Raw genomic sequence first — 56,509 nt, 5'->3', positions numbered from 1 at the left:
CTCTGCCGTCGCCGGACGCTCGACCGCGGCCTTGCCCATCGCGCGCAGACGCACGGCGGACATGCCGATGAACGCCGCGACGTTCGGTCCGACGCCCTGGCGCTCGAGCGCCGTCAAGTACTCGGGGAACTCCTGCCAGCTCCATTTGATGCCGGCGCGCAGCGTGTCGATCGGCATGCCCTCGACGTAGAGCAGGAGCTTCATCACGGTCTCGCGGTGCTCGGGCAGGCACGGCGCGATCGTGAAGCCGCAGTTGCCCATGACCACGGTCGTGACGCCGTGCCACGACGACGGGCTCGCGGTCGGATCCCAGAAGAGCTGGCAGTCGTAGTGCGTGTGCACGTCGATGAAGCCGGGCGCCGCGACCAGACCGCCGGCGTCGATCTCCTGCGCGGCGTTCTTCGGGTTGCTCGCGATCGCGCCGGGCTCCGTCACCGCGGCGATGCGTCCGCCCTGGATTGCGATGTCGCCGGGTCGTGCGTCGGCGCCGGTGCCGTCGCAGATGGTCGCGTTGCGAATGATGAGATCGTGCACGTGTAACCCTCCCGCGCGTCAGCACGCGCGCGTCGAGCATCCACGGCGGCGACGCTCGTGGCAAGCGGCGCGTGGCGCGGCTCGCGGCTCGCAGCTCAGCCGGTGAAGCCTGCCGCCCCCGGCGTCGAGCGGGCGCGCGACGGGCGCGGCCGCGCGGGTCGCGAGGCGCGCCTGCGGCGTGACGCGTCACGCGACGCCTGGCGCCTCGTCGCAGCTCGGCTTCGCCCGGTCGGCGCCGCGGGCGCCCCGGCAGACGTCGAGTCCTCCTTTGCCGACCAGGAGGTCGTCGCCCGCGCTGCCGCACAGCAGATCGTTGCCGCCGCGTCCCTCGATCAGGTCGTCGCCGCCGAGCCCGACGATCACGTCGCGGCCTTCGGTGCCGACGAGATGATCCGGGCGCGGGGTGCCGACGATCGTCGCGAGGTGGCCGCGGCAGCGGAGATCGGGCAGCGCGTCGAGGGCCGCGTTTTCATGAGCGGCGTGCTTGCCTGTCTCAACAAGAAGACCGCATGCGAAGGCGCGCGTTTTCGCAAGGCGATGGAGAGCGCGTAGAAGGTCGCCATGCGGTATCGCCCGTGCGATAGCGGGCTCTACGGGAAGCAGGAGCGCATCGCGCACGCGCGACGAAGCCTAAGTAAGCGAAAAATTCGCTGAAGCGCGACTCCGCGCCTCAGGCGATCAGCTTCTCGAGGACCGGCACCGCGACTTCCGGCGCGTACGACGGCAGCGAGACGTTGACCGCATCCGCGCCGGCCGCGCGCAGCGCGCGCAGTCGGTCGCGGACCTGCTCGAGCGTGCCCGCCACGGTGAAGGCGGTGGCGAGCCGGTCGCTCACCGCCGCGATCGCGCCCGCGTGGTCGCCCGAGCGGTAGACGCTCGTCACGCGCTCGACGTCCTCCGCGTAGCCGAGCTCGGCCGCCGTCGCCGCGTAGGGGCTGTTCGGCGGGCCGATGTAGATGCTGGCGGCGAAGCGTCCCATCTGCGCCGCCTGCGACGGATCGTCCGTGACCAGCACCGTCGCGCCGGGACGCACCTCGACGTCCTCCGGTGCGCGACCGGCGCGCGCGGCGCCGGCGGCGATCCGTGCGCGTCCCGCGGCGATGCCGTCGAGCGGATAGATCGTCGGGATCCAGCCGTCGGCGAGCTCGCCGCAGAGCTCGATGCTCTTCGGTCGTAGCGACGCGAGCAGGATCGGGATGCGCTCGCGCAGCGGCTGATAGCCGAGCCGCACGCCTTCGAGCGAGAAGATGCGGCCCTTGTAATGGACGCGCTCGCGACGCCAGATGAGCCGGCAGATCTCGATCGTCTCGCGCACGCGCTGGAGCGGCTTGTCGAACTTGAGCCCGTGCCAGCCCGCGACGACGTTCGGCGTGCTCGCGCCGAGCCCGAGCATCACGCGCCCGCCGGACAGCTCGTCCAGCGTCGCGGCGGTGTTCGCCAGCACCGCGGGCGAGCGGCTGAAGACGTTCAGCACGCCGAAGCCGAGCCCGATGCGCGAGGTCTGCCCGGCGAGGTGCGTGAGCAGCGTGATCGGGTCGCGGTTCCAGCTCTCGGTGAGCCACACGCTGTCGTAGCCGAGGCGGTCCGCGGCGCGGACGGTCTCGCAGGCCTGCGCCCATGGGTCCTTGCCGCCCGAGCGCTCCCAGAACGCGAGCACGAGGCCGAGACGCGGCAGGCCCTGCGCGTCGCGCGTCGTCGTGCCCTGCGATGCAGCGTCCGTCGTCATCGCAACCCGCTCATGCGCAGGACGTCCCGGCGCACGCTTGCGCCGGGAGAGATTCCATCGCGCGCTTCATCGACGCGGCTTCGTATCACGAGCGCTCGCGCGGGCAACTTCTTGCCGCGCGAGCGCTCGCGAAGTCCTTGACGGAGATCGTGGGCAGCGACCCGCGGGACCGACGGGTGCTGCGGATCAGGCGACGGACGCGCCCTCGTGCGTGTCGAGAAGCGCGCCCGTCGCGTGCACGGTCAGGGGACGCACTGCACGACCTCGCACCTCTTCGCCCGGTCGACGCCCGCGCCACCCTGGCAGGTGTCGACGGCGATGCGCGGCTTGGTGAGACCGTTGAGCGGGTCGAGGACGCCCACACCGGTCGTGGCAGCGCGTCGGCGACCCTGTCGACGTCGGCGCGCCCGAGGCGCTGGCTGAGGATGGCGAATGCGCCCGCGACGTGCGGTGTCGCCATCGAGGTTCCGGACAGGACCTTGAACCCGCCTCCGGGAACGGTGGACCGGATCGACGTGCCGGGTGCGAGGAAGTCGAGGAACGAAGCCGAGTTCGTGAAGACCGACACCTGGTCGCTCTTGGTCACGGACCCGACGGAGAACGCGGAGCTGATGCAGGCGGGCTCGTCGATCAAGTGGGCGTAGCCGGCATTGCCCGAAGCCGCGACCGTCGCGATTCCCGCCGCGCGGAGGTTGTCGATCGCCGCCTTGCGGGCCACGTTGTCGGCGTCGCACGCCGCTTGCGAGGAGTAGCTCCCGCCACCGAGGCTCATGTTCACGACCGCGATGCGATGCTTGTTGCGCAGCTCGAAGACGTGCTCGAGCGCGGCGATCTGGTCGGAGGTGTAGGTCAAGGCGCAGGGATCGCCGAAGCCCTCGCAGATCGGGCCCGTGAAGCGCGAGAACACCTGGATCGCGATGATGTTCGCTCTGCGCGCCACGCCGGAGCGCGACGCCGCGATTCCGGCGACGTGCGTGCCGTGCTTACAGTCTCCCGCGTAGGTGCACGCAACGCCGGGCCCAGGACCGATCTGCTGGGTGGCGCCGTTCGGACAGTTCCCGTTGCCGGAGAAGCAGGCTTCGCGCACGATCTTGCCGGCGAGCGCGGGATGGCTTCCGTCGACGCCGGTGTCGAGCACGGCGACGGTCGCGACGCTTAGCTGGCGATCCCTGGACGTCGGCGAAGAGCACCGTCACCTGCTTGCGCTCGCCCTCGAGCGCGTGGCGCGTCGTGAGGATGCGCTCGACGAGGTGGCGCGGCGTCAGCGAGCGCGGGTCGTGCGCCGAGGCGAGGTCAGGCGCGAGCCTGCGTCCGCAACCGCCGCAGAAGCGGTGCGCGGCGAGGTTGCGCGCCCGCAGGCGGCGCAGCGCCGGACGAGCGGCGTCCCGCAGGCGGCGCAGAAGTCGTCGTCGGCAGAGCTCTCGCGCTGGCACGACCCGCATCTCATCGCTGCGAAGGCCCGGAGCCAGTGCGGCACCAGCCGATCGTGCGGGCTGCCGGAAGACGGGACATGCGCCGGCCGTGCGCACGGGACGTGCGCCGGCGCGACACGCGCCCGCGGCAAGAGCGGCCCCTCCGGGAGTCGAACCCGGTCGGATGGTTTTGCAGACCTCCGCCATGACCGATGGAAGGAGCCAACCGGCGAGGCGCGTCAGCCGATGTCCGCGTCGAGCGGGGGCTGCAGGAGCATCGCGGCGCCGAGCGTCGCGAGGAAGCGCAGCGCGAGCAGCGCGTGGACGATCACGCGCACCTCGCGCGCCGGCACCCCGGCGTCGAGCAACGCCGACACCTCGGGCTCGAGCGAGGCGAACGGCTCGAGCGCGCGCTCCGCGAGGCGTCGAACGAGCACGCGCCGCTCGCCGTCGCGCGGAAGCCCGTCGTCCGGCGAGCCGAAGCCCGGGTAGCGCCGTCGGGTGATCGCGTGTGCGATCTCGTCGCGATCCTCGGCGCGCAGCGGTCCCGCGGCGTCGAAGTAGATCGCGTGCGACGCGAACGCGGCGACCATCGCGACCGGGAGCAGCTCGAAGCCGGGCAGGAGGCGGCACGCCTCGCGGTACTGCTCGGTCGTCCAGCCGTACGCGCGCTCGCGCGCCACGAGGGGCCGCACGCGCGGCGTGGTGCTCTTCGGTCGTGACGGGCGGACGCGCACGTCCCCGACGGCCACGCGGCCGTGACGGCGCGCCGCGCGCCAGGGCGCGGTCTTCAGCGGGTTCATCACTCTCTCGTCCTTTCTCGGGCCCGGCGACGAGCCGTCAGGTCGGAGAGCGATGCGGTAGAGACGGAAAAGCCCACCGACCTCGGCAGGTGGTGGGCTCGCTTTCGCTCCGCGCGCGATCTCGTCTCAGCGGGCAGACGGCGGAAGGAGCTTCCACCACGTCGCTGGACGACGACAGATCGCGAACGCCATATCGGTTCCGATACGCGGTCTTTACCGCCGAAGCAAGCCCATCAAGCACAAAACCGGGGTGGGGAAAATTTTTCTCGAGGGGGCTTGCGCAGTGTGTGCAGCGCAGGTACAAGCGCCGAACCATGTCGCTCGCCGGCATCTGTTGTTGTCGCCCCGCGAAGAGGAACGAGGCTTCTCGTGCCTGGGGTCGTGCCGTGCGCGCGGAAGGACAGGGCGTCTAGGACGCCGGTCCAACGACGGAACAACCAAAGGCCCGGAGGTCTCGAACCTCCGGGCCTTTTTGTTTTTCCGCAACCGCAAGCGCGAGCCGAGAGCACAGACCAAGCGAGACGATCGAGACGAAGATGAGCCAGACCAATCCCATCCCCGAGCGCCGTAACCGGCGCCTGTGGCGGCTCTTCCACACCTGCCTCTGTTGCCCCTGCTGAGGCCGGCGAAGCTCGCCCGCCTCCGGCACCCCGTTCCTCGTTCACAACAAGCTCAAAAATCAGCGGCGACGCTCGACGTGCGTCCGCCGCAACGGGAGAGGATCATGCGCAGGAAGAAGGAATTCAGGCTCAACGTTTTCAAGTTCATCGTCGCCGTGGTCGGCGCCTTCGGCTTTGCCTACGCGGCGGCCGCCGAGACCAAGGACCTGCTCAACGTGTCGTACGACCCGACGCGTGAGCTGTGGCGCGAGATCAACGCCGCGTTCATTCCGCACTACAAGGAGAAGACCGGCACCGATCTGTCGATCAAGATGTCGCACGGCGGCTCGGGCTCGCAGGCCCGCGCGGTCATCGACGGCCTCGACGCCGACGTCGTGACCCTCGCGATCGCGTCCGACGTGGATGCGATCGCCAAGGCCGGGCTGATCGCGCCCGACTGGAGGACGCGCCTGCCGAACAACGCCAGCGCCTACAACAGCACGATCGTCTTCGTCGTCCGCAAGGGGAACCCGAAGGGGATCAAGGACTGGCCGGATCTGATCAAGGAAGGCGTTCAGGTGATCACGCCGAACCCGAAGACCTCCGGCAACGGCCAGCTCTCGCTGTGGGCCGCGTGGGGCTCGGTCACCCAGCGTGGCGGCACGGAAGAGGAGGCGGCGAAGTTCGTCACCGAGCTCTACAAGCACGTGCCGGTGCTCGACGCGGGCGCGCGCGGCTCGACGACGACCTTCGTGCAGAAGAAGATCGGTGACGTCCACCTCACCTGGGAGAACGAGGCGCACCTCGAGGTGAAGGAGGCCGGCGGCGAGGTCGAGATCGTCTATCCGCCGATCAGCATCCTCGCCGATCCGCCGCTCGCGTGGGTCGACGCCAACGTCAAGCGCAAGGGCACCGAGGAGGTCGCCAAGGCGTACCTCGAGTTCCTCTACACGCCCCAGGCGCAGGAGATCATCGGCAAGCACTTCTACCGTCCGACCGACCCGGCGATCCTCGCGCAGTTCAAGTCCACGCTGCCGCCGATCGAGCTCTTCCCGATCACGGCGATCGCCGAGAGCTGGTCGGATGCGAAGGAGAAGTTCTTCGCCGACGGCAAGATCTTCGATCAGATCTACAAGCCGAAGTGAGCGCAAGCGCGTAAGGCCCGCCTCTACCGCCACTCTCGAGCGGAAGGGAGCAACCCATGCTCGACATCAATCGCAGGATCCTGCCCGGCTTCGGTCTCTCGCTGGGCTACACCCTGCTCTACATCAACCTGCTGGTCCTGATCCCGATCGTCGGGATCGTCATCAAGTCGGCGGAGCTCTCGTGGGACCAGTTCGTCGAGGCCGTGTGGAACGAGCGCGCGGTCGCGGCGTACAAGCTCACGATGGGCGCGTCCTTCGCGGCCGGCCTGATCAATCTGGTGATCGGGCTGCTGATCGCGTGGGTGCTCGTCCGCTACGAGTTCCCCGGCAAGAAGCTGTTCGACGCGCTGGTCGACCTGCCGTTCGCGCTGCCGACCGCGGTCGCAGGGCTCGTGTACTCGAGCCTGTACGTGCCGAACGGGTGGTTCGGGCGGTTTCTCGTGCCGCTCGGCTTCCACGGCGCGTACTCGCGGACGGCGGTCGTCCTGGTCTTGACGTTCGTCAGCTTCCCGTTCGTCGTCCGAACGGTCCAGCCGGTGATCCAGGACCTCGACGCCGACGTCGAGGAAGCCGCGGCCTGCCTCGGCGCGAACCGTCTCCAGACCTTTCTGCGGGTGATCTTCCCGACCATCCTGCCGGCGCTGATCACGGGCTTCGCGCTCGCGTTCGCCCGGGCGATCGGGGAGTACGGTTCGGTGATCTTCGTCTCCGGCAACATGCCGTACCAGACGGAGATCGCGCCGGTGGTCGTCGTCTCGAATCTCGAAGCGTTCAAGTACGGCGACGCCGCCGCCGTGGCCGTCGTGCTCCTGGCGATGTCGTTCAGCGCGCTCTTCGCGATCAACCTGCTCGAGCGCTGGAGCCGGAGGCGGTATGTCTGAGCCAATCGGAGGAAAGTCTCGACGCGGCGCCGAGGATCCCGCGATCGTCCGCTGGACGATGATCGGGGTCGCGTTCCTGATCATGACGGTCCTCGTCCTCGTGCCGTTGATCAACGTCTTCTACGAGGCGTTCGCGCAGGGCTTCGACGTCTACTGGGCGAACCTGTTCGAGGACGAGGACACGATCTCCGCGATCACGCTGACCTTGAAGGTCGCGCCGGTCGCCGTGGTGCTCAACCTGATCTTCGGGCTCGCGGCGGCGTGGGCCATCGCGCGCTTCAAGTTTCCGGGGCGCTCGTTGCTGACCGCGCTGATCGACCTGCCGTTCGCGGTGTCGCCGGTCGTCGCAGGTCTCCTCTTCGTGCTGCTCTTCGGTCTGCAGGGCTTCCTCGGGCCGTGGCTGCGCGAGGAGGGAATCAAGATCATCTTCGCCTATCCCGGCCTGGTGATCGCGACGACCTTCGTCACCTTCCCGATCATCGCGCGCGAGCTCATCCCGCTCATGGAGGCGACCGGGGCGGACGAGGAGATCGCGGCGGTGAGCCTCGGGGCGAAGGCGCGGCACCTCTTCTGGAGGGTCACGCTGCCCAACGTCAAGTGGGGAATTCTCTACGGCCTCATCCTGTGCAACGCACGCGCGATGGGTGAATTCGGCGCGGTGGCGGTGGTGTCGGGCCGCATCACGGGTCAGACCGACACGATGCCGCTGCGGGTCGAGAAGCTGTTCCAGGAGTACAACCTGCCGGGCGCGTTTGCGGTCGCGTCCGTGCTGACGCTGCTCGCGCTGGTCACGCTGGTCATCAAGGTGACGCTCGAGTGGCGTACCCGTCGCGAGATCGAGGAAGCGACGCGCCTGCGCACTGCGGGCGGCGAGGCCTGAGGAGGTCCGTCATGAGCATCACGGCCAAGAACATCACCAAGCGCTTCGGTGACTTCGTCGCGCTCGACAACGTGACCGTCGAGGTGCCGGGCGGCTCCCTGGTCGCCATCCTCGGGCCGTCGGGCTCGGGCAAGTCGACGCTCCTGCGCATCATCGCGGGGCTCGAGGTGCCCGATTCGGGAACCGTGCACTACGAGGACGACGACGTCACCGCGTCGCACGTGCGCGAGCGCAACGTCGGCTTCGTCTTCCAGCACTACGCGCTGTTCCGGCACATGAACGTGTTCGAGAACATCGCGTTCGGTCTGCGCGTGCGGCGCTGGCCGAAGAAGAAGATCGAGCAGCGGGTGAACGAGCTCATCCGGCTCGTGCAGCTCGAGGGCCTGGGAAGATCCCTCCCTTCCCAGCTCTCGGGGGGGCAGCGCCAGCGTGTGGCGCTGGCGCGAGCGCTGGCGCCGTCCCCCAAAGTTCTTTTGCTCGACGAGCCGTTCGGTGCGCTCGACGCGAAGGTCCGCACCGAGCTGCGTCAGTGGCTGCGTCGGCTGCACGAGGAGATCCACGTGACGAGCCTGTTCGTCACGCACGACCAGGAAGAGGCGTTCGAGGTCGCCGACCAGGTCGTGATCATGAACCACGGCAAGATCGAGCAGGTCGGCACGCCGGGCGAGATCTTCGAGCACCCGGCGAACCCGTTCGTCATGGACTTCCTCGGCGACGTGAACGTCTTCCACGGCCGCATCGAGGGCGGGCGGATCAAGGTCGGCGACTTCGAGGTCGGCTCGCCCGACTCGACGGCCGAGGACGGAGCGTCGGCGACGGCGTTCGTCCGCTCGCACGAGCTCGAGATCTCGCGCACCTGGAACGGTCGCAGCTCGACGATCAAGGGCGAGGTCGTGCAGGTCAATCCTGCGCGCGGCGTCGTCAAGGTGCGGGTGATCGCGCAGGACTTCGGTCTCGCGCTCAACGTCGACGTCGGCTGGGAGCGCTTCGCGGAGCTGCGCCTCAGCGTTGGTGATCACGTCTATGTCTCGCCGCGCCGCGTGCGCGTGTTCGTTCAAGACTACGCCATTTGAGGAAGGGAGCTCATCATGGGGACGACGGTTCAGGCTGCGCCGGACAAGGCGCGCATCGAGCAGGCGACCGACGACGCTTTGCAGCGCATCAGGGCCGCCCTGCAGGGGCTTCGCTACGGCGCCGTGACGGCGCTCGTGCAGGACGGCGTGGTGGTCCTCGTCGAGAGGACCGAGAAGGTGCGGCTGTCGCACCGCGAGCGATCGTCGTAGCGCGCACGTCAAACATCACGAAGCCGACCCGAGCAAAGGGAGGCGATTCCACCATCTTCGCCGCGGGCTGACCGGAACGACCGGAGGCAACGCGATGCTCGACCCGAAAGGAGCATTCGATGCACCGGTCGATCGGAAAGAAAACGGCGGCCGGCCTCACCCTGGCCGCCCTCCTCTTGTTTCAGCTCACAGTGCCATTGACGGCGGCCGCGCAGTCGCGCGCCGACCTCGAGCAGCGCATCCGAGACCTCGAGCGTAAGCTCGAGCGGCTCGAGCGGCTGCAGGGCGAGGGCGCGGCGCCGGCCGCCGTCCCGGCCGCGGCCCCAGCGCCGGCCGCCGGCGCGCAGCCCATCGACGAGGAGCGCGTCAAGGCGATCGCGCAGGACGAGATCAAGAAGACGAAGCCGCTCACCGGATACAAGGACGGCTTCTTCATCGAGTCGCAGGACGGCAACTACAAGATCAAGTTTCGCGGTCTAGTCCAGGCGGATGCGCGCTGGTTCCCGAACACCTCGGGTGACGACGGAACGAGCGCCTTCTTCCTGCGCCGCGTGCGTCCGACCATCGAGGGCACGGTCTTCAAGTACTTCGACTACAAGATCATGCCGGACTTCGGTGGCTCGGGCAGCACGAGCATCTCGCCGTCGCTGCAGGACGCCTACGTCGACGTCAAGTACTTCCCGTACGCACGCTTCCGCGCTGGTAAGTACAAGGTGCCGTTCAGCCTCGAGCGCTTGCAGTCGGGCTCGAACCTGCTGTTCGTCGAGCGCTCGCTCGCGCAGAACATCCCGCCGAACCGTGACGTCGGCTTCATGCTGCACGGCGATCCGTTCTCGAACGGAGTGTTCTACTACGAGCTCGGCCTCTTCAATGGCTCGGTCGACGGCGGCTCGGTCGACGGCGACTTCAACTCCGACAAGGACTTCGCGGGCCGCTTCTTCATCCATCCGTTCGCGACGACCGAGTCGGACGCGCTGAAGAGCTTCGGCTTCGGCTTCGCCGGCACGTACGGCAACAACGACGACGATCCGATCGACGGCACGCGCATCCAGACCGCGGGCCGTGCGACGATCTACCGCATCGCCTCGGGCGTCACGGGCGACGGCATCCACAGCCGGCTTGCCCCGCAGTTCTACTACTACTGGGGACCGTTCGGGATGATGGGCGAGTACTACTGGTCCGACCAGGCCGCGAAGGGTCCGCGGGAGGACGGCAGCACGGCGAAGGCCCGCTTCACCAACCAGGGCGGCTTCCTGCAGGCGTCGTACGTGCTGACCGGCGAGAACGCGTCCTTCAAGGGCGTCATCCCGGCCAACCCCTTCGACCCGGTCAACGGTGACTGGGGTGCGTTCGAGATCGCGGCCCGCGGCTCGTGGGTCGATCTCGGCGACGAGGCGTTCGAGGCCGGCTTCGTGAACCCCGAGACCTCGGTCGGCAGCGCGGTCGCGTACACCGCTGGTGTCAACTGGTACTGGAACCCCCACTTCAAGGTGCAGCTCAACTACGAGCGCACCGAATTCAACCGCCCGATCAAGATCGACAACGCCGTTCGCAGCCGCGAGGACGTGCTGCTGGCGCGCTTCCAAGTCGCCTTCTGACGGGTCCAGCCACGGCGGCCGCGCGCGAGGCTAAGCTTCGCGCGCGGCCTGCCGATAGAAATTTCATGCTCGATCTGACGTCCCCGTTCGTGACGATCTTCGCGCTCGTCGCGCTCGCGCTGCTCGCCGTCGCCGAGCGCAGCTGAGGCGTCGCAGGCCCGTCGCGCGCTGCGACGACCGCGCCCGGAACCGGAGCCGCGCCCAGGCCGCGCTCGCGGGAAAGACGTCGGTCGCCGCGGGGTTCACGACGTGCGGCTCGATCGAGTTCGGCCCACGCTCCGGGCTCACACGTCGACGATGGTCTCGAAGCCGCCGTAGATCAGCCGCCGGCCGTCGTACGGCATCGGGTTGACGTCGGGCGCGAGGCGCGGGTCGTCCATGACCTTCTTCATCCCTGCGTCGCGCACGGCGCGCGACGGCCAGACGATCCAGGAGAACACGACGGTCTCGTCCGGCTGGCACTTCACCGCCATCGGGAAGGACGTGAGCTTGCCCTCCGGCACGTCGTCGCCCCAGCACTCGACGACCTTCAGCGCGCCGTGCTCCTTGAACACCAGGGCCGCCTTCGCGGCGTGCTCGCGGTACTTCTCGCGGTTTGCCGTCGGAACCGCGGCGACGAATCCATCGACGTAGGCCATCTCGCTGCTCCTTTCCCCCATCACGGGTTGGCTCTCTCGTGAGCTTGTCGATCGCGCCGGGCGCAGATCGACGTCGGCGGGAGAAAAAGAGCGGGACGAGATGCCTACGCGCGCGCGAGCCAGCCCTGCTCGATCGCGGTCGGGCGCGCCTGCCCGATGCGGGCGTCGAGCCAGCGCCGGGCCTCGCCGTGACGGCCGCACTCGAGCAGCGCGACCAGGTAGGTCTGGCGGAAGAGATCGTTCTGCGCGTCGCTGCCGCCGACGCACGCGACCTCGGGCAGCACCGGCTCGAGCAGCGCCACGCAGCGCGCCGCCTCCCCGGCGGCGAACGCGGCGCACGCGGTGACCAGCGGCACGCCGACGTCGCGGAAGACGCGCGCCGCGGCACCCGTCTGCCGGAGCGCGTAGGCGCGCAGCGCATCCAGCGCGTCGTCGACGACGTCGTCCATGCCGGCGCGCGTCAGCGCGTAGGCCCAGTGCGCGTTGAGGAACGGAAAGCACTGCTCGTACGCGCGCTCGACGACGTGCGGCGCGAGCGCGCTCCACTCGTCGTCGAGCCGCTCCCCGGTGAGCTCGATGCGCCACAGCAGCGAGATCGCGTCGGTCAGCTCGACCGCCGAGGCGCCGTCCGCTCCGACGACGCGCTCGTGCAGCAGCTCGAGCGCGCGTTGCGCGTCGCCGAGCGCGAGGTGCAGCAGCGCGACGTGCCACCAGTTGTGGCAGCGGGTCGCGCCCGAGTGCTCGACCCACGTCGGCGAGAGCTCCGTCAGCAGCGCGAGGCCCTCGTCGATGCGGCGCTCGTTCAGCATCTGGTGCGCGAGCGCGTGGTGCGCCCACGCCGTGCTCGGCTCGAGCTCGATCGCGCGCCGCGCGGCTCGCTCGGCGCGCTCGAACTCGCGGCACATCTCGAGCGCGAACGCGTGCATGGCGAGGAAGTGCGGCGAGCCGTCGTTGACGCTCGCGAGACGCTCCATGAAGCGCAGGTGCCGCCGGTAGTCCGGCGCCTGGATGAACAGGAACTCCGCGAGCTTCGCCGCGACGAGGTCGCGCGGCCAGTCGAGGGCGATGCGCTCGTGCAGCGCGATCGCGGTCTGCAGATCGTTGCGCGCCCACGCCGAGAGCGCGTCGAGCAGCAGCGTCTCGCGCGGCGTCAGATGGTCGCGCAGCGCGTCGGCGCGCGCGAGCAGCGGCAGGGCGTCGCGCTCGATCGCGGCGCTCGACTGCGCGTAGAAGTGCAGCGCCGCGGCGTACGCCTGGGCGAGCGCGCAGTCCGGGTTCTGCTCGGCGAGCGCGAAGACGCGGCCCGCGCCGTCGCGGGCGGCGAGGAAGTCGTCGGCGAAGCGGTCGAGGTCCTCGACGAGCGCGCTCGAGGCGGCCGAGATCTCGTAGCCGTTGCGATCCGTGGGCATGAACGTTCCTTCGGAGGGAGCGCGCGCCGACGTTAGCGCGCGCCGGGCGCGTGCCCGAGCGGCGCGGCTCGTGCGAGCGCGCCCGGGGCTCGTGCCTGCGTGAGCTCTCGTGCCGGTCGCGCGGCGCTGCGCGGCGGTCAGCGGAATTCGTCGAGCGCCGCCGCGCGGAAGGCCTCGAGCGTCGCGTCGCGGTAGGCGCCGCGCGGCTCGTTGAGCCAGATGAAGTCGGTGAGCTCGCCGCGGCGCGTGCCGAGCACGCGCAGCCGGCGGCGCGCGACGTACGGCGCGGCGAGCGAGTCCGGCACCACGCCCACGCCGACGCCGTTCAGCACCAGCTCGAGCACCATGTCGGTGGTCGCGGCCCACACCTTGACCTCGACCGGCGGCCGCGCGTCGCCCAGGTGGTGCGCGAGCCAGCGCTCGATCAGCGGATCGCTCTGGTAGTAGTCGACGACCGGCGTCGTGCGCAGCTCGCGCGCGTCGAAGCCGCCGCGGAAGAACTTCCTCCCCGAAACCAGGACGAGCTTCTGCGCGAAGAGCCGCGTCGCCTCGAGGTCGCGCGCGCCGCCGCCGAGCGGCTGGAAGGAGAAGGCGTAGTCGAGCCGGTTCGCGAGCAGCCGCGCCGTCAGGTCGTCCTGCGGCGCGAACAGCAGCCGCAGCGACACCCGCGGATGACGCTCGGCGAAGCGCGACAGGAACGACGCCAGGCGCACGCGCGGGAAGCCGAGGAAGAGCCCGACGCGGACGAGGCCGCGGATCTCGCCGCCCTCGCCGACCACCTCGTCGACGGCGCGCTGCAGCGCCGCGTGGTGGTCGCGCAGACGCTCGTGCAGCAGGCGTCCCGGACGCGTCGGCACGAGCCGCTTGCCGACGCGGTCGAAGAGCTTGACTCCGAGCGAGCGCTCGAGCGCCGACAGGCTCTGGCTCACCGCCGAGCGCGTGCGCCCGAGCTCCTCCGCGGCGGCGCTGATCCCGCGCCGCTCGGCGACGGTGAGGAAGACCTGCAGCTTGTTCAGGTCGAGATCGTTCAGTTTCACTGGACGAAGTGGATAGGAAAGTTAACGTTGCTGATCAATCGCGAGCCCGCTAGTCCTGGCTGCTCCGGAGGAGGAGCGCGATGCAGGGCGAAGGGACGAGCACGATCGGCGGCACCAACGGCACGCAGCAGGTCGAGGGCGCAGGCGGCGCGCTGCGCGCCGAGGTCGCAAGCGCGCCGCGCGAGATCCGGCTCGACGTCGAGGCGATCCGCCTGCGCGTGCGCCTCGGCTGCCAGCCCGCCGAGCGCGCCGTGCCGCAGGACGTCGAGGTCAAGATCGGAATCCGCTTCGCCGAGCTGCCGCCCGCGTGCTGGACGGACCTGCTCGAGGACACCGTCTGCTACGCCGAGCTCGCGACGCTCGCCCGCGAGCACGTGCGCGGCCGCGAGTTCCGCCTGATCGAGCGCCTCGCGCTCGAGCTCTACGGCCTCGTGCGCAAGCGCCTGCCGCGCGGCGCGCGCCTCGCGCTGACGGTGACCAAGCTCGCCCCGCCGGTACCGGAGCTCGAGCGCGGCGTGCGCTTCACGATCGCCGACGACTGAGCAGCGCAGGCTGCCGGTCCGAGGCGACGAGACGAAGGAGAAGCCGTGGACGCCTACCGCGAGCTGCTCGAGCGCAACGATCCCGACGTCTTTCGCGCGATCGCCGGCGAGGAGGCGCGGCAGCAGCGCGGCGTCGAGCTGATCCCGTCTGAGAACTACACCTACCCCGAGGTGCTGGGCGCGCTCGGCACGGTGCTCTGCAACAAGTACGCGGAGGGCTATCCCGGCCACCGCTACTACGGCGGGCAGGAGTACACCGACGCGGTCGAGCGTCTCGCGCGCGAGCGGGCGTGCGCGCTGTTCCGCGCCGAGCACGCGAACGTCCAGCCCCTCTCCGGATCGCCGATGAACCAGGCGGTCTACCTCGCGTTCCTCGAGCCCGGCGACACGGTGCTGGCGATGGACCTGTCGCACGGCGGCCACCTGACGCACGGCGCGCCGGTCTCGCACATGGGGCGGATCTTCCGCTTCGTGCGCTACCGCACGCACCCGGACGACGCGGGACGCATCGATTTCGACGAGCTGCGCCGCATGGCGCGCGAGACGAGGCCGAAGCTCGTGCTCTGCGGCTACACGTCGTATCCGCGCGACTACGACTACGCGGAGTTCAAGCGCGTCGCCGACGAGGTCGGGGCGATCACGATGGCGGACGTGTCGCACGTCGGCGGGCTGATCGCGGCGGGCGTGATGCGCAACCCGTTCGACGCCGGCTTCGACGTCGTGACCACGACGACGCACAAGAGCCTGCGCGGCCCGCGCGGCGGCATGATCCTGTGCCGCAAGGAGCACGCGCAGCGCATCGACAAGTCGGTCTTCCCTGGTCTGCAGGGCGGGCCGCACATGCACACGATCGCCGGCATCGCGGTCGCGCTGAAGAAGGCGCAGGAGCCGGCGTTCCGCGCGTACGCGGAGCAGGTGCTGAAGAACGCGCGGCTGCTCGCCGCGGAGCTCGTGGCGCGCGGCGGCGTGCTGGTGACCGGCGGCACCGACAATCACATGATGGTGCTCGACACGGTGCAGAGCTTCGGCATCGATGGGCGCGAGGCCGAGCGTGTGCTCGACGCGGTGTCGATCACGACCAACAAGCAGGTGATCCCGGACGACCCGAACCCGCCGCTGCGTCCGAGCGGCATCCGGCTGGGCACGCCCGCGGCGACGACGCGCGGCATGCGCGAGGAGGAGATGCGCCGCCTCGCCGCTTGGATCGTGGAGGCACTGACGTCGCGCGCCGACGAGCGGCGCCTCGCGGAGATCCGCGCCGAGGTCGAGACGCTGTGCGCGCGCTTCCCGGTGCCGGGGCTGCCCGCCGCGCCGACGGCGCGGGCGGCGTAGGATCCGTGCACGCGCCGGGCTGGGTTCGTGCCGGTGGGCGCGGTGCGGTGGGCCCGGGTCCGGTGCCGCGCCTCGCACGGCGCGGACCGCGGCGGCTCTCGCGTCCGCCGAGGACGGCTCGGGAGAGCGGCCCCGGACCCGGCCACATCGCGGCGCGCCCACCTGCACCAAACCCGCGCACGAGCGTGACGCCACCGCACGGTGACGTCAGGGCGCCGACGACGTGGGCGCGGGCGCGCGATCCCAACCGTCGCGCCGGTCAAGACAACCGACGCGTCCGCGCTTGGCTTCCCACCGCGCGCGCTCGTATAACGCCTCGCGCATGACGACCAGCACGTCCGTCGCCGCCGCGCGCGCGCTGCGCGGCAAGGCCGCGATCGTCGGGCTCGCGGAGCTCGAGCCCACGAAGACGCCCGAGGGCCGCACGCCGCTCGGCCTGATCGCGGAGGCCTCCATCGCGGCGATCGAGGACGCCGGCCTCGGGCGCGCCGACGTCGACGGCCTCGTCGTCTGCCCCGCGATGATGCAGTACTCGATGCTCTGGCCCTCGATCGTCGCCGAGCACCTCGGGCTCTCGCCGCGCTACCTCGACTTCGTCGACCTCGGCGGCGCCACCTCGTGCGCCATGATCGCGCGCGCCGCGACCGCGGTCGCGACCGGACGCGCGCGCGTCGTGCTCTGCGTCAACGGCGACACGTGGGATCCCAAGGGCATGTACTTGAAGCCGCCGCCGCTCGCGACGCAGATGCGCGACTTCACGCTGCCCTACGGCGCCGCGGGCGCGAACGCGGACTACGCGATGGCGGCGAAGCTGCACATGCACCGCTACGGCACGACCTCGCGTCAGCTCGCGAAGATCGCCGCCGACCAGCGCACGAGCGCGCAGCAGAACCCGCTCGCGCTCTTCCACGGCAAGCCGGCGACGATCGACGACGTGCTCGCCTCGCCGATGGTGTGCGACCCGCTGCACCTCTTCGAGGTGGTGATGCCGTGCACCGGCGCCGAGGCGGTGATCGTCACGAGCGCCGAGCGCGCGCGCGACCTGCCGCATGCTCCCGCGTACGTGCTCGGCTTCGGCGAGGCGCTCGAGCCCGATCCGTTCCAGCGCGAGGACTTCCTGGTCACGCCGACCGTCGAGTCCGCGCGACGCGCGTTCGAGATGGCGGGGCTCGGGCCGCAGGACGTGACGCTCGCCGAGATCTACGACTGCTACACGAGCGCGGTGCTGATCGAGCTCGAGGACGCGGGCTTCTGCGCGAAGGGCGAGGGCGGTCCGTTCGTCGAATCGCACGACTTGACGTTCGCCGGCGACTTCCCGCTCAACACGCACGGCGGCATGCTGTCCTTCGGCCAGCCGGGGCTCGGCGGCGGCATGACGCTGGTCGTCGAGGGCGCGCGTCAAGTCATGGGGCGCGCCGGCGCGCGTCAAGTCAAGCGCAACGACGTCGCCTTCGTGCACGGCAACGGCGGCACGTTCACCGAGGAGTGCTCGCTGGTCCTCGGGAGGGAGCCATGAGCGACGCCGCCGACCTCGCCAAGATGTCGTTCCCGCGGCCGCTGCCGGCCGTCGAGGGCGACGCGGCGCCGTACTGGCGCGCGCTCGCCGCGGGTCGCATCGAGCTGCCGCGCTGCAAGGCGTGCGCGAAGCTGATCTTCTACCCGCGCGCCTTCTGCCCGTCGTGCCTGTCGCGCGACGTCGCGTGGGAGGAGGTCGCGGGCACGGGGCGCGTCTACACCTTCACCGTCGTGCGCAAGCCGACCACGCCGTGGTTCTTCGCGCACGCGCCGTACGTCTATGCGGTGGTCGAGCTCGACGCCGGCGTGCGCCTGCCGACGCGGCTCGTCGACTGCGACCCGGAGAAGGTCGAGATCGGCATGGCGGTCGAGCCGGTGTTCGAGCGCGTCGACGACCAGGTCACGCTGCTGCACTTCCGCCCGCGCTGACGCGCAGCAAGCGCCGAAGCACGCGCAGCCTCCCCACGAAGTTCCCACGCTCGTACGCGCACGGTTGCCTGCTCGCCGCGGTTGTGCGGAATTGCACCTTGCCCGCCACTCGCGGCGGGCGAGTCGGAGGACACGTGGGCATCACCTACCATCGCAACCAGTTCGTCGACGACGAGGCGGCGACCGTCACCGTACGGGCGAAGGCGCTGAACTACGGGCTCGGCTGCTTCGGCGGCATCCGTGCTTACTGGAGCGAGGAGAAGCGCGAGCTCTACGTGTTCCGGCTCGAGGATCACGTGGCGCGGCTGCTCGAGTCGGCGCGCATCCTCGGGCTCGAAGCGCCGGCGACGGCGGAGGAGATCGGCGAGATCATCCTCGAGCTGCTGCGCCGCAACGACGCGCGCACCGACTACTACATCCGCCCGCTGATCTACGTCGACTCCGACGATCTCTCGCCGACGCTCACCGACGTGCCGATCTCGCTCAGCGTCTACTGCCTGCCGCTCGGGCGCTACTTCACGAGCGAGTCGATTCACCTCTGCGTGTCGTCGTGGCGACGCGTGTCGGACAACGCGATCCCGGCGCGCGCCAAGCCGACGGGCGCGTACCTGAACTCGGCGCTCGCGCGCGCCGAGGCGAAGCGCAACGGCTACGACGACGCGATCGTGCTCACCGAGACCGGTGAGGTCAGCGAGGCGAGCGCCGCGCACCTGCTGATCGTGCGCCGCGGCGAGCTCGTGTCGCCGCCGTCGACGTCGGACAACCTCGAGGGGATCACGCGGCGCAGCATCCTCGAGCTCGCGGCCGCGCCGCCGCTCGGCTTGCCGGTCGTCGAGCGCAAGATCTCGCGCACCGAGCTCTACGTCGCCGACGAGGTCTTCCTCTCCGGCACCGCCGCGGAGGTGACGCCGGTCGCGAGCATCGACCGTCGCGTGATCGGCAACGGCTCGATCGGCCCGGTGACGCGCGCGGTCGCCGAGCGCTTCCGCTCGGTCGCGCGCGGCGGCGATCCGAAGTACGCGAGCTGGCTGACGCCGGTGTGGCGCGACGCGAGCCGGCGCAGCGCCGTCGCGTCCTAGCGGACGTGTACTCGCAGCGTCGGCGTCGAGCCGTCGCGGCTGTCGCGTCCCGAGCGGACTTCCGCTCGCGCGGCATCGAGCCGGCGTCGAGCCAGCGTCAAGCGCCGCCCGACTCGCCGAGGCGCGAGGCGAGCGTCGCCGCCATCAGCACCTGCATGAGCTCGCGCTGGCTGCGCGTGCTGGTCTTCATCAGCAGGCGCTTGACGTGCGTGCGCGCGGTGTTGAGCGTCACGCCGAGCCGGTCGGCGAGGTCCTCGAGCGGGCCGCCCTCGACCAGGTGGCGCGCGAAGTTCGCCTCCGCGGGCGTCAAGCCATAGAGACGGCGCAGGATCATCTGCGCGTCGGGCGCGGTCGCGTGCGGGTCGGTGATGAACACGATCGCGGCCGGTCCGGTGGCCCACGGCCCCGGTACCTCGCGCGTCAGCGCCGCCACCATGACGACCAGCGGCTGGCGACCCGAAGCGGCACGCGAGATCAGCAGCGTGTCGCCGCTCGGCCCGAGCTCGCCCTCGCGTCCGCACGCGCCGCTCACCGCGCGCTCGAGCGCTCCGTGCTCGCGCGCGTCGACGGCGCGCAGCTTGCCGGCGCGCACCGAGAGACCGTCGCCGGCGCTGAGCATGCGATCCGCGGCGCGGTTGGAGAACGAGATCATGCCGCGCTCGTCGAGGAAGACGACGCCGATCGTCAAGCGGTCGAGACCCTCGACCGCGGCGCGGTGGCGCAGATCGACGTCGGCGAGCCGGCGTCGCACCTCTTCCGCGCGCCGGATGTGCGGCAGCAGCCGCTCCATGACCGCCACGTCGCCGGTGTCGAAGCACTCGCGGTGGCGCGCGCGCAGGATGTGCAGGATGACGGCGCTGCTCGGGCTCGCCCGCAGCACGCTGCCCATGATGTGCAGCACGCCCTCGCGCAGCAGGAAGTCGTTGACGTACTCCGTGCGCAGCGCCTCACGCAGCGGCACCAGCTCGTGACTCAAGCGGACCGCTCCTTGACGCACCGGAACGCCGCTCGCGTGCAGGTAGATGTTGCGCGGCGCCCAGTCGCGCTCGTAGGCGCGCGTCTGCTGCTCGTCCGTGCCGTACATCGTGTGCACGGTGGCGCGACCGTCACGCAGGGAGTGCTCGACGATGCCGGCGACCTCGCCGCCCGTCACGTCGACGATGCGACGCAGAACCGTCGTCCACGCCTCGGGATCCACGCTGGCCGCGTAGATCGCATCGACGACGCCGAGCAGGTCGCCTTCGGTGGGCTTCCGATGTCGGCTGGCCATGAAGCTGCCTCGTTGCGGAGAACCACGTGCCACCGTCGAAGTCAATGCAAAACGTTTGGTGCACGTGCGCGCGACCTGCGACCGAACGAGCGACCGCGCGGTCGAGCGCAGGCGACCGCGCGGTTGACCGGCACGGCGCCGGCTCGTAAGCAGGACGCGCCCGCTCGGAGACGTCATGCCGACGAAGTACCTGCGAACAGGCGATCTCGCGCTGAACTACGCACATTCGGGAGCGACGACGCTGCCCGACGAGCCGCCCGCGCTCTCGCGTGGCACGTGCCTGGTCTTCGTCCACGGCGAGGGCGGCAGCGCGCCGCTGTGGTCGCGCCAGCTCGCGCACTTCGGCGCGGCGCACAGCCCCGTCGCGCTCGACTTGCCGGCGCACGGGCGCTCGAGCGGCCTCGACGGTCCGCAGTCGGTCGACGAGGCCGCGGAGCACGTGCGCACGCTGCTCGCCGGACTCAGTGCGCCGCCCGCAGTGCTGATCGGGCACGGCTTCGGCGGCCACGTCGCGCTCGCCGTCGCGATCGCGGAGCCCGGGCGCGTGCGCGGCGTGGTGACGATCGGCACCGCGGCGCGCGCGGCCATCCCGGACGACGCGATCGCGAAGCTGCGCGACGTCGTGCGCGGCCGCCTCGGGCAGCAGTTCGACACGCCGTACTTCGGCGACGCGCCCGACATGGCGGTGATGCGCGAGTGGTGGAGCGAGATGGTGAAGACCGATCCGAGGGTGCGCCTCTCCGACATGCTGGCGTACCGCGCGTCGACGATTCCCGAGCGGCTCGCGCGCGTGACGTGCCCGGTGCTCGTGCTGGTCGGGGAGGCGGACAAGCTGTGCGCGCGCGACGGCGCAGACGAGCTCGCGCGCGCGCTGCCGCGGGCGCGGCTCGTCACGGTGCCGGGCGCGGGACACGTCGCGCACCTCGAGAAGGCCGACGAGGTGAACGCTCACATCGAGCGCTTCGTCGCGGAGCTCGCGGCATGAGCCTGCGCAACGAGATCGCGATCGTCGGCGCGTACGAGCACCCGCGTCGCTGGGCGCCGGACAAGACCGCGTTCCAGATCGCTGCGGAGTGCGCGCGCGGCGCGCTCGAGGACGCCGGGCTCACCATCCAGGACGTCGACGGCTACGCGACGTCGGGCGTCGGACCGATCGGCGCGCTGTCGATGTGCCACCACCTGAACCTGAAGCCCGACTGGATCGACTCGACCGCGATCGGCGGCTCGTCGTTCGTCGCGCAGGTCGCGTACGCGGGCGCTGCGATCCGCGCCGGGCTGTGTCACACGGTGCTCATCACCTACGGCAGCACGGCGGCGTCGGAGCGCTTCGCGATCGGCACCGGCGGCGGCTTCTCGACCGATCCGCCCGACAACTTCGACATCCCCTACGGTCCGACGATCGTCGGCGCGTACGCGATGGTCGCGCAGCGACACATGTACGAGTACGGCACGACGAGCGAGCAGCTCGCCGAGATCGCGGTCACGATGCGCCGCCACGCGTCGCTCAACCCGCACGCCAAGTACCGCGATCCGATCACCGTCGAGGACGTGCTCGCGTCGCGCATGATCTCCTCGCCGCTGCACCTGCTCGACTGCTGCGTGATCTCGGACGGCGGCGGCGCGCTGGTCGTCACCTCCGCCGAGCGCGCGCGCGACCTGCGCAGGAAGCCGGTTTTCGTCCTCGGCGCGGGCGTGGCGAACCGGCACAACGGCATCGGCCAGCGCGACATCCTCGACATCGCGGCGCGCCAGTCGGGCGCCAAGGCGTTCGAGCGCGCCGGCGTCACGCATGCCGACGTCGACCTGTGCATGATCTACGACTCGTTCACGATCACCGTGCTCTCGACGCTCGAGGCGCTCGGCTTCTGCAAGCCGGGCGAGGGCGGCGCGTTCGTGCAGAACGGCCGCATCGGGCTCGGTGGCGAGCTGCCGGTGAACCTCGACGGCGGCGGGCTGTCGTCGAACCATCCCGGCATGCGCGGCATCTTCCTGGTGATCGAGGCGGTGCGTCAGCTGCGCGGCGAGGCGGGCGCGCGTCAGGTCGAGGACGCAAAGATCGCGCTCTGCCACGGCACCGGCGGCTGGCTCGGCATCAAGCACAGCGGTGCGACGCTGATCCTGGGCGCAGGGTAGGGGCGAGCTCGTGGAGAAGGAGAAGACGTACAAGAAGCCGATCCCGCGCATCGACGAGGAGTCGAAGGGCTTCTGGGAGGCGTGCCGGCGTCACGAGCTCGTGCTACAGCGCTGCACGTCGTGCAACACGCTGCGCTACCACCCGCGCGCCGTGTGTCCGCAGTGTCTGTCGAGCGACGCGAGCTGGGAGCGCATGAGCGGCCGCGGCACGGTCTACACCTTCACCGTCACCTATCAGAACCAGGCGCCCGGCTTCCGCGACGAGTTGCCTTACGTGCTCGCGTACGTGACACTCGACGAAGGCATCCAGATGCTCACCAACATCGTCGGCTGCCCGCCGGACGAGGTGCGGATCGGCATGCCGGTCGAGGTGACGTTCGAGGACGTGAACGACGAGATCGCGATCCCGCGCTTCAAGCCGGTCGCGAGCGAGTAGCAAGAGGCGGGTGACCGCGGAAGCGGCGCCCAGCCGGGGAAGTCACGTGATCCTAGATCTGCATCTCCACTCGGAGGCCAGCGACGACAGCCGCGCGCCCGTCGAGGCCTACCTCAAGATCCTCATGCGCAAGCGCGCCGAGCGTCCGCTCGATGGCTTCGTGCTCACCGAGCACCGCAAGTTCGACCCGCACGCCGACTACCGCCACCTCGAGGACAAGTACGGGTTTCGCATCCTGCGCGGCGCCGAGGTCGAGACCGAGTACGGGCACATCCTGATCTACGGCGTCAATGCCGACATCCTGCGCCGCTTCGACTTCTCGAACGTCCGCCTGCCGGCGCAGGAGGTGATCACCGAGGTCGCGCGCATGGGCGGCATCGCGGTGCCGTGCCACCCCGGACGCGCGAACGTCGGGCTGTGCGCGCACTACGAGACCAAGCCGCCGCTCGAGGGCGTGGTCGCGGTCGAGGCGCTGAACGGCGGCAGCAAGGCCGCCGAGAACGAGCGCGTCAAGGACCTGATGGCGCAGTACGGCTACCACGGCTTCGGCGGCAGCGACTCGCACCTGGTGAGCTTCATCGGCATCTGCGCGACCGAGTTCGAAGACGACATCGCCGACGAGCAGGACCTGGTCGAGGCGCTGAAGCGCGGCCGCTACCGCGCCGTCGACTTCCGTCAGCGCCGCGCCGCGACCGGCGACGCCGCAGGGGCGGCGAGCTGAGCGGCGCCGCGCGCGCCGACCGTTCCGCCGCGATCAGATCAGCCGCGGTCGAGCAGCGTCGGGTTGAACACCGACGGCGGTCCGGGGTCGAGGTCGCGCGTCTCGCGCGTCGCGCCGTTCCCCTTGCCGGCGACCGAGCTCACGGGGCAGCCGGCGAGTCCGAAGCTCGCCGTGAGCAGCAGCACGACGACCAGGCGAACGTACGGCACCCGGCGCCGCGAGCTCCGATCCAACACGAGCTAGGCATAACCGGACGCTTAACCGTCGGCAATTCGAGCGGCCGCCAGCGCGCGACGAGCTCGGTTGCTGCGGTGGTCACGGCCCCGGCGGACGCGGCAGCCTTGCGCACCCGGGCGGCCGCCGCGAGACCATCCCGGGGTTCACGGGGAGCACCCTCATGATGTACGTCCACGACGAGGACGAGATCGGACAGTCCCTCGCGCGCTGGATCGCGGACGGCGAGATGGCGAAGGAGCAGATGTCGTGAGCGCGGCGCCGCGGCGTCACAAGAAGCCGATCTCGCCGGTGCGCGCCTGGATGGAGTACCAGGGCGTGCGCCTGCTGCTCGGAAGCCTGCGTCGCCTGCCGCTCGAGCGCGCGAGCGACGCGATGGCGCGTCTCGTCGGCGGCGGCATGCTGATCACGCGGCGCTGGCGCGAGATCGGTCTCGACAACCTGCGGCGCGCCTTCCCGGAGCGCGACGAGGCCTGGTGTCGCGAGACTCTGCGCGCGTCGTTCGCGAACCTCGGCCGGCTCGCCGCCGAGGTCGCGTGGTTCGACGACCTCCGTCCGGGCAACATCCACGAGCGCGTCGGCTTCGCCGACGCCGAGTCCGAGCGCATCTGGCACGAGCGCGTCAACGCCGGGCGGGCGATCGTCGCGACCGGACACTTCGGCAACTGGGAGCTCTTCGCGCAGGCGCAGGGCCTGATGGGCCACCCGATCCACATCGTGCACCGGCCGCTGCGCAACCCGCGGCTCGACGACCTGCTGAACCAGCTCCGCTCCCGCGCCGGCACGGACGTCATCTACAAGCACGCCGCGGCGCGCGAGATCATCCGGCTGCTGCGCAACGACGCGATGATCGCGATCCCGATCGACCAGCATCAGCCCGGCGCCGAGGGGGTCCCGATCCCGTTCTTCGGGCGTCCGGCGGCCACGACGCCGGGTCCCGCGCGGCTCGCGCAGCTCACGCGCTCGCCGATCGCGGTCGCGGTGCTGGTGCGGCGCGGCACGAGCATCCGGCACGACATCCTGATCCGCCCGCCGCTCGACCCGCCGGAGCGGGGCCATGCGGCGCTGCTCGAGGTGATGACGCGCCTCAACCGAGACTTCGAGGAGATCGTGCGCCGCTACCCCGAGCAGTGGCTGTGGATGCACCGCCGCTGGCGGCTCGACTGAGCCGGAACGGCGCGTCGTTCTCGCCTGGCGAGGCGCGCTCGCGCGTCGTGCCCGGCAGCCGCGTCTGGGGACGACGTGCGCCTTGCGGCGCTTGGCCCCGGAGCGATATGACACCCGAACCATGGCCGGATCCCGCAGCCGTCGCCGGAAGAAGCGCGCCGCGCAGGCGCGCGACGGCAAGGCGCAGGCGCCGCGCCCGGCGGCCGAGACGGTCGCCGCGACGCCGGCCAAGGACGCCGATCCGGCCGCCCTGCGCGCGGAGGTGCGGGCGCTGAAGAAGGCGCTCGCCGCCGCCGAAGAGAAGCTGGCCGACGCCGAGGCGCGTCGCAATCGCGCCGTCGCGCGGGCGACCGCCGCGCTGCGTCGCGAGAACGAGTCGCTCGAAGCGCAGCTCACGCTGCTCGTGCAGGAGGTCGGTCAGGTCAAGCACATCGTCGAGCGCGTGCCCCGCCTCGAGGCCGAGCTCCGCGCCAAGGAGGAGCTGCTCGCCGAGCGCGAGCGGGCCTGGCAGGAGGAGCGCGCGCTGCTGCAGCAGGAAATCGCACGCCTCAGCGGTGCGGCGGCCCCGAACGGCGCCGAAGGCGACGTCGCCGCGCCCAAGGCACGAGCCCACGCCGCGGCGGCGTCCGCCGGGGCGCTCGAGTCGGTCGGGTGACCAGTCCCTCGGCTCGCGGTCCTGCAGGCGTGAAGTCTGCTCTTGACAAGGTGCGCGAGGCGCCGGGCTCGACCAAGGCGCGCATCCTCGCCGCGGCGCAGGAGGTCTTCGCGGCCAAGGGCTTCGAGGGCGCGTCGACGCGCGAGATCGCGGCGCGCGCCGAGGTCAACATCTCGAGCCTGCACTACCACTGGGAGTCGAAGGAGCGGCTCTACCTCGCGATCTTCGAGCGCATCCTCCAGCAGCTCGTCGATCTGCTGCGCGACGAGATCGTGATTCCCGAGTCGCCGGAGGACGCGCGCGCGGTGGTCGAGCGCGCGATGGGTCTGACCTTCGACTTCTACGTCGAGAATCCGACCGTTCCGCGACTCCTCATGCGCCGCCTCATGGAGTCGGATCTGGTCGAGCCTTCGGAGATGCGCGCGACGCTCGCGCCGAACTGGAAGCAGTTCGCCGAGTGGGTGCGGTCGTTCACCGCCAACCGCCTGTCCGAGAAGGACCTCTCGTTCTTCATGCTGACGGTGCAGTCGGTGCTCTTCGTGTCGATGCTCGACACGCCGTTCGTCCGCGAGATGCTCGGCGGCAGCATCCAGGATCCGGAGGTCCGCGCGCGCGTGCGCGGGCAGATCGTTCGCCTCGTCGAGACGCTCATCGGGCTCGACGGTCTGCAGGAGGGAGCCAAAGGGGGCGGCCGAGAGTGAAGGCGTTTCTCACCGCGTCGTTCGACGCGGCGAGCCTCGCGCGGCTCGAGAAGCTCATGCCGGTCCACGTCGAGGACTGGCGCGTCACCAAGAACCTGTTCTTCGACGGCGCGCAGTTCGCGAAGCGCATCCGTGAGGAAGGCTGCGACGTCGTCATCGTCGAAGCCGATCTCGTGCACCGCGACGTGCTCGACGCGGTCGATCTGAAGATCATCGGCGCCTGCCGCGGCGAGCCGGTCAACGTCGACATCGCGCTCGCGACCGAGAGGGGCATCCCGGTCTTCCACACGCCGGCGCGCAACGCCGACGCGGTCGCCGACCTGACGCTGTGCTTCATGCTGACGCTCGCGCGCCACGTCTACGACGCGGTGTCGTTTGTCAAGAACGGAGAGAATCGCTTCGGCGACGCGAGCGACTTCCTGAAGATGTACGAGGCGATGACGGGCGTCGAGCTCTACGGACGCACCGTCGGCCTGATCGGCTTCGGCGCGATCGGACAGCGGGTCGCGCGTCGCGTGCTCGCGTTCGGCGCCCGCGTCCTCGCCTACGATCCGTTCGTGCCGGACGAGGCGTTCGAGCGCATCGGTGCGGCGCGCGGCGAGCTCGACGACGTGCTGCGCGCCGCGGACTTCCTGTCGCTGCACGTGCCCGACGTCCCGCAGACCAAGGGCATGCTCGGCGAGCGCGAGCTGGGGCTCCTCAAGGAGGGCGTCTACTTCGTCAACACCGCGCGCGCCGCGGCCGTCGAGGAGGAGCCGCTCTACCAGGCGCTCGCCAGCAAGCGCATCCGCGCCGCGGCGCTCGACGTCTTCTGGAACGAGCCCGTGCAGCCCGACAACCGCTTCGTCAAGCTGCCGAACGTGATCGCGACGCCGCACATCGGCGGCGCGACGGTCGACGTCATCGCCCACCAGGGCGAGATGATGTGCCAGTCGATCGAGGCGTACCTGCGCGGCGAGGAGCCGCCCTACATCGCGAACCCCGAGGTCCTGGCGAGCGCGCGTCGCCGCTAGAAAGAGCTCGAGGCAAGCGGTGAAGGTCGTCATGCTTGCCTCCGAGGCCGTGCCGTACGTCAAGACGGGCGGCCTCGGCGACGTGATGGGTGCGCTGCCCGCGGCGCTCGCGCGCGAGGGGCTCGAGGTGTCGCTGCTGCTGCCGCTCTACCGCGGCCTGCGCGCGCGCTTCGCCGACGCCGGCGTCGGGCCGCTCGCCGTGCGCATGCACGACGGCGTCGAGCAGGCCGCGGTGCTGCGCGCGCTCGACGAGCCGCCCGGGGTGCGCGTCTTCGCGATCGCCGGCGACCGCTACTTCGACCGGCCGTATCTCTACGGCGAGCCGACCGGCGACTACGCCGACAACGCGCGCCGCTTCGCGTACTTCTGCCGCGCCGCGCTCGCCGCGATCGACGCGCTCGGGCTCGCGCCGGACGTGATCCACTGCCACGACTGGCAGACGGCGCTGGTGCCGGTCTACCTGCGCGCCGGCATCGCCGACGGCGACGCGGCGGCGCGCGCCGCGCGCCGCTTGGCGGACGCCGCCGTCGTCTTGACGCTGCACAACGCCGGCTACCAGGGCGTCTTCCCGGCCGCGGACTTCGCCGTCGCCGGCTTGCCGCGACGGCTGTTCGCCATCGAGGGCGTCGAGTTCCACGGCCGCGTCAACTTCCTGAAGGGCGGCATCCGCTTCGCGGACCACGTCGCCACCGTGAGCCCGCGCTACGCGCGCGAGATCCGCACCGCGGAGCAGGGCGCCGGGCTCGAGGGCGTGCTGCTCGAGCGGGTCGGCGAGCTGACCGGCATCCTGAACGGCATCGACGACGAGGTGTGGAACCCCGCGACCGATCCGCACCTCGTCGCGCGCTACTCGGCCGACGACCTGCAGGGCAAGCGGCGCTGCAAGGCGGATCTGATCCTCGAGTGCGAGCTCGAGGGTGGGCTCGACGAGCCGATCGTCGCGATGATCTCGCGCCTCGCGGCGCAGAAGGGCTTCGACATCCTGCTGCCGGCGCTGCCGTCGCTGCTCGAGCGCGGGATCCGCGTGGTGATCCTCGGCCGCGGCGACCCGCGCATCACGGCGTCGCTGCGCGAGCTCGCTTCCCGCTACGCGGGCAAGCTCGCCTTCCGCGAGGCCTTCGACGAGCCGCTCGCGCACCGCATCCTCGCCGGCGCCGACATGCTGCTGATGCCGTCGCGCTACGAGCCCTGCGGGCTCAACCAGATGATGGGTCTGCGCTACGGCACGGTGCCGATCGTGCGCGCGACCGGCGGGCTCGTCGACACGGTGCTCGACATGGCCGCGGCGCCGCAGCACGCGACCGGCTTCTGGTTCGAGGACCACACGAGCCAGGCGCTCGAGGACGCGGTGTGGCGCGCGGTCGGGACCTATCGTCAATCACACGAGACGTGGCGCGCGCTGATGCTGCGCGGCATGGCCAGGGACTTCTCCTGGAAGCACTCCGCAGTGCGCTACGCGCACCTCTACCGCCGCGTCGTCGCGCGCAGGCGCGAGGGAACGGGCGGCGCGCCGCGCATCCGCTTCGGCACCGCAGGCTGGCGCGCGCAGATCGCCGACGGCTTCACGGGGCCGGTGCTGCGCGCCGTGAGCCAGGCGATCGCCGAGCACGTGCTCGAGTCGCCGACGCCGGCGCTCGCGCAGCGCGGCATCCTGGTCGCGCACGACACGCGCTTTCTCGGCGGCGAGCTCGCCGCGCAGGCGGCCGGCGTGCTCGCGGCGAACGACGTCCCGGTGCTGTGGAGCCGCGCGCCGCTGCCGATGCCGGCGGTGTCGTACGCGATCGCGCGGCGCGATCTCGCGGGCGCCTTGACCGTGACGGCGGGCAACGAGCCGGGCGCGTGGAACGGCGTCCGGTTCTCGCCGGCGGGCGGCGGACCGGCGCGTCCCGAGATCGCCGCGGACCTCGAAGCGCGCGCCAACGCGTGGCTCGCGCGCGGACGCATGGTCGACGCGCTGCCCGAGCAGGCCGCGCGCCGGATCGGCCTCTGGCGCGACCAGGACGTGAGCGCGCTCTACCTCGAAGGCGTGGCGCGGCAGATCGACGTCGCGACCATCCGCGCGAGCGGGCTGCGCGTCGCGGTCGACCTGCTGTGGGGCACGGGACGCGGCTACCTCGATCGGCTGCTCGGCGAGTGGGGTGTGCTCGGCACGCTGCTGCACGGCGACCCGGATCCGTACTTCGGCGGCGGCAGGCCCGAGCCCGGCGAGGCGACGCTCGCGGCGCTCGCGCGCGCGGTCGCGGGTGGCCACGCGCTCGGCCTCGCGATCGACGCCGGCGCGGAAGGGTTCGGCGTCGTCGATGCGGACGGCGCGCTCGTGCCGCAGGATCGGATCGTCGCGCTGCTCCTCGACTACCTCTGCGAGACGCGGCCGCACCTGCCGCGCAAGGTCGCGCGCAGCGTCGCGACGAGCCACCTGATCGACGCGGTCGCCGCGGCGCGCGGCCTCGAGGTGGTCGAGACGCCGGTCGGCTTCGAGCACGTCGGCGAGCTGCTCGCGCGCGGCGAGGTCCTGCTCGGCTGCGACGCGTCGGGCGGGCTCTCGATCGTCGGCCACGTGCCGGACCGGGACGGCATCCTCGCCAGCCTGCTGGTGACCGAGATGTTGGCGCTGCGGCGCAGGTCGCTGCGCGACATGCTGGCGCAGCTCGAGCGCGAGGTCGGTCCGCGCGTCCTGCTGCGGCGCGAGCTGAGCTCGACGGAGGAGGCGAGGGAGCGCCTCGCGCAGCGTCTCGCCGATCCGCCGGACGACCTCGGTCCGTTCGCGGTGCGCCGCGTGGTGACGCTGGACGGGCTGAAGCTCGTGCTCGACGGCGAGCGCTGGGTGCTGCTGCGGCCGTCGAGGAGCGAGCCGCTGCTGCATCTGCACGCCGAGGCGCCGAGCGAGCGCGAGGCCGTGCTGCTGCTCGACGAGGCACAGCGCCAGCTCGTCGGCGAGTAGCGCGCGCTGGCGAGCGTGCGGGTGTCGGACGCGAGCGCGCGCAGCACGCGCACGGCACGCACGCGCGGCCGCTTTCGCGGCGACGCCGCTACGGATGGCACCCCGCGGCGATCGGCCGCAGCTCGATCCACCAGCCCAGGTCCTCGCCGAGCTGCGCCGCCGGGTGCAGCGACGCGATCCGCACCGGGTCGTCCACGTCCTCGGCCTCGATCACCAGGATCGAGCCGACCTGCTCCTTGGCCTCGGCGAACGGACCGTCGGTGACGACCGTCTTGCCGCCGCGCGGCCGGAGCGTTCGGGTGTCCCACTCGAGGCTCTCGACCGCCCGCACGCGGCCCGTACGGTTCAGCTCCTCGTCGTGCCGGCGGCACTCGGCCGCGAGGGCCTCGAACTCGGCCTTGGACAGAGCTTGCACCTTCTCGCGGTCGCCCTACGCCAGCAGCAGGAACCTCATCGCGTCCTCCCTTTCGCCGTCTTGCGGCAGCAGACGTGGATGGTCGTCGGGAGTCGGTCGAGATCGACATCGCGCGTGCCGGCGCGCCGCTTGCCCGTCGCTGCCGAACGGAATAACGCTGCCTCGATGCGCGCGGCCACCCTGTCGACGATCGGGGCGCGCCCACGTCCGACCCGTCGGGTGCAGGGAGACCCGGCAGCACCGCGATGATCGAGGTAGCCCACCTCACCAAGGAGTTTGGCGACTTCACCGCCGTCGAGGACGTGAGCTTCACCGTCGAGGCCGGCGAGTGCGTCGGCTTCCTCGGCCCGAACGGCGCCGGCAAGACGACCACCATGCGTGTCATCGCGGGCATCTTCCCGCCGACGCGCGGCACGGTGCGCGTCGCGGGGTACGACGTGCAGCGCGAGCCGAGCGCGGCGCGCCGCCTGGTCGGCTACTTCCCGGAGAACGCGCCGTACTACCCGGAGATGAGCGTCGAGGGCTACCTCGCGTTCGTCGCGCGCGCGAAGCGTCTGCCGCGCGGCGCGCAGCGCTCCGAGATCGAGCGCGTGCTGCGCGCCTGTGGCCTCGGCGAGGTGCGGCGGCGGCTCGTCGGCAAGCTCAGCAAGGGCTTCCGCCAGCGCGTCGGCATCGCGCAGGCGCTGCTCGGCGACCCGCAGGTGCTGATCCTCGACGAGGCGACCTCCGGCCTCGACCCCGAGCAGGTGACCGGCATCCGCGAGCTCGTGAAGAGCCTGCGCGGCCAGCGCACGATCGTCTTCTCGAGCCACATCCTGTCGGAGGTGAGCCAGGTCGCGCAGCGGGTGGTGATCATCAACCGCGGACGGGTCGTCGCGGAGGACACGCCGGAAGGCCTCGCGCGACGCATCGAGGGCGCGGTGCGCGTCTGGCTGCGCGCCGACGGACCTGCGTCGGACGTGCGCGAGACCATCGCCGCCGTACCGGGCGTGCGCGACCTCGAGGACGGCGACGGACGCTGGCGCTTCCACGCGAACGACGAGGCGACCATCCGCGAGGTGTCGCGCGCGGTCACGGCGCGCGGCTTCGTCATTCTGGAATTGACGCGCGAGTCGCTGTCGCTCGAGGAGATCTTCCTGCGCCTGGTGCGCGTCGACGGTCCGGGCTCGCGCGCGGGGGAGTCGAACGCGGCATGATCGCGGTGCTGCGCAAGGAGCTGGTGACGTACTTCAGCTCGCTGCTCGCCTACGTCGTCATCACGCTGTTCCTCGCGGTGACGGGCTTCTACTTCTACTCGAACCTCTCGTTCTTCCTGCTGAGCGGCGGCTTCGACGTCGCGCGCGGCCTCTGGCAGTTCCAGCTCCACGACATGCGGCAGATCATGCTGACGCTGCTGCCGCTGCTCACCATGCGGCTCTTCGCCGAGGAGCGACGGCTCGGGACGCTCGAGCTCTTGTGGACGTACCCGCTGCGCGACGTCGAGATCGTGCTCGGCAAATACTTCGCGTCGCTGATCGTCCTCGGCCTGATGCTGCTGCCGACGCTGGTCTACCCGTTGCTGCTGCTGCCGGCGCACGCGCCGATCGCGTTCGGAGCGCTCGTCGCCGGGTACGTCGGGCTGTTCCTGCTCGGCGCGGCGTTCCTCGCCTGCGGCACTCTGGTGTCGTCGCTCACCGACAGCCAGGTGCTCGCGGCCGCGGTCACCTTCACGCTGCTGCTGCTGTTCTGGATGATGACCTGGAACCAGGCCGCGGTCGGCGCGCCGGTGCTGACCGTGCTGCAACCGCTGTCGCTGTTCGACCGCTTCTACACCTTCTCGCGCGGCGGCATCGACACGCGCGACGTCACCTTCCTGATCCTGTTCAGCATCGTCTTCCTCACTTGGACGGTGCTCGCGCTCGGCTCGCGGCGCTGGCGGGGCGTGCGGTGAGGAAGACGCGTCGCGGAGGGCGGGGCGAGGCTTGAGCAAGCGTCTCGCGCACTGGATCGCGTTCGCGCTGTCGCTCGCGGCGGTGCTGTCGGTCGCGGTGGCCGTGCAGTCGTTCGCCGAGCTCGCGAACCGCCGCTTCGACTTGACGCTGACCCAGCGGCTGTCGCTGTCGCCGTACTCGCTGTCCGTGCTCGAGGAGGTCAAGGCGCCGCTGCGCATCGAGTACTACTACGAGCGCGGCGAGCGGCAGCGCGCGCACGACCTGCTCGAGATGGTGCGCGACCACTGCCGCATGTGCAGCTACGAGCTGATCGACCTCGACCGCAATCCCGGCCGCGCGAAGGAGCACCGCGTCGATCACTACGACCGTGCCGTGCTGCGCTACGAGGGGCGCGAGATCGTCACCGGCGCGGGCAACGAGGAGGCCCTGATCGGCGGCATCGCGCGCATCCTGCACGAGAAGCCGCGCGTCCTGTACTTCGTCACCGGACACCGCGAGCGCGAGATCGCGCCGGGCAAGGACGAGAACCTCGGACGCGCGGCGCAGGTGCTGCGCACCGAAGGCTACGTCGTCGAGACGCTCGGCCTGCTCGACCTGCGCGAGGTGCCGGCGGACGCGAGCGCCGTGATCCTCGCCGGGCCGGAGCTCGACCTGGTCGAGAGCGAGCTCGAAGCGCTGACGACGTACCTGCAGCGCGGCGGCGCGGTCCTCGTGATGGTCGATCCCGTGCGGCTGCCGCGGCTCGAGGAGTGGGTCGCGCGCTGGGGCCTCCGGCTCGGCGACGACGTCGTCATCGACCGCGCGAACCGCGTCTACGGCAGCGACGGCACGAACGTGGTCGTGCCGTACTACCGCGACCACGAGGCGACGCGGACGATGGACGTGCCGTCGGTGCTCGGTCGCGCGCGCTCGGTGTCGCTCACCGGCGACGCGCGCGACGACGGCGGCGGCCCGGCGACGATCGTCGCGCGCTCGGCGAACGAGAGCTTCGCCGCGCAGGACGCGTCGCGCACGCGCGCCGGCGAGGTGACGTTCGACGAGAGCCGCGACCGCCCCGGGCCGATCGGCGTGATGGGCGTCGCGGTGATCGGAAGCGAGCCGGGCGTGGTGGGACGCCTCGCGGTGATCGGCGACGCCGACTTCGCGAGCGACTCCTTCCTGTCGCTGCTCGGCAACAAGGATCTGCTGGTCAACACCGTCGGCTGGCTCGTGCAGGAGCGCGCGCAGGGTGCGCGGCCGCAGATGCAGCAGACGCAGCTCGGGCCGATGTCGCCGCTCTACGTGTCGGACGAGCTCGCGCGCGTGATCTTCGCCGTCACGGTCGTCGCGCAGCCGGCGCTCGTGCTGCTGGTCGGGCTGGTGGTGGTGATCGGCCGCCGCCGACGTCGCTGAGCGGAGGAGGGGAGCGGGTGACGCCCGGACGGCAGAGCCTCGTTGCGCTCGCGGTGATCGCGGCGTCCGCGCTCGCGACCTGGATCGCCTGGCGGATGGCGCCGCCGCCACCGCCGCCGCCGTCCGCCGAGGTGAAGGCCGTGTTCGACTTCGCGCCGAGCGCGGTGCGCGCGATCGACGTGCGGAGCTGGCAGGGCGCGATCGTCGCGCGGCGGACGAACGGCCACTGGGAGGTGCTCGCGGTGCGCAACGCGCGCGCCGACGCCGAAGACGCAGCCGGGCTCACTCCGCCCTCGCAGGCGGAGATCGACCAGACGCTCGACACGCTGGTGCGCGAGATCGTCACCCTGCCGGAGATCGACCGCTTCCCGTTGCAGGCGGGCGCGCTGCGCGACTTCGGCCTCGAGGATCCGCAGGCGACGATCGTCCTGCAGCTCGAGTCGGGCGAGGAGCGCACGCTGCAGATCGGACAGCTCACGACGAGCACGGCGGCGCTCTACGCGCGCGTCCTGCCGTCGAGCGACGTGCTGCAGGTCGGCACGCTGGTGTTCAACGACATCGCGGCGGCGCTCTACCGGCTGCGCGCGCTGCAAGAGACGCAGGTCGGAGGTGACGCGTGAAGCTTCTCGGCGACTGGCTGCGCGAGATCGCGCGCGTGGACGGCGATCGCGACGCCTTCGTCTACCGCAACCCGGCCGATCCCGACGGTCCGCCTTTGCGCTTGACGTACGCCGGCTGGGACCGGCGCTCGGACGCGCTCGCCGCCGGGCTCGCCGAGCTCGGGATGCGCAAGGGCGACGTGCTCGCGCTCCTGCTGCCGCCGCGGGTCGAGTACGCGCTGTGCTACCTCGCGGCGGCGAAGATCGGCGTCATCACGACCGGCATCAACCCGCGCTTCGGCGACGGCGAGATCGAGTTCATCCTGCGCGACAGCGGCGCGCGCGCCGTGGTCGCGATCGCGCGGCACGGCGAGCGCGAGCTCGCGTCGCTCGCGCGTCGGCTCGGCGCGCGCATCCCGACGCTCGAGCACGTCTTCGTCGTCGACGGCGACGTCGAGCAGATCGACGCCTGCTCGTGCAGCCGCGACCCGTCGGTGCGCGTGCCGGCGCTGGCGCCCTTCGCGGCGCTCGAGGGCGACGATCCCACGCGCCGTCCGCCGCACGTCGAGCTCTCACCGGACGACGTCGTGGCGCTCGTCTACACGAGCGGCACCACCGGACGTCCGAAGGGCGCCACCTTCACCTACGCCAACCTCGACGCGGTCCGCGAGACGCGGCACGAGCTGCTGCAGGAGTACGGCGAGCGCGCGCTCGCGACCGGCACGCCGTTCTCGCACGTCGGCTTCATGACCAAGATCGTCGCCAACATCTCGGGCGCGCAGACCACGGTGCTGCTCGAGTCGTTCAAGGCGCGCACCGTGCTCGAGACCATCGAGCGCGAGCGCGTCAGCTACATCGGCGGCGTCCCGGCGCAGTACAGCCTGATCCTGATGGACCCGGAGCTCGAGCGCTTCGACCTGTCGTCGCTGCGCACGGGGGCGATCGGCGGCGCGCCGTTCACGCCGGAGCTCGTGCGTCAGATCCGCGAGCGGCTCAAGATCGAGCTCGTCACGCGCTACTCGTGCACCGAGACCGCCGTCGGCACGGGCTCGCGCCCGGGCGACACCGAGGAGCAGCTCGCGACCACGGTCGGCCATGCGAGCTCGATCGTCGAGCTGCGCGTGGTCGACGACGCGCGCCGGCCGCTGCCGCCGGGCGAGGTCGGCGAGGTGGCGATCCGCTCGCCGGCGGTGATGCGCGGCTACTGGAAGCAGCCGGAGGCGACCGCCGAGGTGCTCGACGCCGACGGCTTCTTCTACACCGGCGACCTCGGCGTGCTCGACGAGCAGGGCTACCTGCGGCTCGTCGGCCGCAAGAAGGAGATGTACATCCGCGGCGGCTACAACGTGTACCCGGTCGAGGTCGAGGCGGTGCTCGGCGAGCACCCGGCGATCGCGCAGGCCGCGGTGGTCGGCGTGCCGGACCCGGTGCTCGGCGAGCGCGGCGTCGCGTTCATCGTGCCTCGTGACCCGGCGACGCCGCCCGACGCGGACGAGGTGCGCGCCTTCGTCGCGCGTCACATCGCCGACTACAAGGTCCCCGACCGCGTGGTGGTGTGCGCGGAGCTGCCGCTGACGCCGGGGATGAAGGTCGACAAGACGGCGCTCGCGGCGCGCGCGCAGAGCGCGGCGTCGTAGCGCGCGTCGCGCAGCGGAAGCGGCGCGGGGTGCATACACCGCGCCGCCGCGCGACGGGGCTCGCGCTTCGGCGCCGTGGGGCTGGCGCGGCGCCGCGGCAGACGGCACCATGACGGCGTGCAGGACGTCGCCTCGACACCGTCGATCGCGGACGCGCACGGGACGCCCACGCCCTCGTTCGACGACGCGCTCGGCCGCTCGGGCTTCGGGCGGCTCGCGCGCGCCGCGGTGACCACGCTGCAGGTCAACGTCGGCAAGCGCTGCAACCAGGCGTGTCACCACTGCCACGTCGACGCCGGGCCGAAGCGCACCGAGCAGATGGACGCGCGCACCGTGGAGCGCGTCCTGACGCTGCTCGCGGCGAGCCCCGAGGTCGAGCTGGTCGACGTGACCGGCGGCGCGCCGGAGCTGAACCCGGCCTTCCGCGATCTGGTGCGCGGCGCGCGCGCTCTCGGACGCCGCGTGATCGACCGCTGCAACCTGACGGTGCTCCTGCAGCCGGGCCAGGAGGACACGGCGGAGTTCCTCGCCGAGCACGGCGTCGAGATCGTCGCCTCGCTGCCGTGCTACGCCGAGGACAACGTCGACCGCCAGCGCGGGCGCGGCGTCTACGCGCAGAGCATCGCCGCGCTGCACCGCCTGAACGCGCTCGGCTACGGGCGCAACGACCGGCTGCCGCTCGACCTGGTCTACAACCCGGTCGGCGCCTTCCTGCCGCCCGCGCAGGCGACGCTCGAGGAGCAGTACCGCGAGCAGCTCCGCGAGCGCCACGGCATCGAGTTCCGCCGGCTGCTGACGATCACCAACATGCCGATCAAGCGCTTCGCGCACGACCTCGAGCGCCAGGGCAAGCTCGCGGAATACCTGTCGCTGCTCGTCAATCACTTCAACCCGCAGACCGTCGACGGCCTCATGTGCCGGACGCTGGTCTCGGTCGGCTACGACGGCCGGCTCTACGACTGCGACTTCAACCAGATGCTCGAGCTCGCCTGGGACGCGCCCGTACGGACCATCTGGGACGTCGAGCGGCTCGCGGCGCTCGCCGGACGCGAGATCGTCACCGGGCCGCACTGCTTCGGCTGCACGGCCGGGGCTGGCTCGAGCTGCGGCGGCGCTTTGGCTTGACGGCGTCACCGCGACCTCACAGCGACTTCAGGTACTCGACCAGGTCGGCGATCTCCTGCTCCGTCAAGCCGAGCGCGAAGTGAGCGTCGTAGTGGCGCACGACGTCGGCGAGCGTCGCGAAGCGTCCGTCGTGGTAGAAGCCACCCTTGGCGTGCGCCCAGAGCCCGCGCAGCGGTGTGGTGCGGTAGCGCCGGTCGGGTGAGCGGCTCGCCTGGAAGTCGTCGATGCCGATCTCCTCGGCGGTGTGCATGTTCCAGCCGGGCTCGGTGAAGAGCGGCGGCACGTGGCAGGTCGCGCAGCGCGCGCGACCGCTGAACAGCTCCTCGCCGCGCGCCGCGGCTTCGGCGTCGAAGCTGCCGGGCGGCGGCACGGGCGTCGGCAGCGAGAGCTGGTAGAGCTGCAGCGCCGGGAGCTTCGGCGTGATCCGGTCGACGTCGGCGCGCAGGTGGCCGAAGCCGGCGCGCGCCGCGACCGGGAACTGCTCGGCGTCGTCGAGCCGCGGGTCGAAGAACCTCCCCTGGCCCTGCATCTCGACGTTCGCGACCAGCGCGTTCCAGTGGCTCACGCCGCCCCAGCCGGTGAAGGTGTGCAGGTTGACGCCGGCGAGGCCGTAGGCGGGCGGGATGAGCGTCGCGGCCGGCGTGCCGTCGGGACGCAGCGCGCGACCGTCGAGCAGCAGCGACGCGTCGAACTTGCCCGGTCCCCACGAGCGCAGGACGGTGCGCACCGTCGCCTCGTCGACCTGCAGCAGCGCGGCGATCGGCGAGAGGTCGGGCGACAGGTCGATGATCGCGCCGACGTTCAGGTCGCGGTTCGCCCAGCCGTCGAGGCGCTTGCCGATGCCGGGCGCCAGCGCGTCGTCGACCGTCGAGTGGCAGAACGCGCACTGGATGCCGAGCGAGCTCAGGTTTCCGGCCCCGTCGAAGAAGCCCTTGACGCCGACCACCGCGTCGAGCTCGAGCAGCGCGAGCGTCGTCGCCGGATCGTCGAGGTCGAGCTCGCCGCGGCGCAGCCGCGCACGAAGTTGCGGCGGCAGCGCCTCGGCGTCGACCTTGAGCCCGACGCCGAGCGCTGCGCGCGGGCTCACGCCCGGTCCGACGCCGCCGTGCGCGGCGCCGGCGATCGCCTCGTGCAGGCGCAGCGTGCCGCCCCAGAACTGCTCGTCGCCGAAGGTGTCCTCGCGGAACGTGCGCCGGCCCTCGGCGATCAGCGCCGCGGCGTTCTCGAGCACCGGGTCGGCGCGCGGGCCGCCGCGCCCCGGCAGCGCCCCGCCACCGTGCGGGATGCGAATCGGCCCCGCGGCGCCGGACAATCCGACCAGCGCCACGAACACCAAGGGTACGGTGGCGAGCAAGACGGCCTCAACCCAGCGCGCGCGAAGGCGCGATCGAGTATGCTCTCCCATGACGTTGCCTCCTGGCCATGAGAGCGCCGGGGCGCCGGAACGTTCCCGCGGGAACGTTTCGTGAGCCGCGCCGTCGAATGGCTGCGGAGGTCCAGATGCGAGGAGCGTTCATGCTCGACACCCGACCGACGTCGGCGGGGGACACGTTGGCGTCCGCGGCGGCGCTCGCCGACGAGGAGGTCGTCGAGCGCGTGCTGGCCGGCGACGTCCGGCTCTTCGAGGTCCTGATGCGCCGCTACAACCAGCGCGTCTACCGCGCCGCGCGCGCCGTGCTGCGCGACGACCACGAGGCGGAGGATGCGATGCAGGAGGCGTGGGTGCGCGCGTACGCCAACCTCGCCTCGTTCGCGGGACGGGCGCGCTTCTCGACCTGGCTCACGCGCATCGTGCTGAACCATGCGATCGAGCGCGACCGTCTGCGTCGCCGCACCTTCGACGCCACCGACGCCGGCGACGCGCTCCCCGACGTCGCATGCAGCGCGGAGCAGCAGTCGATCGACGTCGAGCTGCGCCGCGCGCTCGAGAGCGCGATCGGCGAGCTGCCCGAGGTCTACCGCACGACGTTCGTGCTGCGCGCCGTCGAGGGGCTCAGCACGGCCGAGACCGCGGAGTGCCAGGACGTCCCGGAGGAGACGGTGCGCACGCGGCTGCACCGCGCGCGCGAGCTCCTGCGGCGCGACATCGAGACGCGCTTCGGGCTCCGGCTGCGCGAGTGCTTCGGCTTCGGCAACGAGCGCTGCGACGCCGTGGTCGCCGCGGTCCTCGCGCGCGTCGCCGCGTGAACGGAACGCGTCGGCGAATCAGCCGGTGCGCGCGCTGCGCGTCACGTTCTGACGCGCGTCGAGGCGGTCGATCGGCGGACCCTGCGCGAGCCAGTCGGTCGCGGCGCGCTGACCGGCGCGGTACATCGCGGCCATCGTCGGGCGCTGGAAGTTCAGGTACGAGCCCGCGCTGAACACCGCGCGGTCGTGCGCCGGACGCAGCGCCTCGTAGAGCTTGACCTCGCGGTACGGGCTGCCGTCCATCCGCGCGAGACGGTTGCGCTCGAGCAGCAGCATGCGGTCGACGTTGTACGCGTTCTCGAGGAACGAGTCCGCGGTGCGCTCGACGGCGCGGCCGAAGCGGCGCAGGCTGCCGGTGCGGTGCTGCTCGGTGACCAGCACCGTGATGATCTGATCCGCGCCGAGCGCGACCGCCGGCGCGAGCGGCGTGTTGACCAGCAGCCCCCCGTCCCACAGCAGCCGCGTGCCGATCGGCACCGGGCTGAACAGCAGCGGGATGCTCGCGCTCGCGACCAGCATGTCGACGCTGATCGCCGGCACCACGACGTACTCCGACGCCGGCACCGCCGGCACCGGTCCGGTGACGTAGCGCACGACGCGTCCGGTGTGGATGTCGACCGCGTTGATCGCGAGCCGCCGCTTGCTCGGTACGCGCGTTCCGCCGAACAGCTTCACCAGGCGATCGCGCAGGCGTCCCGTGTCGACCAGGAACGGCTCCTCGATGCCCTCGAGGATCTCGCTCACCAGGTCGAAGCGGCTGGTCAGGAAGTAGTCGGTGACCAGCGCCGCGAGCGAGCCGAGCTGCGGCGGCCAGTAGTAGCGCGCGCGCTGCAGGAAGCGGATCGTGTCGCGCGGCAGCCGGCGGGGCACGTCGAGGAGCTCGCGCGCCGCGATCTTGAGCAGCGTCTGGGCGAGCGTGCGGAAGAAGCGCGCGCTCGCGACGACCGGTGGGTCGTCGGCGAGGCCGTACCAGAAGTCCATCATCTCGCTCGGCGTGAAGCCGGCGGAGATCATGGCGGCGTTGAGCGCGCCCGCGGAGGTGCCGCTCAGCACCTGCGGGCCGTCGGCGAAGCGAGAGTCACGCAACAGGCGCTCGTAGACGCCGACCTGCAAGGGGCCTCGCGCGCCGCCGCCGGAGAGCACGAGGCCGAGCTTGCCGCCCGAGTCGGAATTGCGTGTTATCGTCGACATGCGCGACTGCCTTATGCCTGAACGGTTCCAAGCGCGCCAATGAGCATGCTCGGCGCCCTCATCCTATCGGCGGTCGCGACCATCGGCTTGACGTCGCGCACCTCCTGGCCGCGCCTCGTCGTCGAGGAGTTCCCGAGCCCGGCGCGTCGCTTCCTCGCGTACGCCGCGCTGACGGTCACGCTGGCGCTGACGGTGGTCATGCCGGCGACCCGCATCGGCGAGCCGGTTCCAACCGAGCGCCTCGAGCACGTCGACTTCCCCGCGCTCTTCCTCGGCCACGCGCTGCTGCTCGGCTTCCTCGTCGTGTGGTGGATGCTCGCCGGCTTCCGGCCGCTGCTGCGCTTCCTGCACGTGCGCACGGAGAATCCGCTGCGCGCGATCCGTCGCGGCGTGGCGGCGGGCTTCGCCGGCTGGGCGGTGACGATGCTCGCGATGGCGGTCGTCGGCACGCTGGTCGGTCTGGTCGGAGGAGAGGGCGCGGCGGTCGCCGAGCAGGAGGAGATCCCCGGCGTGGTGCGGACGATCGTCGGGCTGTCGGTGCCGCAGCGCCTCGCGCTCGTGCTGTCGGCGGGCATCTTCGAGGAGCTCTTCTTCCGCTCGTTCCTGCAGGCGCGCACGGGGCTGCTGGTCTCGAGCCTGCTGTTCACCGCGAGCCACGCGAGCTACGGCCTGCCGCTGATGCTGGTCGGCGTGTTCGTCGTCTCGCTGGTGATCGGCCGCGTGTTCAGCGCGCGCGGCGACGTCGTGCCGTGCATCGTCGCGCACGCCGTGTTCGACGCGATCCAGCTCTTCGTCGTCCTGCCCGCGGTGGTCGAAGCGGCGTGAGCGTGCGAAGATTCGGACCGTGGCAGAATTCCCCAGAGCGCCGTTCCTGGTCGAGGTCGACGAGGCGCACGTCCGTCGCGAGCGGGCGAAGGCACGCGAGCTGCGCGAGAGCCAGTGGTGGAAGCGGCGGCGCGCGAGCGGGATCTGCCACTACTGCGGCGCAAACGTCGGCGCGCGCGCGCTGACCATGGACCATCTCGTGCCGATCATCCGCGGCGGGCGCTCGACGCGGGGCAACGTGGTGCCGGCCTGCAAGGCCTGCAACGACGCGAAGAAGCACAGCTTGCCGTTCGAGTGGGAGCCGGACGCAAGCCGATGACGCCGCGTGATCTGCCGCTGATCGAGGAGCGGATCCGCAACCGCAAGCCTCGCGTCGTCGACCTCGACCCGGTGATGCGCGCCGCGGTCGCGATGGTGATCGCGCCGTCCGACGGCGAGCTCTGGACGCTGATGATCGAGCGCGCCAAGCACCCGCTCGATCCGTGGTCGGGGCACATGGCGTTCCCCGGCGGTCGACACGACGCGACCGACGCGTCGCTCGAGCGCACGGCGATCCGCGAGACGCGCGAGGAGGTCGGCATCGATCTCGTGCGCGACGGTCGACTCATCGCGCCGCTCGACGAGATCCAGGCGCAGGCGCGCGGGCGCGACCTCGACATGGTGATCACGCCGTTCGTGTTCTTCCTCGACGAGGTGCGTCCGCCGACGCCCGACACGAGCGAGGTCGCGGACGCGCTGTGGGTGCCGATGCGGATCTTCCGCGACGACCGCTACAAGGGCTCGACGCACCTGTCGCGCGACGGCTTCGAGGCGGACTTCCCGGCCTTCCTCTACCGCGGCAAGACGGTGTGGGGTTTGACCTACCGCATCCTGTGCGGCTTCCTCGAGGTGCTCGACGGCGTCGGCGTCGAGCCGCACGCGCCGGGCACGCGCTGAGGAGCTGCGAGGAAGGTCGTCCGTGTACCGTCTGTTCGTCTGCGTCGAGATTCCCGAGCCGCAGAAGCAGGCGCTCGCGCGTCTGTCCGGCGACGTGCCGGGCGCGCGCTGGCTCGAGCCCGACGAGATGCACTTGACGGTGCGCTTCATCGGCGAGGTCGACGGCGTCGTGTTCCGCGACGTCATGGACGCGCTCGGCGAGGTCCGGCTCGCGCCGTTCGAGCTCACGCTGCGCGGCGTCGGCCACTTCCCGCCGCGCGGCGAGCCGCGCGTGCTGTGGGCGGGGCTCGAGCGCAGCCCGGAGCTCAAGGCGCTGCACGACAAGGTCGAGAGCGCGCTCGTGCGCGTCGGCCTCGAGCCCGAGCGGCGGAAGTTCTCGCCGCACGTGACGATCGCGCGGCTCAAGAACACGCCCGAGCGCGCGGTGGGGAGCTTCATGGCGATGCACGGTCTGTTCCGCGCGGAGCCGTTCCGCGTCGAGGAGTTTCATCTTTACTCGAGCCGGCTCTCGGCGAAGCGCGCGGTGCACCGCTCGGAGGCGGTGTATCCGCTCGACGACACGGGGGCGGCGTGAAGAGTCACCGCAAGGAGCTGTGGTTCAACGTCCCCTCGCGGCGTGGCTTCGTGAACATCACGAAGCAGGTCGAGGCGGAGGTGCGCGCGAGCGGCGTGCGCGAGGGGCTCGTGCTGGTGAACGCGATGCACATCACGGCGTCGGTGTTCATCAACGACGACGAGCCGGGGCTGCACCAGGACTACGAGCGCTGGCTCGAGCAGCTCGCGCCGCACGCGCCGACGTCGCAGTACCGGCACAACGACACGGGCGAGGACAACGCGGACGCGCACTTGAAGCGCCAGATCATGGGTCGGGAGGTGGTCGTCGCGATCACCGACGGCGCGCTCGACCTGGGCCCGTGGGAGCAGATCTTCTACGGCGAGTTCGACGGGCGGCGGAAGAAGCGCGTGCTCGTGAAAATCATCGGCGAGTGACGCGCGCGCCGCCGCGCGCGTTGCCGCAGTTCGCCGTCGGAGCGAGGGCGCTCTCGCTGCACGTTTTGCTCGTCGGCACCGTGCGTCGCTCGACGGTCGACGTTCGTGCCGGTGCGAACGATCGGGGTGTCGGCGCGTGCATCCGTTCCTGGGAGTCTGTGCCGGTGGGCGCGCTGCGGCGGGGCCGGACCCGGCCCCACCGCGACGCGCCCACTGGCACAGAAGCCTCGGCCAGCGGGTCACAAACGCGACGACCGCGCGCCGCGCCCACCGACACGGCGCGCGGCGCCCCTCACGGCCCGATGTACGACGCGCGCCGCGACTCGAAGCGATCGAAGTACACCCGCCCCGACGTCGTCGCGCGTACCGCAGGCAGACCGAAGCGCACGAAGTCGACGAAGTGCGCCGCGTTGTCGAGGCCGGACAGCAGCCCGACCGACGTACCATCGATCCACAGCTGCAGGTGCCCGTCGCCCGCCTCCGGCGACGCCGACTTCTTCCAATCCAGCTCGATCGCGTGCGGCGCGTCGCTGAACGCGCGCCAGCCCGTGCCGACCATCCCGGCGCCGTCGCGGCGGACCTTCGCGTTGATCTGGTAGCCGTTCGCCGTCCGGCGGACGAACACGGAGACGATCCTCTTCTTCTTCGGCTCGCGGCTGAAGAGCTGCAGGATCTGCACCTTCCTCTTGTTGGGGCCCGGGACGAAGCCGTTCGGATCGAACCAGAAGCGCACGCGGTAGCGCGACTCGGCGTTCGGCGTGTCGTCCTGGAGGAAGAGGCGCTTCGGGACGTCGACTACCGCCTCGAGGCCGCGGGCGCCGAACATCGCCGCGGCCGTCGACGGGAAGAGCTTGCCGTTGCCCGTCCTGGCGAGGCTCCACCCGGCGAGCGACGGGCTCTCGAACTCGTCGCCGAAGATCTTGTCGGGCAGCGGCGCGACGTCGGCGATCGTCAAGCTCAGATCATAGAGCTGGGCGACGTCGTTCGGCCCGGGCAGCACGCGCACGAAGTATGTCCCGGCGCCCGGCAGCGCGACGTTCGCGAGCGTCTCCGCCCGACCAGCCGGCTCGGCGTTCGCGGTGCCGAGCACGCTCTGACCCCCGGCGCCGAGGAGCTGCACGGCGAGGTCGTTCTGCGTGAGCGAGTTGTAGAGCGCCCAAGGATTGCAGGAGCCCGACGGGGCCTGCGTCGCTTGCGGGTACGCCATGCCGACCGGCGTGACCTTGACCGTCGCCTTCTTCCCCGGCCCGACGCGGAACTGGAAGTAGTCGACGTCCGTGTCGTCGTCGGCGCTGAGACCGCGCACGGTCACCGTGCCGTTGCTCAGCGCGCCGAGGTCGGAGCTGCTGCCCGTGTGGTCGTTGTGCTCGAGATCGTCGCCGTACGCGCGGTTCGCGCCGAGCACGTCGTCGTGCTGCGGTCCGTCGAACGCAAGCGTCAAGTACGGCTCCATCAGCTTCGTCTCGTTGATGGGGCAGTTGTGCCGCAGGCCGAGGCCGTGGCCGTGCTCGTGCGCGATGGTGTTCCGCAGCCGCAGCGAGTTGTTGCTGGTGTTGGCGAAGAACGCGTCGGCGGTGTCGAGCACCATGTCGCCGTTGTTCGGATAGAAGTTGTAGGCGAGGACGTTGCCGTTGCCGTCGATCCGGTGACCGCCGATCCGCACGTCGCCGCGCACGCCGAGCACGCCTTCGTAGTAGAACAGCGGGACGCCGTCGTCGGTCGGCTGGTACACGTAGGTGATGCCGGTGAGCTCGCCCCAGCGCGCGAACACCTCGTGGAAGATCGGCAGCCAGACGGTCTCGCTGCCGTAGATCGAGTTCAGGAACGCGCGCAGGTTGCTCGGCGCGGACGGCTCGCCCGCCGTCCCCTCGATCGGCGTGCCGTCGGGGACGATGCTCCAGGTGATCGTCGTCGGGTCGCCCTGCTTGAGGCCGGAGCCGTTGGTCGCGGTCCTCGTCCAGCGCCAGCCGTCCTGGTACTGCGCGGCGGGGCCGGCGAGGTCGGAGCTGCGGCGCGCGCCGAGCGACGGTCCGATGGCGAACGCGCGAGCGTAATCCTCGACCAGCGCGGGGTCGGTTCCCGGCGCGAAGCACAAGGCAGGCGGCAGGGTGGGCGAGGAGGAGCTTGCCCTGCCGGCGCGCGCGTCGCGGACGGAAGCCGCGACGAGCGTCGCGCACGCCGCGAGCACGAGGAGAAGGGATCGGGAAAGAACCATGTCGTGCGCACCTCCCGCGTCGCGTGTCGCGTCCGGCGGACCGGACGCGCGCGGCGGGCGATGCACGGCGTGTGCCGCGCGCGACGCCCGCAACGGGCCGTGCGGACGTGGGTGCTCCGGTGCGCGCGCGGCGATCACGCGTCGAGATCGTGACGCGGCGACGACGTGGTGTACGGCGGCGTGACGCGACGCGCGCGCCGTCGCACCGTCCTGGCGCCGTCGTCGTCGCCTGCGTCCGTCGGTGAGCGTCCTGTGCCGGTGAACGCGGTGCGGCGGCGCCGGACCCGGCCCCACCGCGACGCGCCCACCTGCACGCAAGCTTCGGCAGCGGGTCACAAACGCGACGACACCGCGGCGCGCCCACTGGCACAGAAGCTTCGGCAGCGGGTCACGACGCGACGACAGCACGCCGCGCCCGCCGGCACGCAAGCTTCGCCAGCGGGTGAAGACGCGATGAGCGCCCGCTCAGAGCCAGCGGCGCCTGCGGAAGGCGACCAGCATGGCGACCGCGGTGACGATCATGATGCCGACGATCCACCAGAACTGCAGCGCCGCGCCGCCCGGGTAGACGGGGAGCTTCACGTTCATCCCCCAGAGGCTCGTGAGCGCGGTGAGCGGCATGAAAATCGTCGTGATCACCGTCAGCACCTTCATGACCTGGTTCAGGCGGTTCGACACGCTCGCGAGGTGCGCGTCGAGCAGGCTCGACAGCCGGTCGTGGAACAGCATCGACTCGTCGGTGAGCCGCACGAGGTGGTCGTAGACGTCGCGGAAGCGGTAGGAGACCTGCTCGCCGATGAAGTCGAACTCGCGGCGCGCGAGCCGGCTCACGACGTCGCGCTGCGGCAGCACCACGCGGCGCATCGCGGCGACGTCACGCTTCAAGGCAAGAATCTCCTTGATCAGGTTCTTGTTGGGCTCCTCGAACACCTGGTGCTCGATCTGGTCGAGCTTGTCGGCGAGCTTCTCGACCTCGGGCACGTAGTTGTCGACCATGGTGTCGACGATCCGGTGCATGAGCGCCGCCGGACCTTCCTCGAGCACGCGCGCGTTGCGCTCGCACACCCGATGCAGGTGCCCGATCGAACGCGAGGTGCCGTCGTGCACCGTGACGAGGAAGTTGCGGCCGAGGAAGAAGTCGGTGTCGTGCGTCGCGAAGTGGTGACGCGAGGCCTCGAAGTCGATTCCGTGCAGGATGACGTAGAGGAAGTCGCCGTAGGTCTCGACCTTCGGGTGGTGCACTTCCATCAGCGCGTCCTCGATCGCGAGCTCGTGGAAGTGGAAGACGTCGCGCAGGATGCGCGCTTCCTCCTCGGTCGGCGATGCGAGATCGACCCAGACGTTCGCGGTGCTGTCGGGGCGCAGCCAGGCCGGGTCGATCATCGGCGCCTTGCGCACCTGCCCGTGCAGGCTGACGAACACCGTGAGCATCAGAGCTTGACCCTTCCCTCGACGATCTCTCGGTACAGCTCGCGCTCGAGGGGCACGAACGTCCGTCGCGCGTCGTCGCGGAACCACAGCGGATCCTCGACCCGCTCGGGATCGAAGCCTTCCGCCTGGAGGCGCGTCTTGCGCGTCTTGAAGTTGCCGGTGACGTCGACGTTCGGCGCGACGCGGACGAACAGCGGTCGCGCGTACGGCGGCAGCGCGCGCGCGGCGTGGTCGTAGAAGGCCTGCGGGTCGAAGCCGGCGCCGTCCGCGGGAACGACCAGCGCCATGCCGGCGCGTCCTTCCGTCCCGGGCACCTGCACGCCGTAGACCGCGGTCTCGTGCACGCCCGGGCACTGGTTCAGCAGGTGCTCGACCTCCATGGTCGCGACGTTCTCGCCCTTCCAGCGGAACGTGTCGCCGATGCGGTCGACGAAGTAGTAGTACGACGCGTAGTCGCGCCGCAGCAGGTCGCCGGTGCGCAGGTAGAGGTCGCCCTTCTCGAAGCAGTCGCGCACCAGCTTGCGCTCGTTGTCGGCGGGATCCGCATAGCCATCGAACGCCATCGCGCTCTTCTTCGAGATGCGGCTCAGGAGCTCGCCGGCCTCGCCGACCTTGCACTCGACGAGGAAGCCGTCCGGGCCGCGGACGAGCTCGCCGCGCTCGAGGTCGTAGCGAGCGAGCTTGAGCTGATCGTGCTGGAACGGCGCGCAGCGACCGCACGACCCGACCCGCCCACGGCGGTTCTGCAGGCTGACGTTGCCCTCGGTCTGCCCGTACGAGTCGATGATGCGCTCGATGCCGAAGCGGTTCTTGAACTCGAGCCAGATGTCCGGACGCAGGCCGGGGCCGGTCGCGAGGCGGAGGCGGTGGTCGCGGTCGCCGGGCGTCGGCGGCGTGCGCAGCAGGTAGCGGCAGAGCTCGCCGACGTAGCAGAACACCGTCGCGCCGTGCCGGCGGACGTCGGGCAGGAACTCCGTCGCGCTGAACTTTCGTCTCGACGCGAAGCATGCGCCGATGTGGAAGGCAGGCGCGAAGCCGACGAAGTTGGCGTAGCCGTGGTAGAGCGGCGTCGGCGCGTAGGAGCAATCGTCCGGCGTCAAATCGAGCAGGACCGCGAGCGAGTGGCCGCCGGCGGTGAAGCGTCCGTGGCGCACGATCGCGGGCTTGGGGAAGCCCGTCGTGCCGGACGTGTAGACGTAGAGGAAGACGTCCGAGATCTTGACGTCGGGGATGTCGATCTCGGCGTCGGACGCGGCGTCGAGCGCCTCGCCGAGCGACAGGAAGCGCGAGCCTTCGGCGACGATCTCCGGGACGTCGGCGAGGACCTGCAGATCGCGCAGCTCGTCGAGCAGCGGCAGCATCGCGCGTGCGCACGGCCGGTCGACCACGGCGACCTTCGCGCGCGACGCGCGATGCACGTGCAGGAGCGCCCGTCCCTCGAGGTGCGTGTTGATCAGCGCGCCGATCGCGCCGAGCTTCGCGCACGCCCCCTGGGCCATCAGCATGGCGGGGGAGTTCTCCATCATGATGTTGACGACGTCGCCCTTGCGGACGCCGTGCTTGGCGAGCACGTGCGCGTAGCGGTTCACGCCCGCGTTGAACTCGCCGTACGTGACCTGCTCGCGCTCGAAGCGCAAGGCCGTGCGATCGGGGATCTTCTCCGCCTGCCGGCGGCAGACGTAGCCCATCGTGGCGAGCGCGCCTTGCCCTGCCGCGTCCAGCGCGCGCTTGACGCGCAGGAACTGCGGTAGCTCGATCAGGTCCTCGACGAAGGTCGCGACGCGGGACAGGAAGTCCATGCGGCAGAAAGAGGTAGCAGCCCTGCCGGGCGGCATTCCATCGTTCGGTGATTTACAGCCGCGTCGCGAGGCGCTAGTCAAACGTGGGGTCCGCGTCGGTGGGGAGCCGACGCGTCGTCTTCGGGCGAATTTTGGGGGGCATGGTCAAGGAAGCACGCCCAGGACCTGCGCTGCGCAGCCGGCGCGCGAGCGCCGCGCTCTGGCTGATCGTCTTCGCCGTCGTCGGCGTCGGCCTCGTGGCCGCGTACGCCGTGGTCCCGCGGCCCGCGCCGCAGCCGAACATCGTGCTGGTCGTGATCGATGCCCTGCGCCGCGATCACGTCGGCGCGTACGGCTATCCGCGACCGGTCACGCCCTTCCTCGACGAGGTCGCGCGCCGCGGCGTCGTGTTCGACAACGCGTGGTCGCACGCGCCGCAGACGTTCAACGCGACGGCGGCGCTGCTCACGGGGCAGGTGGCGCCGCTGCTGGTCCGCCGCAACGCGCGCCCCGAAGAGCTCTGGACGATCTACCGCCTCGCCGACCAAAATTCGACCCTGGCGGAGATGCTCGCGGAGGTCGGCTACGACACGCTCGGCGTGTTCACCAACCCGCACCACGCGCCGGAGGCGACCTTCGCGCAGGGGATGCGTCTGTCGCGCTACCTGCCCGGCACGTCCAAGGCGCACGGGCACGCGCTCGCCGAGGAGGTGAACGCGGCGGCGAAGGACCTCGTCGCGGAGCTCGATCCGAGCCGGCCGTTCTTCGCGTACGTCCACTACATGGACGTCCACAATCCGTACCTGCCGCCGGAGCACCTGAAGCGCGTCTTCCAGACGACGTGGGGGCGCGACTTCTATCGCAACGGCACGTTCGAGGAGCGCGAGCCGAAGCCGAGCCTGCGCGACCTACGCTTCATGGTCGACAGCTACGACGCCTGCATCCGGTACGTCGACGACAGCCTGCGCGAGCTCTTCCCGATGTTCGAGAGCGTCTCGCGCGGCCGCGAGACGATCTTCATCGTGACCGCCGACCACGGCGACGAGTTCATGGAGCACGGCGGCCTCGGCCACGGGCACACGGTCTACCAGGAGCTGCTCCGTGTGCCGCTCATCGTGCAGGGCGGACGGCTGCCCGCCGGCGTGCGCGTCGCGAGCATCGCACGTGGCATCGACGTGATGCCGACGCTCGCCGAGCTCGCGGGTCGCGAGGCGCCGCCGACGAGCGAGGGGCGCAGCCTGCTGCCGCTGATCGCCGCCGCGGCGGCGTCGGATGAAAGCGCAGCGGCGTCCGGGGCGGCGCCCGGGACGAAGCCGAGCTCCGAGCGCGTCTACAACTTCGCCTGGTTCTCGCGCTTGCGCAGCATCACCGACGGGAACTTCCACATGCCGCGCAACGACCCCGGCGTGCTCGAGCTGTACGACGTGCGCAGCGATCCGCTCGATCAGAACAACCTCGCCGAGGCGCAGCCCGACGTGATCCGCAGGATGCGCTTCGTGCTGCTCGGCTTCGAGCGGCGCCTGCGGAAGTCCCGCGAGGCGTCGAGCGAGCTCCACGAGGACCAGCCGGAGGTCGATCCGCAGACCGTCGAGCAGCTCCGCGCGCTCGGCTACGTCGAGTGACGGAGCGCGCGGCTCAGGTCGGCGTGCGGAAGCCCGGCAGGCCCTTCTCGCGCGCCTTCTGAACCAGGCGGTAGGCGTACCAGACCGGCGCGTGGAACCAGCGCGTCGGCTCCTCCCAGCCCTCGATCGGCACGCGCAGCTTCGAGAGGTCGGTCTGCTTCGCGCAGAGGAACGCGCGCCGCAGCCCGTTCTCGTAGCGCCGCGAGCCGACGTAGCTCCGGAACTGCGGCCGCAGGACGACCGCCTTGTAGCCGAGCGTCTGCACCATGTCGCGAATCGCTTCCTTGGTCGGCGAGCTGACGAGCTCGTACTCCATGGTCGCGCGCGGGTCGTTGGTGCTCTCCCGACGGTAGCGCACGAACGAGCCGGGCAGGCGGATGATGCCGGTGTCGATGATGAGGATGTCGGTGTTGATCCGCGAGATCAGCTCGATCAGCCCCATCGGCTTCGCGATGTGGTACATCAGCCCGAAGCAGAAGACGATGTCGAACGGGGCCCACGGCGAGAAGTCGAACTCGTACAGGTTGCCCTGCGCGAAGTGGTAGCGGCTCTTGTCGATGCCCTTGACGTCAAAGACGAAGTTCGCCTGGTCGACGTGCATCTGACGCCCGTCGACGCCGAGCACGAAGTCCGCCCCTGCTTCGATGGCGTTCAGCGACCAGAAGCCGGCGTTGCAGCCGAGGTCGAGGACGCGCTTGCCCTTGAGCGATCCGCCGAGCAGGTCGACCACCGGGTCGAAGAAGTAGCGTTTGCGCTCGGCGTGACGGATGATCCACTTCTCGCGGAAGATCGGCGTCAGGTTGCCCGCAAGGTCGAACTGGTAGTGCCATCGCGGAAAGCTCGCGATCTTCTGGCGAATCTGTTCCTGGTCCATGGAGAAGTCCTTCTCGGAGGCGGCGGCGGGGGCCGGGCGAGGCACGCCGAGGATGATCGGACCGGCGCCGTGGGAACTTAACGGACGGTCCTGTGGAAAGGAAGCGAGGTTTTCGCGATGGCGGAGTACGACTACGACCTCTTCACCATCGGGGCCGGGTCGGGCGGGGTGCGCGCGAGCCGGATGGCGGCCTCCTATGGCGCCCGGGTGGCGGTCGCCGAGGACAAGCGGCTCGGCGGCACCTGCGTCAACGTCGGCTGCATCCCGAAGAAGCTGCTCTTCTATGCGGCCCACTACGGCGTCGACTTCCGTGATGCCGCCGCCTACGGCTGGACGGTCCCGCCGCCGCGCTTCGACTGGGCGACCCTGATCGCCAACAAGGACCGCGAGATCGCCCGCCTGAACGGCGTCTATGGCGACATCCTGAAGCGCCACGGGGTCGAGATCCTCCACGGCCGCGCCCGCGTGCTCGACCCGCACACCGTCGAGGTCGACGGCCGACGCGTCACCGCGCGCTACATCCTGGTCGCGACCGGCTCGATCCCGTTCGTCCCCTCGGGACCCGGCTGCGAGCTGACCATCACCTCGAACGAGATCTTCTTCCTGCCGGAGCTGCCGCGACGCGTGCTGATCGTCGGCGGCGGCTACATCGCGGTCGAGTTCGCCGGGATCCTGCACGGCCTGGGCGCGCACGTCGTGCAGATCTACCGCGGCGACCTCTTCCTGCGCGGCTTCGACGACGACGTGCGCAGCGTGCTCGCCGAGGAGATGCGCAAGCAGGGCATCGATCTGCGCTTCGGCGTGCAGCTCGCGGCGGTCGAGCGGCGCGGCTCGACGCTCTGTGCGACGCTCACCGACGGCAGCGTGCTCGAGGTCGATCAGGTTCTGATGGCGACCGGACGCGTGCCGAACACGCGCGGCCTCGGGCTCGAGGAGGCGGGCGTCAAGCTCGATCCCGCCGGCGCCGTGCTGGTCGACGAGTACTCGTGCTCGTCGGTGCCGAGCATCTATGCCGTCGGCGACGTCACCGACCGGATCAACTTGACGCCGGTCGCAATCCACGAGGGCGCGGCGGTCGCGGCGACGTTGTTCGGCGGCAAGCCGACCAAGCCCGACCATCGCGACGTGCCGTCCGCGGTCTTCAGCCACCCGAACGTCGCGGCGGTCGGCATGACCGAGGCCGAGGCGCGCGCCGAGCTCGGCGAGGTGACGGTCTTCCGCACGCGCTTCCGACCGCTCAAGCACACCCTCACCGGACGCGACGAGACGACGATGATGAAGCTGCTCGTCGATCCGCGGACCGACCGCGTCGTCGGCGTGCACATGGTCGGACCCGAGGCGGGCGAGATCATCCAGGGCTTCGCGGTGGCGATGAAGTGCGGCGCCACCAAGGCGCAGCTCGACGCGACCATCGGCATCCACCCGACCGCGGCCGAGGAGCTCGTGACGATGCGCGAGCCGCTGCCGCCGCGCGGCGCCGCCGGCAGCGAGTGAGGTCGGAGGAGCCCGCCCGCGCCGCGTGACCGAGCCGGCTTCCAGCCGGCGTCGCGCGGCCGAGCTGGCCTTCGCCCCAGCACGCGTCATGCGCCGCACGCGCCGGCTCCGCCCGGCGCGCATCCGCCCGCGCGCGCGCTGCGGAAGAAGATCGCGACCTTGCCGCAGAGCGCGCGAGGATGGCGCTCGATCGCGATCGCTCCGACCTCGCGGCGTCAAGCATGCGAAGCCTGCGCTAGCTCGGACTTACGATCGCGCCGCGTTCGTCCGATGCACCCCGGGGCTCTCCTCGCAGCGGCCGCTGCGCTCGAGCGTGCACCGCTGTGACAAGCCCGCAGCGCACGCTGCGAGAAAGGAGGACACGTGAGTACGCGTGATCGCGCCATCCGATGGGCGATGGGCCTGGTCGTCGTGCTGTCGACGGCTGCGTACGCCGACGACCCTCCGTCGCCTCAGCAGCAACCCTCGCGCACCAGCATCGCGAGGATCAGGACGGACAACCTCCTGCCGAGGCTCGGGCCGAAGGAGGAGCGTCCACCGGAAGACACGCCGTCCGGGAGCACCGCCCTGGTGCTCACCGGCGGAACGGGCTCCACGGTCAACTCGTCGACGGGTCAGGTCTTCGTCGGTCCGGGTGTCGCCGGCTTCTCGGAGAACCCCTTCGAGGTTTCGGTTCCTTTGGGCCCTGGCAAGCTGCAGAAGCTTCGCGCACGGTCGAGCGCGAAGCTCACCGAGCCCAACGTCATCTTCGTCCAGGTGGTGGTGGACGGCGATACGCAAGAGCAGTACCCCATCTACTGCACCATCTCGTTCGGGATGGATTCGTGCGACGATCTGGAGACCGTCCGCGAGATCGGCGACGACCACATCGTCTCGGTGGCGATCTTGATGGACGGCGATCCGGCCACCAACGGCCAGGCGGTGACCGTCACCTACTCGCTCGAGTACGTGCCGGACCCGTAAGGCCGCGCGAGCACGCGTCGCGCGCACGTCGTGGGCGCGCCGTGGGCTGGATCGGAGAGCCCGAGCCCACGGCGCCGCCCGCGACGTGCCCACCGAGCGCGCGGAACTTCGCGCGCGGCGCGCGTACCGCGTCGACCATGCGCGATGCTTGACGTCGAGGTCGTGCTCACGTGCGCGCCGCGTTCGTCCGATGGAGCGGGGAGCTCTCTGCAGCGCACCGCTGCGAGCAAGGCGCAGCGACGCTGCGAGAAGGGATCAACCTTGAGCACGAGGAACCGCGCACTCCCCTGGGCGATGGGTCTGGTCGTCGCGCTGTCGACGGCCGCGTACGCCGACTCGGACCCACCGCCGCCGCCGGCTCCGGCACGCACCTGCGTCGCCAAGATCAAGACCGACATCGGGCGGATCAACGTCCTGCGCAAGCTCGGACCGAAGCAGAACTGTCCCGACGGCGAGACGCTCTTCACCTGGGAGCGAACGGGCTTCGCCTGGCGCGACGTCTGGTCGCCGTCGACGACCTACCGGGTCAACGACGCCGTCAGCCTCGGCGGCTCGAGCTACCTGAGCTTGATCGACGACAACCTGGGCAACGATCCGGAATCGACCCCGGGCGCGTGGGCGGTCCTCGCGCTCGAGGGCGCGCCCGGCGCGACGGGCGCGACGGGTCCCACCGGGCCGACCGGGGCCACGGGCGCTTCGGGTGACCCCGGCCCCGCCGGACCCGCTGGCGAGCCCGGCCCGAGCGGAGACCCCGGCCCCGCCGGACCTGCGGGTGAGCCCGGGCCGACCGGCCCCACCGGACCGACCGGCGCGACGGGCCCGGCAGGGGCTGGCTACGCGTTGCTCACCGGTGGAACCGGCGCCGAGATCTCGACGGCGACGGGTGTGGTGTACAGCGGCCCGGGGATCGCCGGCTACTCGACCGACGCCGACAAGGTCTCCGTCCCGATGCCGTACGGCCAGCTCAAGAACCTCCGCGCCTGGACCAACGCGACGCTGGGGGCGGATACCAGCGTCACCGTGTCGCTGATGGTCAACGGCTTCATCCCCGCGGATGCTCCGACCTGCACGATCACGGGCGGGGCGCGCTGGTGCTCGGGCCTCGACGGGAGCATCACCTACATCGCGACCTGGCCCGCGACGGTGCAGATCGAGCAGACCGGTCTGCCCGTGCCGACGGTCGTCAACTACTCGATCGAGTTCCACCCCGAGCAGGAGCCGTAAGGGGCCGCGAGCTCGCTTCGCACGGCGCGTGGGCGCTCGCCGTGGGCCGGGCTTCGAGGAGCCCGCAGCCCGCGGCGCCGCCCACCGGCGCGAGCCTTTGCAGCCCGCCGTCCGACGCGGGCCTCGGCAGCTCTCCCCCGCCCGACGCGAGCCTCCGCGGCTCGCCATCCCACGCGGCGTAGCGCGCCGCGCGAGCAACCGATATGCGTCGCCGTCATGGCGCGCATCAACGAGAACTACCTCAAGCTCAAGGCGGGCTACCTCTTTCCCGAGATCGGCCGCCGGGTCGCGGCGTTCCAGAAGGCGAACCCCGACGCCAAGGTCATCAAGCTCGGCATCGGCGACGTGACGCGTCCGCTCGTGCCCGCGGTGGTCGACGCCATGCGCGCCGCGGTCGAGGAGATGGGCACCGACGCCGGCTTCCGCGGCTACGGCCCGGAGCAGGGCTACGACTTCCTGATCGAGGCGATCCGCGAGCACGACTACGCGTCGCGCGGCGTCGAGATCGCGCAGGACGAGGTGTTCGTCTCCGACGGCTCGAAGTGCGACAGCGCGAACATCCAGGAGATCTTCGCGACCGACAACGTCGTCGCGCTCACCGACCCGGTCTACCCCGTCTACCTCGACAGCAACGTCATGGCGGGGCGCACCGGTGCCGCGGGCGAGGACGGCCGCTATGCCGGCATCGTCTACATGCCGGCCACGGCCGAGAACGACTTCGTCCCCGACCTGCCCAAGGAGCGCGTCGACCTCATCTATCTGTGCTCGCCGAACAACCCGACCGGCGCTGCGGCGACGCGTGAGCAGCTCGCGCGCTGGGTCGACTACGCGCACCGCGCCGGCGCGGTGATCCTGTTCGACGCGGCCTACGAGGCGTTCATCTCCGATCCCTCGCTGCCGCACTCGATCTACGAGATCGACGGCGCGCGCGAGGTCGCGATCGAGTTCCGCAGCTTCTCGAAGACCGCGGGCTTCACCGGCACGCGCTGCGCCTTCACCGTGGTGCCGAAGGACGTCAAGGCGCAGACCGCGTCCGGCGAGCGCGTCGCGCTGAACCCGCTGTGGAACCGGCGCCACACGACGAAGTTCAACGGCGTCTCCTACCCGGTGCAGCGCGCCGCCGCCGCGGTGTACTCGCCCGAGGGCCAGCGGCAGACGCGCGAGGTGATCCAGTTCTACATGGAAAACGCCCGCTTGATCCGCGAGGGGCTGACTCGCGCCGGCCTCACGGTGTATGGGGGCGTGAACGCGCCGTACATCTGGCTGCGGACGCCGTCCGGTCTCTCGTCATGGGAGTTCTTCGATCGCCTGCTCGAGGGCGCGCACGTCGTCGGTACGCCGGGTGCCGGCTTCGGGCCTTCGGGGGAGGGCTACTTCCGGCTGAGCGCGTTCAACTCACGGGAGAACGTCGAGGAGGCGATCGAGCGCATTGGACGGATGCGGCTGTCCTGAACGAAACCGCGTCGTGAGGGGGCGATGGCGGGACCACCTGCGCCGCACCAGCAGTCGGCCATGAACGGGCTCGGCCAGGCGTCTCCGCTCGAGGCGAAGCGCGTCGCGCGCGAAC

General features: G+C 71.0%; 55 protein-coding genes and 1 tRNA gene (2 of these 56 cut by a window edge). 38 read left to right on the top strand and 18 right to left on the bottom strand.

What is annotated here, in order from left to right:
- From VIS07_14000 to VIS07_13975, 6 genes are all read right to left on the bottom strand, one after another.
- Positions 1–534: the beginning of a D-aminoacylase gene (locus VIS07_14000; protein HEY8516618.1), read on the bottom strand. Its footprint begins 1,179 nt before the window's first position; the window shows 534 of its 1,713 coding nt (coding positions 1–534); it begins with the start codon at positions 532–534; its stop codon lies beyond the left edge, outside the window.
- A gap of 186 nt (positions 535–720) precedes the next feature.
- A complete protein-coding gene (locus tag VIS07_13995) occupies positions 721–897 on the bottom strand; it encodes a hypothetical protein (GenBank protein ID HEY8516617.1) in 177 nt (58 codons plus the stop codon).
- 307 nt (positions 898–1,204) lie between these two features.
- Positions 1,205–2,260 (bottom strand): LLM class flavin-dependent oxidoreductase, encoded by a 1,056-nt coding sequence (locus VIS07_13990; GenBank protein ID HEY8516616.1) that lies wholly within the window; start codon positions 2,258–2,260, stop codon positions 1,205–1,207.
- Between the two features lie 85 nt (positions 2,261–2,345).
- On the bottom strand, positions 2,346–3,398 hold the full coding sequence (locus VIS07_13985; GenBank protein ID HEY8516615.1) for a S8 family serine peptidase: 1,053 nt from the start codon (positions 3,396–3,398) through the stop codon (positions 2,346–2,348).
- Positions 3,399–3,827: 429 nt separating this feature from the next.
- Positions 3,828–3,896: transfer RNA gene (locus VIS07_13980), tRNA-OTHER, on the bottom strand.
- Positions 3,897–3,911: 15 nt separating this feature from the next.
- On the bottom strand, positions 3,912–4,475 hold the full coding sequence (locus VIS07_13975) for a hypothetical protein (protein HEY8516614.1): 564 nt from the start codon (positions 4,473–4,475) through the stop codon (positions 3,912–3,914).
- Positions 4,476–5,199: 724 nt separating this feature from the next.
- On the opposite strand from VIS07_13975, the gene VIS07_13970 reads away from it, so the two are divergent.
- The 6 genes from VIS07_13970 (at position 5,200) to VIS07_13945 (ending at position 10,861) form a co-directional block, all read left to right on the top strand.
- Positions 5,200–6,219, top strand: a complete 1,020-nt coding sequence (locus VIS07_13970) for a sulfate ABC transporter substrate-binding protein (GenBank protein ID HEY8516613.1) — start codon at positions 5,200–5,202, stop codon at positions 6,217–6,219.
- A 56-nt stretch (positions 6,220–6,275) separates the two neighbouring features.
- The gene (gene cysT / locus VIS07_13965; protein HEY8516612.1) at positions 6,276–7,100 is read left to right on the top strand and encodes a sulfate ABC transporter permease subunit CysT; all 825 of its coding nucleotides are present in this window, start codon (positions 6,276–6,278) and stop codon (positions 7,098–7,100) included.
- Positions 7,093–7,980, top strand: coding sequence for a sulfate ABC transporter permease subunit CysW (gene cysW / locus VIS07_13960; protein ID HEY8516611.1), 888 nt, complete (start codon positions 7,093–7,095; stop codon positions 7,978–7,980). Before cysT ends, cysW begins: the two co-directional genes overlap by 8 nt.
- 11 nt (positions 7,981–7,991) lie before the next feature.
- The gene (locus VIS07_13955; GenBank protein HEY8516610.1) at positions 7,992–9,053 is read left to right on the top strand and encodes a sulfate/molybdate ABC transporter ATP-binding protein; all 1,062 of its coding nucleotides are present in this window, start codon (positions 7,992–7,994) and stop codon (positions 9,051–9,053) included.
- A gap of 15 nt (positions 9,054–9,068) precedes the next feature.
- Entirely contained in the window at positions 9,069–9,263 is a 195-nt protein-coding gene (locus tag VIS07_13950) for a YezD family protein (GenBank protein ID HEY8516609.1), read from the top strand.
- A 119-nt stretch (positions 9,264–9,382) separates the two neighbouring features.
- Entirely contained in the window at positions 9,383–10,861 is a 1,479-nt protein-coding gene (locus VIS07_13945) for a porin (protein ID HEY8516608.1), read from the top strand.
- Positions 10,862–11,145: 284 nt separating this feature from the next.
- On the opposite strand, the gene VIS07_13940 is transcribed toward VIS07_13945, so the two are convergent.
- From VIS07_13940 to VIS07_13930, 3 genes are all read right to left on the bottom strand, one after another.
- Positions 11,146–11,499 carry a DUF1428 domain-containing protein gene (locus VIS07_13940; protein ID HEY8516607.1) on the bottom strand — a complete coding sequence of 118 codons (354 nt, stop codon included), beginning with the start codon at positions 11,497–11,499 and terminating at the stop codon, positions 11,146–11,148.
- A 104-nt stretch (positions 11,500–11,603) separates the two neighbouring features.
- Positions 11,604–12,908, bottom strand: a complete 1,305-nt coding sequence (locus VIS07_13935) for a hypothetical protein (protein HEY8516606.1) — start codon at positions 12,906–12,908, stop codon at positions 11,604–11,606.
- A gap of 137 nt (positions 12,909–13,045) precedes the next feature.
- Entirely contained in the window at positions 13,046–13,945 is a 900-nt protein-coding gene (locus VIS07_13930) for a LysR family transcriptional regulator (GenBank protein HEY8516605.1), read from the bottom strand.
- Between the two features lie 80 nt (positions 13,946–14,025).
- Here VIS07_13930 and VIS07_13925 point away from each other — a divergent pair, with 80 nt between their 5' ends.
- The 5 genes from VIS07_13925 to VIS07_13905 all read left to right on the top strand — a co-directional run bounded on the left by VIS07_13925 (position 14,026) and on the right by VIS07_13905 (position 18,842).
- Positions 14,026–14,487 (top strand): dihydroneopterin aldolase, encoded by a 462-nt coding sequence (locus VIS07_13925; GenBank protein ID HEY8516604.1) that lies wholly within the window; start codon positions 14,026–14,028, stop codon positions 14,485–14,487.
- Between the two features lie 45 nt (positions 14,488–14,532).
- Positions 14,533–15,819, top strand: coding sequence for a serine hydroxymethyltransferase (gene glyA, locus VIS07_13920; protein HEY8516603.1), 1,287 nt, complete (start codon positions 14,533–14,535; stop codon positions 15,817–15,819).
- A 322-nt stretch (positions 15,820–16,141) separates the two neighbouring features.
- The gene (locus VIS07_13915) at positions 16,142–17,335 is read left to right on the top strand and encodes a thiolase family protein (protein ID HEY8516602.1); all 1,194 of its coding nucleotides are present in this window, start codon (positions 16,142–16,144) and stop codon (positions 17,333–17,335) included.
- The gene (locus tag VIS07_13910) at positions 17,332–17,763 is read left to right on the top strand and encodes a Zn-ribbon domain-containing OB-fold protein (protein HEY8516601.1); all 432 of its coding nucleotides are present in this window, start codon (positions 17,332–17,334) and stop codon (positions 17,761–17,763) included. Before VIS07_13915 ends, VIS07_13910 begins: the two co-directional genes overlap by 4 nt.
- A 134-nt stretch (positions 17,764–17,897) precedes the next feature.
- Positions 17,898–18,842: a branched-chain amino acid transaminase gene (locus tag VIS07_13905; protein HEY8516600.1), complete on the top strand. Its 945-nt coding sequence runs from the start codon at positions 17,898–17,900 to the stop codon at positions 18,840–18,842.
- 97 nt (positions 18,843–18,939) lie between these two features.
- Here VIS07_13905 and VIS07_13900 read toward each other — a convergent pair whose 3' ends face one another.
- Positions 18,940–20,112: a hypothetical protein gene (locus VIS07_13900; protein ID HEY8516599.1), complete on the bottom strand. Its 1,173-nt coding sequence runs from the start codon at positions 20,110–20,112 to the stop codon at positions 18,940–18,942.
- A 175-nt stretch (positions 20,113–20,287) separates the two neighbouring features.
- Here VIS07_13900 and VIS07_13895 point away from each other — a divergent pair, with 175 nt between their 5' ends.
- Genes VIS07_13895 through VIS07_13880 form a run of 4 tightly spaced genes read left to right on the top strand, consistent with a single transcriptional unit; the run spans position 20,288 to position 23,402 of the window.
- Positions 20,288–21,097 carry an alpha/beta hydrolase gene (locus tag VIS07_13895; protein ID HEY8516598.1) on the top strand — a complete coding sequence of 270 codons (810 nt, stop codon included), beginning with the start codon at positions 20,288–20,290 and terminating at the stop codon, positions 21,095–21,097.
- On the top strand, positions 21,094–22,245 hold the full coding sequence (locus tag VIS07_13890) for an acetyl-CoA acetyltransferase (GenBank protein HEY8516597.1): 1,152 nt from the start codon (positions 21,094–21,096) through the stop codon (positions 22,243–22,245). The genes VIS07_13895 and VIS07_13890 overlap by 4 nt, the downstream gene beginning before the upstream one ends.
- Before the next feature lie 10 nt (positions 22,246–22,255).
- Positions 22,256–22,681, top strand: a complete 426-nt coding sequence (locus VIS07_13885; protein HEY8516596.1) for a Zn-ribbon domain-containing OB-fold protein — start codon at positions 22,256–22,258, stop codon at positions 22,679–22,681.
- A 46-nt stretch (positions 22,682–22,727) separates the two neighbouring features.
- On the top strand, positions 22,728–23,402 hold the full coding sequence (locus tag VIS07_13880) for a PHP-associated domain-containing protein (GenBank protein ID HEY8516595.1): 675 nt from the start codon (positions 22,728–22,730) through the stop codon (positions 23,400–23,402).
- Positions 23,403–23,440: 38 nt separating this feature from the next.
- On the opposite strand, the gene VIS07_13875 is transcribed toward VIS07_13880, so the two are convergent.
- On the bottom strand, positions 23,441–23,611 hold the full coding sequence (locus tag VIS07_13875) for a hypothetical protein (GenBank protein HEY8516594.1): 171 nt from the start codon (positions 23,609–23,611) through the stop codon (positions 23,441–23,443).
- A gap of 274 nt (positions 23,612–23,885) precedes the next feature.
- Between VIS07_13875 and VIS07_13870 the strand changes: the two genes are divergently transcribed.
- The 5 genes from VIS07_13870 (at position 23,886) to glgA (ending at position 30,113) form a co-directional block, all read left to right on the top strand.
- The gene (locus VIS07_13870; protein ID HEY8516593.1) at positions 23,886–24,803 is read left to right on the top strand and encodes a lysophospholipid acyltransferase family protein; all 918 of its coding nucleotides are present in this window, start codon (positions 23,886–23,888) and stop codon (positions 24,801–24,803) included.
- Between the two features lie 121 nt (positions 24,804–24,924).
- Positions 24,925–25,458: a hypothetical protein gene (locus tag VIS07_13865; protein ID HEY8516592.1), complete on the top strand. Its 534-nt coding sequence runs from the start codon at positions 24,925–24,927 to the stop codon at positions 25,456–25,458.
- 29 nt (positions 25,459–25,487) lie between these two features.
- Positions 25,488–26,159: a TetR/AcrR family transcriptional regulator gene (locus VIS07_13860; protein ID HEY8516591.1), complete on the top strand. Its 672-nt coding sequence runs from the start codon at positions 25,488–25,490 to the stop codon at positions 26,157–26,159.
- On the top strand, positions 26,156–27,172 hold the full coding sequence (locus VIS07_13855) for an NAD(P)-dependent oxidoreductase (protein ID HEY8516590.1): 1,017 nt from the start codon (positions 26,156–26,158) through the stop codon (positions 27,170–27,172). Before VIS07_13860 ends, VIS07_13855 begins: the two co-directional genes overlap by 4 nt.
- Positions 27,173–27,203: 31 nt before the next feature.
- The gene (glgA, locus tag VIS07_13850) at positions 27,204–30,113 is read left to right on the top strand and encodes a glycogen synthase GlgA (GenBank protein ID HEY8516589.1); all 2,910 of its coding nucleotides are present in this window, start codon (positions 27,204–27,206) and stop codon (positions 30,111–30,113) included.
- Between the two features lie 88 nt (positions 30,114–30,201).
- On the opposite strand, the gene VIS07_13845 is transcribed toward glgA, so the two are convergent.
- Positions 30,202–30,528, bottom strand: coding sequence for a YciI family protein (locus VIS07_13845; GenBank protein HEY8516588.1), 327 nt, complete (start codon positions 30,526–30,528; stop codon positions 30,202–30,204).
- 245 nt (positions 30,529–30,773) lie between these two features.
- On the opposite strand from VIS07_13845, the gene VIS07_13840 reads away from it, so the two are divergent.
- The 6 genes from VIS07_13840 (at position 30,774) to arsS (ending at position 37,212) form a co-directional block, all read left to right on the top strand.
- On the top strand, positions 30,774–31,724 hold the full coding sequence (locus tag VIS07_13840) for an ABC transporter ATP-binding protein (GenBank protein ID HEY8516587.1): 951 nt from the start codon (positions 30,774–30,776) through the stop codon (positions 31,722–31,724).
- Positions 31,721–32,458, top strand: coding sequence for an ABC transporter permease subunit (locus VIS07_13835; GenBank protein HEY8516586.1), 738 nt, complete (start codon positions 31,721–31,723; stop codon positions 32,456–32,458). The genes VIS07_13840 and VIS07_13835 overlap by 4 nt, the downstream gene beginning before the upstream one ends.
- A gap of 31 nt (positions 32,459–32,489) precedes the next feature.
- Positions 32,490–33,851 carry a GldG family protein gene (locus VIS07_13830; protein ID HEY8516585.1) on the top strand — a complete coding sequence of 454 codons (1,362 nt, stop codon included), beginning with the start codon at positions 32,490–32,492 and terminating at the stop codon, positions 33,849–33,851.
- A gap of 17 nt (positions 33,852–33,868) precedes the next feature.
- The gene (locus VIS07_13825; protein HEY8516584.1) at positions 33,869–34,471 is read left to right on the top strand and encodes a DUF4340 domain-containing protein; all 603 of its coding nucleotides are present in this window, start codon (positions 33,869–33,871) and stop codon (positions 34,469–34,471) included.
- Entirely contained in the window at positions 34,468–36,087 is a 1,620-nt protein-coding gene (locus VIS07_13820) for a class I adenylate-forming enzyme family protein (protein HEY8516583.1), read from the top strand. Before VIS07_13825 ends, VIS07_13820 begins: the two co-directional genes overlap by 4 nt.
- Positions 36,088–36,204: 117 nt before the next feature.
- The gene (arsS, locus tag VIS07_13815; GenBank protein ID HEY8516582.1) at positions 36,205–37,212 is read left to right on the top strand and encodes an arsenosugar biosynthesis radical SAM (seleno)protein ArsS; all 1,008 of its coding nucleotides are present in this window, start codon (positions 36,205–36,207) and stop codon (positions 37,210–37,212) included.
- Positions 37,213–37,228: 16 nt separating this feature from the next.
- On the opposite strand, the gene VIS07_13810 is transcribed toward arsS, so the two are convergent.
- A complete protein-coding gene (locus VIS07_13810) occupies positions 37,229–38,476 on the bottom strand; it encodes a hypothetical protein (protein ID HEY8516581.1) in 1,248 nt (415 codons plus the stop codon).
- 251 nt (positions 38,477–38,727) lie between these two features.
- Here VIS07_13810 and VIS07_13805 point away from each other — a divergent pair, with 251 nt between their 5' ends.
- Complete coding sequence (locus VIS07_13805; protein HEY8516580.1) at positions 38,728–39,399, top strand: RNA polymerase sigma factor; 672 nt, start codon at positions 38,728–38,730, stop codon at positions 39,397–39,399.
- Positions 39,400–39,417: 18 nt separating this feature from the next.
- On the opposite strand, the gene VIS07_13800 is transcribed toward VIS07_13805, so the two are convergent.
- Positions 39,418–40,590, bottom strand: a complete 1,173-nt coding sequence (locus VIS07_13800) for a patatin-like phospholipase family protein (protein ID HEY8516579.1) — start codon at positions 40,588–40,590, stop codon at positions 39,418–39,420.
- 45 nt (positions 40,591–40,635) lie between these two features.
- Here VIS07_13800 and VIS07_13795 point away from each other — a divergent pair, with 45 nt between their 5' ends.
- From VIS07_13795 to VIS07_13775, 5 genes are read left to right on the top strand one after another with little or no spacing between them, the layout of a single operon-like run.
- Positions 40,636–41,415 (top strand): type II CAAX endopeptidase family protein, encoded by a 780-nt coding sequence (locus tag VIS07_13795; protein HEY8516578.1) that lies wholly within the window; start codon positions 40,636–40,638, stop codon positions 41,413–41,415.
- 19 nt (positions 41,416–41,434) lie between these two features.
- The gene (locus VIS07_13790) at positions 41,435–41,734 is read left to right on the top strand and encodes an HNH endonuclease (GenBank protein HEY8516577.1); all 300 of its coding nucleotides are present in this window, start codon (positions 41,435–41,437) and stop codon (positions 41,732–41,734) included.
- A complete protein-coding gene (locus tag VIS07_13785; protein ID HEY8516576.1) occupies positions 41,731–42,351 on the top strand; it encodes a CoA pyrophosphatase in 621 nt (206 codons plus the stop codon). The genes VIS07_13790 and VIS07_13785 overlap by 4 nt, the downstream gene beginning before the upstream one ends.
- Before the next feature lie 22 nt (positions 42,352–42,373).
- The gene (thpR, locus tag VIS07_13780; GenBank protein ID HEY8516575.1) at positions 42,374–42,925 is read left to right on the top strand and encodes an RNA 2',3'-cyclic phosphodiesterase; all 552 of its coding nucleotides are present in this window, start codon (positions 42,374–42,376) and stop codon (positions 42,923–42,925) included.
- Positions 42,922–43,341 carry a secondary thiamine-phosphate synthase enzyme YjbQ gene (locus VIS07_13775; GenBank protein HEY8516574.1) on the top strand — a complete coding sequence of 140 codons (420 nt, stop codon included), beginning with the start codon at positions 42,922–42,924 and terminating at the stop codon, positions 43,339–43,341. Before thpR ends, VIS07_13775 begins: the two co-directional genes overlap by 4 nt.
- A gap of 292 nt (positions 43,342–43,633) precedes the next feature.
- Here the strand turns inward: VIS07_13775 and VIS07_13770 are convergent, their stop codons facing one another.
- The 3 genes from VIS07_13770 to VIS07_13760 form a co-directional block, all read right to left on the bottom strand.
- Entirely contained in the window at positions 43,634–45,556 is a 1,923-nt protein-coding gene (locus VIS07_13770) for a matrixin family metalloprotease (GenBank protein ID HEY8516573.1), read from the bottom strand.
- A gap of 465 nt (positions 45,557–46,021) precedes the next feature.
- The gene (corA, locus tag VIS07_13765; protein ID HEY8516572.1) at positions 46,022–46,987 is read right to left on the bottom strand and encodes a magnesium/cobalt transporter CorA; all 966 of its coding nucleotides are present in this window, start codon (positions 46,985–46,987) and stop codon (positions 46,022–46,024) included.
- On the bottom strand, positions 46,987–48,786 hold the full coding sequence (locus tag VIS07_13760; GenBank protein HEY8516571.1) for a long-chain-acyl-CoA synthetase: 1,800 nt from the start codon (positions 48,784–48,786) through the stop codon (positions 46,987–46,989). Before VIS07_13760 ends, corA begins: the two co-directional genes overlap by 1 nt.
- Positions 48,787–48,926: 140 nt before the next feature.
- Between VIS07_13760 and VIS07_13755 the strand changes: the two genes are divergently transcribed.
- Positions 48,927–50,387, top strand: a complete 1,461-nt coding sequence (locus tag VIS07_13755) for a sulfatase (GenBank protein HEY8516570.1) — start codon at positions 48,927–48,929, stop codon at positions 50,385–50,387.
- A 13-nt stretch (positions 50,388–50,400) separates the two neighbouring features.
- On the opposite strand, the gene VIS07_13750 is transcribed toward VIS07_13755, so the two are convergent.
- Positions 50,401–51,261: a class I SAM-dependent methyltransferase gene (locus VIS07_13750; protein ID HEY8516569.1), complete on the bottom strand. Its 861-nt coding sequence runs from the start codon at positions 51,259–51,261 to the stop codon at positions 50,401–50,403.
- A 117-nt stretch (positions 51,262–51,378) separates the two neighbouring features.
- Between VIS07_13750 and gor the strand changes: the two genes are divergently transcribed.
- The 5 genes from gor to VIS07_13725 all read left to right on the top strand — a co-directional run.
- Positions 51,379–52,755 carry a glutathione-disulfide reductase gene (gor, locus tag VIS07_13745; protein ID HEY8516568.1) on the top strand — a complete coding sequence of 459 codons (1,377 nt, stop codon included), beginning with the start codon at positions 51,379–51,381 and terminating at the stop codon, positions 52,753–52,755.
- Positions 52,756–53,118: 363 nt separating this feature from the next.
- Positions 53,119–53,718: a hypothetical protein gene (locus VIS07_13740; protein HEY8516567.1), complete on the top strand. Its 600-nt coding sequence runs from the start codon at positions 53,119–53,121 to the stop codon at positions 53,716–53,718.
- A gap of 261 nt (positions 53,719–53,979) precedes the next feature.
- A complete protein-coding gene (locus VIS07_13735; protein ID HEY8516566.1) occupies positions 53,980–54,942 on the top strand; it encodes a collagen-like protein in 963 nt (320 codons plus the stop codon).
- 216 nt (positions 54,943–55,158) lie between these two features.
- Positions 55,159–56,394: an LL-diaminopimelate aminotransferase gene (locus VIS07_13730; protein HEY8516565.1), complete on the top strand. Its 1,236-nt coding sequence runs from the start codon at positions 55,159–55,161 to the stop codon at positions 56,392–56,394.
- A gap of 24 nt (positions 56,395–56,418) precedes the next feature.
- Positions 56,419–56,509, top strand: partial view of a glycosyltransferase gene (locus tag VIS07_13725; GenBank protein HEY8516564.1) — the start only. Its footprint extends 3,392 nt past the window's final position; 91 of the gene's 3,483 nt are visible here — the first part of the coding sequence; the start codon lies at positions 56,419–56,421; the stop codon falls past the right edge of the window.

It is taken from the genome of Candidatus Binatia bacterium, assembly GCA_036563615.1.
Taxonomy (GTDB): domain Bacteria; phylum Desulfobacterota; class Binatia; order UBA12015; family UBA12015; genus DATCMB01.
Note: the sequence above shows the minus strand (reverse complement) of the source record. Positions and strands in the feature narration are given on the sequence as shown.

What these genes read in the sequence shown, in the direction of transcription:
- VIS07_13990 (HEY8516616.1), bottom strand. Translation starts at nt 2,260, where the DNA reads ATGACGACGGACGCTGCATCGCAGGGCACGACGACGCGCGACGCGCAG.
- VIS07_13975 (HEY8516614.1), bottom strand. Translation starts at nt 4,475, where the DNA reads ATGAACCCGCTGAAGACCGCGCCCTGGCGCGCGGCGCGCCGTCACGGC.
- VIS07_13970 (HEY8516613.1), top strand. Translation starts at nt 5,200, where the DNA reads ATGCGCAGGAAGAAGGAATTCAGGCTCAACGTTTTCAAGTTCATCGTC.
- cysT (HEY8516612.1), top strand. Translation starts at nt 6,276, where the DNA reads ATGCTCGACATCAATCGCAGGATCCTGCCCGGCTTCGGTCTCTCGCTG.
- cysW (HEY8516611.1), top strand. Translation starts at nt 7,093, where the DNA reads ATGTCTGAGCCAATCGGAGGAAAGTCTCGACGCGGCGCCGAGGATCCC.
- VIS07_13955 (HEY8516610.1), top strand. Translation starts at nt 7,992, where the DNA reads ATGAGCATCACGGCCAAGAACATCACCAAGCGCTTCGGTGACTTCGTC.
- VIS07_13950 (HEY8516609.1), top strand. Translation starts at nt 9,069, where the DNA reads ATGGGGACGACGGTTCAGGCTGCGCCGGACAAGGCGCGCATCGAGCAG.
- VIS07_13945 (HEY8516608.1), top strand. Translation starts at nt 9,383, where the DNA reads ATGCACCGGTCGATCGGAAAGAAAACGGCGGCCGGCCTCACCCTGGCC.
- VIS07_13940 (HEY8516607.1), bottom strand. Translation starts at nt 11,499, where the DNA reads ATGGCCTACGTCGATGGATTCGTCGCCGCGGTTCCGACGGCAAACCGC.
- VIS07_13935 (HEY8516606.1), bottom strand. Translation starts at nt 12,908, where the DNA reads ATGCCCACGGATCGCAACGGCTACGAGATCTCGGCCGCCTCGAGCGCG.
- VIS07_13925 (HEY8516604.1), top strand. Translation starts at nt 14,026, where the DNA reads ATGCAGGGCGAAGGGACGAGCACGATCGGCGGCACCAACGGCACGCAG.
- VIS07_13915 (HEY8516602.1), top strand. Translation starts at nt 16,142, where the DNA reads ATGACGACCAGCACGTCCGTCGCCGCCGCGCGCGCGCTGCGCGGCAAG.
- VIS07_13910 (HEY8516601.1), top strand. Translation starts at nt 17,332, where the DNA reads ATGAGCGACGCCGCCGACCTCGCCAAGATGTCGTTCCCGCGGCCGCTG.
- VIS07_13900 (HEY8516599.1), bottom strand. Translation starts at nt 20,112, where the DNA reads ATGGCCAGCCGACATCGGAAGCCCACCGAAGGCGACCTGCTCGGCGTC.
- VIS07_13895 (HEY8516598.1), top strand. Translation starts at nt 20,288, where the DNA reads ATGCCGACGAAGTACCTGCGAACAGGCGATCTCGCGCTGAACTACGCA.
- VIS07_13890 (HEY8516597.1), top strand. Translation starts at nt 21,094, where the DNA reads ATGAGCCTGCGCAACGAGATCGCGATCGTCGGCGCGTACGAGCACCCG.
- VIS07_13865 (HEY8516592.1), top strand. Translation starts at nt 24,925, where the DNA reads ATGGCCGGATCCCGCAGCCGTCGCCGGAAGAAGCGCGCCGCGCAGGCG.
- glgA (HEY8516589.1), top strand. Translation starts at nt 27,204, where the DNA reads ATGCTTGCCTCCGAGGCCGTGCCGTACGTCAAGACGGGCGGCCTCGGC.
- VIS07_13840 (HEY8516587.1), top strand. Translation starts at nt 30,774, where the DNA reads ATGATCGAGGTAGCCCACCTCACCAAGGAGTTTGGCGACTTCACCGCC.
- VIS07_13835 (HEY8516586.1), top strand. Translation starts at nt 31,721, where the DNA reads ATGATCGCGGTGCTGCGCAAGGAGCTGGTGACGTACTTCAGCTCGCTG.
- VIS07_13805 (HEY8516580.1), top strand. Translation starts at nt 38,728, where the DNA reads ATGCTCGACACCCGACCGACGTCGGCGGGGGACACGTTGGCGTCCGCG.
- VIS07_13800 (HEY8516579.1), bottom strand. Translation starts at nt 40,590, where the DNA reads ATGTCGACGATAACACGCAATTCCGACTCGGGCGGCAAGCTCGGCCTC.
- VIS07_13795 (HEY8516578.1), top strand. Translation starts at nt 40,636, where the DNA reads ATGCTCGGCGCCCTCATCCTATCGGCGGTCGCGACCATCGGCTTGACG.
- VIS07_13785 (HEY8516576.1), top strand. Translation starts at nt 41,731, where the DNA reads ATGACGCCGCGTGATCTGCCGCTGATCGAGGAGCGGATCCGCAACCGC.
- VIS07_13770 (HEY8516573.1), bottom strand. Translation starts at nt 45,556, where the DNA reads ATGGTTCTTTCCCGATCCCTTCTCCTCGTGCTCGCGGCGTGCGCGACG.
- corA (HEY8516572.1), bottom strand. Translation starts at nt 46,987, where the DNA reads ATGCTCACGGTGTTCGTCAGCCTGCACGGGCAGGTGCGCAAGGCGCCG.
- VIS07_13760 (HEY8516571.1), bottom strand. Translation starts at nt 48,786, where the DNA reads ATGGACTTCCTGTCCCGCGTCGCGACCTTCGTCGAGGACCTGATCGAG.
- VIS07_13755 (HEY8516570.1), top strand. Translation starts at nt 48,927, where the DNA reads ATGGTCAAGGAAGCACGCCCAGGACCTGCGCTGCGCAGCCGGCGCGCG.
- VIS07_13750 (HEY8516569.1), bottom strand. Translation starts at nt 51,261, where the DNA reads ATGGACCAGGAACAGATTCGCCAGAAGATCGCGAGCTTTCCGCGATGG.
- gor (HEY8516568.1), top strand. Translation starts at nt 51,379, where the DNA reads ATGGCGGAGTACGACTACGACCTCTTCACCATCGGGGCCGGGTCGGGC.
- VIS07_13730 (HEY8516565.1), top strand. Translation starts at nt 55,159, where the DNA reads ATGGCGCGCATCAACGAGAACTACCTCAAGCTCAAGGCGGGCTACCTC.